The 56,179-nt window shown below is 61.9% G+C and carries 54 protein-coding genes and 1 tRNA gene (2 of these 55 only partly in view); 30 read left to right on the top strand and 25 right to left on the bottom strand.

The genetic code is table 11. From position 1 onward, the window contains the following. The 3 genes from A6V37_RS01585 to A6V37_RS01575 form a co-directional block, all read right to left on the bottom strand. Positions 1-269, bottom strand: the 5' end (the start) of a protein-coding gene (locus tag A6V37_RS01585) for a TetR/AcrR family transcriptional regulator (RefSeq protein ID WP_064268803.1). 358 nt of this gene lie to the left of the window's left edge; only the first 269 of its 627 coding nucleotides appear in the window; it begins with the start codon at positions 267-269; its stop codon lies beyond the left edge, outside the window. Positions 270-474: 205 nt separating this feature from the next. Beyond that, positions 475-672 (bottom strand): hypothetical protein, encoded by a 198-nt coding sequence (locus A6V37_RS01580; RefSeq protein ID WP_064268802.1) that lies wholly within the window; start codon positions 670-672, stop codon positions 475-477. Positions 673-979: 307 nt separating this feature from the next. Then, positions 980-1,759: a DeoR/GlpR family DNA-binding transcription regulator gene (locus A6V37_RS01575; protein WP_064268801.1), complete on the bottom strand. Its 780-nt coding sequence runs from the start codon at positions 1,757-1,759 to the stop codon at positions 980-982. Between the two features lie 360 nt (positions 1,760-2,119). Here A6V37_RS01575 and ggt point away from each other — a divergent pair, with 360 nt between their 5' ends. The 4 genes from ggt (at position 2,120) to A6V37_RS01555 (ending at position 7,023) form a co-directional block, all read left to right on the top strand. Beyond that, entirely contained in the window at positions 2,120-3,757 is a 1,638-nt protein-coding gene (gene ggt / locus A6V37_RS01570; protein WP_064268800.1) for a gamma-glutamyltransferase, read from the top strand. A gap of 83 nt (positions 3,758-3,840) precedes the next feature. Beyond that, positions 3,841-5,214 (top strand): MFS transporter, encoded by a 1,374-nt coding sequence (locus A6V37_RS01565; RefSeq protein WP_064268799.1) that lies wholly within the window; start codon positions 3,841-3,843, stop codon positions 5,212-5,214. Positions 5,215-5,562: 348 nt separating this feature from the next. After that, positions 5,563-6,390 carry a ferritin-like domain-containing protein gene (locus tag A6V37_RS01560; protein WP_064268927.1) on the top strand — a complete coding sequence of 276 codons (828 nt, stop codon included), beginning with the start codon at positions 5,563-5,565 and terminating at the stop codon, positions 6,388-6,390. A gap of 108 nt (positions 6,391-6,498) precedes the next feature. Next, complete coding sequence (locus A6V37_RS01555) at positions 6,499-7,023, top strand: pyridoxamine 5'-phosphate oxidase family protein (RefSeq protein WP_064268926.1); 525 nt, start codon at positions 6,499-6,501, stop codon at positions 7,021-7,023. A gap of 61 nt (positions 7,024-7,084) precedes the next feature. Here the strand turns inward: A6V37_RS01555 and A6V37_RS01550 are convergent, their stop codons facing one another. From A6V37_RS01550 to A6V37_RS01535, 4 genes are all read right to left on the bottom strand, one after another. Continuing rightward, positions 7,085-8,635 (bottom strand): DEAD/DEAH box helicase, encoded by a 1,551-nt coding sequence (locus A6V37_RS01550; protein WP_064268798.1) that lies wholly within the window; start codon positions 8,633-8,635, stop codon positions 7,085-7,087. 201 nt (positions 8,636-8,836) lie between these two features. Beyond that, positions 8,837-9,457: a PAQR family membrane homeostasis protein TrhA gene (trhA, locus tag A6V37_RS01545; RefSeq protein ID WP_064268797.1), complete on the bottom strand. Its 621-nt coding sequence runs from the start codon at positions 9,455-9,457 to the stop codon at positions 8,837-8,839. A 119-nt stretch (positions 9,458-9,576) separates the two neighbouring features. Further along, complete coding sequence (locus A6V37_RS01540; RefSeq protein ID WP_064268796.1) at positions 9,577-10,875, bottom strand: c-type cytochrome; 1,299 nt, start codon at positions 10,873-10,875, stop codon at positions 9,577-9,579. Positions 10,876-10,896: 21 nt separating this feature from the next. Then, positions 10,897-11,628, bottom strand: a complete 732-nt coding sequence (locus tag A6V37_RS01535; protein ID WP_064268795.1) for a c-type cytochrome — start codon at positions 11,626-11,628, stop codon at positions 10,897-10,899. A 478-nt stretch (positions 11,629-12,106) separates the two neighbouring features. Between A6V37_RS01535 and A6V37_RS01530 the strand changes: the two genes are divergently transcribed. Continuing rightward, positions 12,107-13,039 carry a CopD family protein gene (locus A6V37_RS01530; RefSeq protein ID WP_064268794.1) on the top strand — a complete coding sequence of 311 codons (933 nt, stop codon included), beginning with the start codon at positions 12,107-12,109 and terminating at the stop codon, positions 13,037-13,039. A gap of 120 nt (positions 13,040-13,159) precedes the next feature. Here the strand turns inward: A6V37_RS01530 and A6V37_RS01525 are convergent, their stop codons facing one another. From A6V37_RS01525 to dgoD, 3 genes are all read right to left on the bottom strand, one after another. Continuing rightward, on the bottom strand, positions 13,160-13,390 hold the full coding sequence (locus A6V37_RS01525; protein ID WP_064268793.1) for a YodC family protein: 231 nt from the start codon (positions 13,388-13,390) through the stop codon (positions 13,160-13,162). A 13-nt stretch (positions 13,391-13,403) separates the two neighbouring features. Further along, positions 13,404-13,706 (bottom strand): hypothetical protein, encoded by a 303-nt coding sequence (locus tag A6V37_RS01520; protein WP_064268792.1) that lies wholly within the window; start codon positions 13,704-13,706, stop codon positions 13,404-13,406. A gap of 301 nt (positions 13,707-14,007) precedes the next feature. Then, on the bottom strand, positions 14,008-15,156 hold the full coding sequence (gene dgoD / locus A6V37_RS01515; RefSeq protein WP_064268791.1) for a galactonate dehydratase: 1,149 nt from the start codon (positions 15,154-15,156) through the stop codon (positions 14,008-14,010). Between the two features lie 205 nt (positions 15,157-15,361). Here dgoD and A6V37_RS01510 point away from each other — a divergent pair, with 205 nt between their 5' ends. Beyond that, positions 15,362-16,069 carry a FadR/GntR family transcriptional regulator gene (locus A6V37_RS01510; protein WP_064285706.1) on the top strand — a complete coding sequence of 236 codons (708 nt, stop codon included), beginning with the start codon at positions 15,362-15,364 and terminating at the stop codon, positions 16,067-16,069. On the opposite strand, the gene A6V37_RS01505 is transcribed toward A6V37_RS01510, so the two are convergent. Continuing rightward, positions 16,070-17,608 carry a DHA2 family efflux MFS transporter permease subunit gene (locus A6V37_RS01505; RefSeq protein WP_064268789.1) on the bottom strand — a complete coding sequence of 513 codons (1,539 nt, stop codon included), beginning with the start codon at positions 17,606-17,608 and terminating at the stop codon, positions 16,070-16,072. A gap of 136 nt (positions 17,609-17,744) precedes the next feature. Between A6V37_RS01505 and A6V37_RS01500 the strand changes: the two genes are divergently transcribed. After that, positions 17,745-18,188 (top strand): MarR family winged helix-turn-helix transcriptional regulator, encoded by a 444-nt coding sequence (locus A6V37_RS01500; protein WP_064268788.1) that lies wholly within the window; start codon positions 17,745-17,747, stop codon positions 18,186-18,188. 111 nt (positions 18,189-18,299) lie between these two features. Here A6V37_RS01500 and A6V37_RS01495 read toward each other — a convergent pair whose 3' ends face one another. After that, positions 18,300-18,638, bottom strand: a complete 339-nt coding sequence (locus A6V37_RS01495; protein ID WP_064285704.1) for a hypothetical protein — start codon at positions 18,636-18,638, stop codon at positions 18,300-18,302. A gap of 269 nt (positions 18,639-18,907) precedes the next feature. On the opposite strand from A6V37_RS01495, the gene A6V37_RS40385 reads away from it, so the two are divergent. From A6V37_RS40385 to A6V37_RS01480, 4 genes are all read left to right on the top strand, one after another. Beyond that, a complete protein-coding gene (locus A6V37_RS40385) occupies positions 18,908-19,315 on the top strand; it encodes a hypothetical protein (protein WP_131799889.1) in 408 nt (135 codons plus the stop codon). A 577-nt stretch (positions 19,316-19,892) separates the two neighbouring features. Next, a complete protein-coding gene (locus A6V37_RS01485; protein ID WP_064268785.1) occupies positions 19,893-21,029 on the top strand; it encodes a GmrSD restriction endonuclease domain-containing protein in 1,137 nt (378 codons plus the stop codon). Next, entirely contained in the window at positions 21,026-21,832 is an 807-nt protein-coding gene (locus A6V37_RS40380; protein ID WP_131799888.1) for a HEPN domain-containing protein, read from the top strand. Before A6V37_RS01485 ends, A6V37_RS40380 begins: the two co-directional genes overlap by 4 nt. Positions 21,833-21,962: 130 nt before the next feature. Further along, on the top strand, positions 21,963-22,697 hold the full coding sequence (locus A6V37_RS01480) for a hypothetical protein (protein ID WP_064268784.1): 735 nt from the start codon (positions 21,963-21,965) through the stop codon (positions 22,695-22,697). Positions 22,698-22,973: 276 nt separating this feature from the next. Here the strand turns inward: A6V37_RS01480 and A6V37_RS01475 are convergent, their stop codons facing one another. Next, positions 22,974-24,092, bottom strand: a complete 1,119-nt coding sequence (locus A6V37_RS01475) for a hypothetical protein (RefSeq protein WP_064268783.1) — start codon at positions 24,090-24,092, stop codon at positions 22,974-22,976. 481 nt (positions 24,093-24,573) lie between these two features. Further along, positions 24,574-25,044, bottom strand: coding sequence for an NMCC_0638 family (lipo)protein (locus tag A6V37_RS40375; protein ID WP_131799887.1), 471 nt, complete (start codon positions 25,042-25,044; stop codon positions 24,574-24,576). A 504-nt stretch (positions 25,045-25,548) separates the two neighbouring features. Here A6V37_RS40375 and A6V37_RS01465 point away from each other — a divergent pair. Continuing rightward, the gene (locus A6V37_RS01465) at positions 25,549-25,977 is read left to right on the top strand and encodes a YciI family protein (RefSeq protein ID WP_064268781.1); all 429 of its coding nucleotides are present in this window, start codon (positions 25,549-25,551) and stop codon (positions 25,975-25,977) included. A gap of 128 nt (positions 25,978-26,105) precedes the next feature. Here the strand turns inward: A6V37_RS01465 and A6V37_RS01460 are convergent. The 4 genes from A6V37_RS01460 to A6V37_RS01445 all read right to left on the bottom strand — a co-directional run bounded on the left by A6V37_RS01460 (position 26,106) and on the right by A6V37_RS01445 (position 30,481). Further along, positions 26,106-26,182, bottom strand: a tRNA-Met gene (locus A6V37_RS01460). An 86-nt stretch (positions 26,183-26,268) separates the two neighbouring features. After that, positions 26,269-27,927, bottom strand: a complete 1,659-nt coding sequence (locus A6V37_RS01455; RefSeq protein WP_064268780.1) for an MFS transporter — start codon at positions 27,925-27,927, stop codon at positions 26,269-26,271. A gap of 227 nt (positions 27,928-28,154) precedes the next feature. Next, entirely contained in the window at positions 28,155-29,693 is a 1,539-nt protein-coding gene (locus A6V37_RS01450; protein ID WP_064268779.1) for a sensor histidine kinase, read from the bottom strand. An 8-nt stretch (positions 29,694-29,701) separates the two neighbouring features. Continuing rightward, positions 29,702-30,481 carry a response regulator transcription factor gene (locus tag A6V37_RS01445; protein ID WP_064285702.1) on the bottom strand — a complete coding sequence of 260 codons (780 nt, stop codon included), beginning with the start codon at positions 30,479-30,481 and terminating at the stop codon, positions 29,702-29,704. Between the two features lie 234 nt (positions 30,482-30,715). On the opposite strand from A6V37_RS01445, the gene recA reads away from it, so the two are divergent. From recA to A6V37_RS01405, 8 genes are all read left to right on the top strand, one after another. Continuing rightward, positions 30,716-31,792 (top strand): recombinase RecA, encoded by a 1,077-nt coding sequence (gene recA, locus A6V37_RS01440; protein WP_064268777.1) that lies wholly within the window; start codon positions 30,716-30,718, stop codon positions 31,790-31,792. 7 nt (positions 31,793-31,799) lie between these two features. Further along, positions 31,800-32,507 (top strand): recombination regulator RecX, encoded by a 708-nt coding sequence (recX, locus tag A6V37_RS01435; protein WP_064268776.1) that lies wholly within the window; start codon positions 31,800-31,802, stop codon positions 32,505-32,507. 268 nt (positions 32,508-32,775) lie between these two features. Continuing rightward, the gene (locus A6V37_RS01430) at positions 32,776-33,516 is read left to right on the top strand and encodes a DUF2889 domain-containing protein (protein ID WP_064268775.1); all 741 of its coding nucleotides are present in this window, start codon (positions 32,776-32,778) and stop codon (positions 33,514-33,516) included. Further along, the gene (gene sucC, locus A6V37_RS01425; protein ID WP_064268774.1) at positions 33,513-34,682 is read left to right on the top strand and encodes an ADP-forming succinate--CoA ligase subunit beta; all 1,170 of its coding nucleotides are present in this window, start codon (positions 33,513-33,515) and stop codon (positions 34,680-34,682) included. Before A6V37_RS01430 ends, sucC begins: the two co-directional genes overlap by 4 nt. A 116-nt stretch (positions 34,683-34,798) precedes the next feature. After that, complete coding sequence (gene sucD / locus A6V37_RS01420) at positions 34,799-35,680, top strand: succinate--CoA ligase subunit alpha (protein WP_064268773.1); 882 nt, start codon at positions 34,799-34,801, stop codon at positions 35,678-35,680. Positions 35,681-35,827: 147 nt separating this feature from the next. Beyond that, a complete protein-coding gene (locus A6V37_RS01415) occupies positions 35,828-36,532 on the top strand; it encodes a TerC family protein (protein ID WP_064268772.1) in 705 nt (234 codons plus the stop codon). A gap of 179 nt (positions 36,533-36,711) precedes the next feature. Further along, the gene (locus A6V37_RS01410; RefSeq protein ID WP_064268771.1) at positions 36,712-37,335 is read left to right on the top strand and encodes a pilin; all 624 of its coding nucleotides are present in this window, start codon (positions 36,712-36,714) and stop codon (positions 37,333-37,335) included. Positions 37,336-37,491: 156 nt separating this feature from the next. Then, positions 37,492-39,276, top strand: a complete 1,785-nt coding sequence (locus A6V37_RS01405; RefSeq protein ID WP_064268925.1) for a PglL family O-oligosaccharyltransferase — start codon at positions 37,492-37,494, stop codon at positions 39,274-39,276. A gap of 59 nt (positions 39,277-39,335) precedes the next feature. Here the strand turns inward: A6V37_RS01405 and moaC are convergent, their stop codons facing one another. Beyond that, on the bottom strand, positions 39,336-39,812 hold the full coding sequence (moaC, locus tag A6V37_RS01400; protein ID WP_064268770.1) for a cyclic pyranopterin monophosphate synthase MoaC: 477 nt from the start codon (positions 39,810-39,812) through the stop codon (positions 39,336-39,338). A 108-nt stretch (positions 39,813-39,920) separates the two neighbouring features. On the opposite strand from moaC, the gene A6V37_RS01395 reads away from it, so the two are divergent. Further along, entirely contained in the window at positions 39,921-41,630 is a 1,710-nt protein-coding gene (locus A6V37_RS01395; RefSeq protein ID WP_064268769.1) for a M48 family metalloprotease, read from the top strand. A 69-nt stretch (positions 41,631-41,699) separates the two neighbouring features. Here the strand turns inward: A6V37_RS01395 and A6V37_RS01390 are convergent, their stop codons facing one another. The 6 genes from A6V37_RS01390 to A6V37_RS01365 form a co-directional block, all read right to left on the bottom strand. Continuing rightward, on the bottom strand, positions 41,700-42,275 hold the full coding sequence (locus tag A6V37_RS01390) for a DUF2946 family protein (protein WP_064268768.1): 576 nt from the start codon (positions 42,273-42,275) through the stop codon (positions 41,700-41,702). Beyond that, on the bottom strand, positions 42,268-43,422 hold the full coding sequence (locus tag A6V37_RS01385; RefSeq protein WP_242665821.1) for a YheT family hydrolase: 1,155 nt from the start codon (positions 43,420-43,422) through the stop codon (positions 42,268-42,270). Before A6V37_RS01385 ends, A6V37_RS01390 begins: the two co-directional genes overlap by 8 nt. A gap of 51 nt (positions 43,423-43,473) precedes the next feature. After that, on the bottom strand, positions 43,474-43,920 hold the full coding sequence (locus tag A6V37_RS01380) for a nuclear transport factor 2 family protein (RefSeq protein ID WP_064268767.1): 447 nt from the start codon (positions 43,918-43,920) through the stop codon (positions 43,474-43,476). Between the two features lie 165 nt (positions 43,921-44,085). Then, the gene (gene waaF, locus A6V37_RS01375) at positions 44,086-45,111 is read right to left on the bottom strand and encodes a lipopolysaccharide heptosyltransferase II (RefSeq protein WP_064285700.1); all 1,026 of its coding nucleotides are present in this window, start codon (positions 45,109-45,111) and stop codon (positions 44,086-44,088) included. A gap of 176 nt (positions 45,112-45,287) precedes the next feature. Then, on the bottom strand, positions 45,288-45,482 hold the full coding sequence (locus A6V37_RS01370; protein ID WP_064268765.1) for a zinc-finger domain-containing protein: 195 nt from the start codon (positions 45,480-45,482) through the stop codon (positions 45,288-45,290). Between the two features lie 66 nt (positions 45,483-45,548). Beyond that, positions 45,549-46,472 (bottom strand): branched-chain amino acid transaminase, encoded by a 924-nt coding sequence (locus tag A6V37_RS01365; RefSeq protein ID WP_064268764.1) that lies wholly within the window; start codon positions 46,470-46,472, stop codon positions 45,549-45,551. A gap of 293 nt (positions 46,473-46,765) precedes the next feature. Between A6V37_RS01365 and A6V37_RS01360 the strand changes: the two genes are divergently transcribed. The 9 genes from A6V37_RS01360 to A6V37_RS01320 all read left to right on the top strand — a co-directional run. Then, positions 46,766-47,512 (top strand): AzlC family ABC transporter permease, encoded by a 747-nt coding sequence (locus A6V37_RS01360; RefSeq protein WP_064268923.1) that lies wholly within the window; start codon positions 46,766-46,768, stop codon positions 47,510-47,512. Next, positions 47,509-47,832: an AzlD domain-containing protein gene (locus A6V37_RS01355; RefSeq protein ID WP_064268763.1), complete on the top strand. Its 324-nt coding sequence runs from the start codon at positions 47,509-47,511 to the stop codon at positions 47,830-47,832. Before A6V37_RS01360 ends, A6V37_RS01355 begins: the two co-directional genes overlap by 4 nt. A gap of 278 nt (positions 47,833-48,110) precedes the next feature. Further along, positions 48,111-49,304 (top strand): phosphoglycerate kinase, encoded by a 1,194-nt coding sequence (locus A6V37_RS01350; RefSeq protein WP_064268762.1) that lies wholly within the window; start codon positions 48,111-48,113, stop codon positions 49,302-49,304. Between the two features lie 439 nt (positions 49,305-49,743). Further along, positions 49,744-51,180 carry a pyruvate kinase gene (gene pyk / locus A6V37_RS01345; RefSeq protein ID WP_064268922.1) on the top strand — a complete coding sequence of 479 codons (1,437 nt, stop codon included), beginning with the start codon at positions 49,744-49,746 and terminating at the stop codon, positions 51,178-51,180. A 380-nt stretch (positions 51,181-51,560) separates the two neighbouring features. Next, on the top strand, positions 51,561-52,625 hold the full coding sequence (gene fba / locus A6V37_RS01340) for a class II fructose-bisphosphate aldolase (RefSeq protein ID WP_064268761.1): 1,065 nt from the start codon (positions 51,561-51,563) through the stop codon (positions 52,623-52,625). Positions 52,626-52,769: 144 nt separating this feature from the next. Then, positions 52,770-53,660 carry a phosphoribosylaminoimidazolesuccinocarboxamide synthase gene (locus A6V37_RS01335; RefSeq protein ID WP_064268760.1) on the top strand — a complete coding sequence of 297 codons (891 nt, stop codon included), beginning with the start codon at positions 52,770-52,772 and terminating at the stop codon, positions 53,658-53,660. A 51-nt stretch (positions 53,661-53,711) separates the two neighbouring features. Then, a complete protein-coding gene (purE, locus tag A6V37_RS01330) occupies positions 53,712-54,230 on the top strand; it encodes a 5-(carboxyamino)imidazole ribonucleotide mutase (RefSeq protein ID WP_064268759.1) in 519 nt (172 codons plus the stop codon). A 99-nt stretch (positions 54,231-54,329) separates the two neighbouring features. Beyond that, positions 54,330-55,526, top strand: coding sequence for a 5-(carboxyamino)imidazole ribonucleotide synthase (locus A6V37_RS01325; RefSeq protein ID WP_064268758.1), 1,197 nt, complete (start codon positions 54,330-54,332; stop codon positions 55,524-55,526). A gap of 10 nt (positions 55,527-55,536) precedes the next feature. Beyond that, positions 55,537-56,179 carry the 5' portion of an L-threonylcarbamoyladenylate synthase gene (locus A6V37_RS01320; RefSeq protein WP_064268757.1) on the top strand. It continues 407 nt past the right edge of the window, so 643 of the gene's 1,050 nt are visible here — the first part of the coding sequence; its start codon is at positions 55,537-55,539; its stop codon lies off the right edge, out of view.

Raw genomic sequence — 56,179 nt, 5'->3', positions numbered from 1 at the left:
ACCGCTGAATGATCCGTTTCGGGCGCCTGCCTGGCGGCGGCCTCGAGGCGCGTCGCGAAACGGTTGAACGCCGCCGCGCGGACCATCGCGAGGATGTCGTCCTTGTCGCGGAAGTAGCGGTAGGGCGTCATCGCGCTGCAGCCCAGCTCTTTCGCCAGTTCGCGCATGGTCACGCCCTGCTCGCCGCGCGTGGCGAACGCGTGCTCGGCCACGCGCCGCATGGTTTCACGGAACTGAAGGATGTCGTCGGGGGAAAGCGTTTTGGGCATGCGCGATGGAGGAGAGTCCGTCGCGTCAATTTACTGTGTAAATGATTTGGGCGCAATCAAACAGGACGCGAGGCGGCGTCCTGATGATCATGTGTAGAAAACGTGCTGGTGCGCGGCGGCGACGGCGCAACACCAAAGCGCCGCCAGCTTCGCCATCACAGCGCCGGATGTTTGCTAGCTCGTCCGGCGGCTCGCGAAAAAGAGATCAGGAAAAACGTTTGATGGCCCGCAATGCGTTGTCGCCGGTTTCCGTTACGCGCCATTGATCATTGCCCGACGCAAGTCGTTCGAGCTGCACCAGCTGGCGTTCCAGCAGAGCGTCGAGCTCTTCTCGTTCCATGTCGACTTGATTGGGGGCGTCCTTGACGAGTAGCAAAGTGGCGAATTCATGCGGACTCAGCATCGTTCTCTCCATGTCAAGCAGATGCGGACGGCCTTGTGGGCAACTGGCCCAAGGCCAGAGAAGTCCGCAGAGGATCAGGCGGGAGGTACGGCTCACACGACAGGTTCACGCAACCAGCGGTACGCGGATTGCGGAACGCACGCCGGGGAACTGGAGTGTAGTCAACCGCACGTTAAACACCAAATCGTCCCCAGTAAATTCTTCGTTTGACAATTAGGCGCTTCAGCGGCGGTTTGGACCTGCGGTCAAATCCTTGATTTCACTCGAAGTTTTGCGTGCACTGCAGCATGGCGGAGAATGCCTGGAATCACTCGGCGACATACACCTGGCAGTTGGCGGCCGTGAGCGTCTCGGTCATCTCCGGGGGCGGCGGAGCGTCGGTGAAGAGTGCGTCGATCTGATCCAGATGGCCTTGGCGAACTAGCGCCGGACGGCCAAATTTGGAGTTGTCGGCGGCAAGGAAAACGGTGCGCGCGTGCTGGATGATGGCTTCGGCCACGCGCACTTCGCGGGTGTCGAAATCGCGCAGCGTGCCGTCCGTCTCGATGCTCGACGTGCCGATGATCGCGAAATCCACCTTGAATTGCCGGATGAAATCGATCGCCAGTTCGCCGACGATCCCCTTGTCCCACGGCCGCACGATGCCGCCCGTCACCAGCACCTCGCAATCCGGATAGCCGCTCATCATGCTGGCGACGTTCAGATTGTTGGTGATCACGCGCAGGCCGCGATGGCGATTGAGCGCGCGCGCCACTTCTTCGGTGGTCGTGCCGAGGTTGATGAAGAGCGACGCCTGATCGGGAATGTGAGTGGCCACTAGCGCCGCAATGCGCCGCTTCTCCTCGTGGAACATGCGCTGGCGCGCCGTGTACGAGACGTTCTCAGAACTGGTCGGCAGACTGGCGCCACCGTGATAGCGGCGCAGCAGGTTCATGTCGGCGAGCCAGTTGACGTCGCGGCGGATCGTCTGCGGCGTCACGTCGAAGTGGGCCGCGAGATCGTCCACGGTCACGAAGCCGTCGCGTTGCACCCACTCCAGCAGTTCCTGTTGCCGGGCGTTGAGAGTCAGGCGGGGGTCTCGGGTCATGTGTCTCGGGTCGTGGGTTTTTTATCGGCGCTGCCGCGACCGGCGCGCGAGGGCGAACCGGCAAACGGGTGATACCTGAAAGAGGTGAGCGTATTGTAAGACCATCGCGCGTCTTGTCTGCCAACTCATGCCACCTGCCTGGGATGCAAGACACCGGGTGTCGTCCATTCAGCCTAATTACGCATTTATTTAGTTGATAAATGAATTTGTTTTTTGGGCCGGGTCGCGCTGCAATCTTGGGTTTCACGTCGCGTGCGCGCTGCATGTGCGACTGATCGCGCGAGTTATCCGCGTTCGCCCCGTTTTCCCATGGTGTCCGGCGTTTCCACGAGCCGGGCCGCGCTTTCGAGAGTGTCCGACATGACTGGCTTCAACTGGCAAAACCCTTATCCGACGCCGCGTCTGCCTGTATTCGCGCGCAACATCGTTTCGACCTCGCATCCGCTTGCCGCGCAAGCCGGGCTGCGCATGCTGTGGAAAGGCGGCAACGCCGTCGATGCGGCGATCGCCGCCGCCGCCGCCATCACGGTGGTCGAGCCGGTCTCGTGCGGCCTTGGCGGCGACGCCTTCGCACTGGTGTGGGACGGCGGCAAGCTGCATGGCCTGAATGCCTCGGGCGTGTCGCCGGCGGCGTGGAACGTCGACTACTTCAAGCGCAAGTACGGCGAGGAAAACGGTCTGGCGAAGCAGCCCAAGCGCGGCTGGGACGCGGTGACTGTGCCCGGCGTGATCGCCGGGTGGGAGGCGTTGCATCAGAAATTCGGCTCGCTGCCCTTTGCCGATCTGATGGAGCCGGCCATCGAGATCGCCGAGCGCGGTCACGCGGTGGCGAGCATCGTCGCGTACAAGTGGGCGGCGGCGGTGCCGGAGTTGAAGGATCTGCCGGGTTTCGCGCAAACCTTCATGCCGCGCGGCCGCGCGCCGGAAGTGAGCGAACTGGTGCGCTTTCCTGGCCATGCAAAGACGCTGCGCCAGCTTGCCGAGCAAGGTCCGCGGGCGTACTACGAAGGTGAGATCGCCGAGCGCATCGCCGCGTTTGCGCGTGAAGGCGGCGGCGCGCTGACCATCGACGACCTGCGCAACTACCGCGCGGATTGGGTCGAACCGATCGGCAAGGACTATCGCGGCTACACGGTGCATGAGATTCCGCCGAACGGGCAGGGCATTGCGGCGCTGATCGCGCTGGGCATCCTCGAAAAATTCGATGTGAAGTCGCTGGCGGTGGACAGCGTCGAGTCGCAGCACCTGCAGATCGAAGCGATGAAGCTGGCGTTCGCCGACGTCTATCGCTACGTCGCCGATCCGCGTTCCATGGAGGTCACGCCCGAGCAGATGCTCGACGACGCCTACCTGAGCTCGCGCGCGAAGCTGATCGATCCCAAGCGCGCCACGCAGTTCGACTTCGGCATGCCGAAGGCCGGCGGCACCATCTACATGTCGGTGGCGGACGAGCGCGGCATGATGGTCAGCTTCATCCAGTCGAACTATATGGGCTTCGGCTCGGGCATCGTGGTGCCGGACAGCGGCATCGCTATGCAGAACCGCGGCTGCGGCTTCTCGATGGACCCGAAATCGCCGAACGTGGTGGAGGGCGGCAAGCGGCCGTTCCACACGATCATCCCGTCGTTCCTCACGCGCCAGGTCAACGGCCGGCAGGAAGCGGTGATGAGTTTCGGCGTGATGGGCGGCGACATGCAGCCGCAAGGCCATCTGCAATCCATCGTGCGGATGCTCGACTACGGTCAGCAGCCGCAGGCCGCGTGCGACGCGCCGCGCTGGAAGGTCAATCGCGACTTCACGATCGACATCGAAGCCACGCTCGATGCGAACACCGCCGAAGCGCTGCAGAAGCGCGGCCACACGATCAAGTCGGTCGACGATCCCTATATGGACTTCGGCTCCGGCCAGTACATCTGGAAGCTCGACGGCGACGATCCGGAGCGCGGCTACGTTGCCGCCAGTGACAGCCGCCGCGACGGCCTCGCCGCCGGGTTCTAGGAACTGCCCGCGGGCGTCGCGCGGCGTCACTACGCTGCGCGACGCGGCAAAACAAGCAAAACACAGACAAGGCAGGAGACATCATGCAGACCCCCGAGTCGCCGTCGGCGACAGCTTTTCCTCATGCGAGCACCGCACCACTTTCCAAAGCGATGGTGCGGCGGATCGTATTTTCGTCGTCGGTCGGCAACGCGCTCGAGTGGTTCGACTTTCTGGTCTACGGCTACTTCGCGACGATCATCGCAAAACAGTTTTTCCCGATGCACGATGAGTGGCTCTCCACGCTGCTTGCGATCGCCACGTTCGGCATCTCCTTCTTGATGCGGCCATTGGGTGCGATTGTGCTGGGCATCTACGGCGACCGCCAGGGACGCAAGGCGGCGCTCACGCTCGCCATTGTGCTGATGATGGTCGGCACCCTCACGATGGCGGTGATGCCGCCGTATGCGTCGATCGGCATTGCAGCGCCGGTGTTGATCCTGCTTGCGCGGCTCGTGCAAGGCTTTGCGGTGGGCGGGGAATTCGGCAGCGCGACGGCGTTCATGGTCGAACACAGCGCGTCGCGCCGCGGTTATTACGCCAGTTGGCAGTTCGCGAGCCAGGGGCTCGCCGCGATTACCGCGGCCGCTTTCGGCTCGCTGCTGACCGCGTGGATGCCGCCCGAGCAATTGAATAGCTGGGGTTGGCGTATTCCGTTCGTGTTCGGCTTGCTGGTTGGCCCGGTGGGCTACTACATCCGTTCGCATCTCGATGAGACACCGGAGTTCCTCGCGATGCGCGCGGCTCGCGAGACGCGTCAGGCGGCCGGCACGCGCGCGGCCGCAGGTGCAGAGCAGGACGCGTCGTTCGCGAGCCAGTGGGTCAATCTGCTGCTCGCTATCGGCATCGTTGCGCAATCCACGGTCGGCGTGTACGTACTGCAGCTTTACATGCCGATGTACGCGGTCAAGCAACTGCACATGCCCGCCGCGGCATCGTTCGGCGTGGTGGTGCTCAACGGTGGCCTGCAGTTTCTGCTCTCGCCGGTGATGGGTGCGTTGTCCGATCGCATTGGCCGGATCCGCATCATGTTGACCACGTCACTCCTGATGGGCGTGCTGATCTATCCGATGTTCGCAGTGCTGCAGTCTCATCCGACCATCGGCTGGCTGCTTCTGCTGCAAGGCACCGCGGGCATTTTCAAGGCAGCGTATTCCGGTCCGATGCCCGCCTTGATGTCGGAGATCTTCCCGACGCAGGTGCGCTCGACGGGTCTTTCGATTGGTTACAGCATCGGCGTGACGATTTTCGGCGGTTTTGCGCCGACGATTGTGGAGACTTTCATTCACTTGACCGGCGACAAACTTGCGCCAAGTTACTACGTGCTTATCGCCGCGGTGCTGTCGGGCCTGTCGCTTGTCGTGGTGGCCTGGCGCATGCGCCGCGTGCGTCTGACTCGCGGCGTGCAGCCCGCTTAATTGCGAGGCTGGCGGCGTTGAGCCTGAAACGCCGCCAGCCTTGCCGAGCCGCACCTGCCGGGCGTCCGCGCAGCCTTAAGCCAGCCTTCGAGCTGGCTTTTTTGTGCGCTGCGCACCGTGCTTTATTGTCCGATCGAATGTTTCGCCTATCCCGGAATTGGAACTGCGGCGGTCCGGCATGGTCTCTGCTGGGTTATCTGCAGAGTTGTGAAACACCGGCTAAGATGCATGATACAAGGGGTTAACTCTAATCAAGGCTCTGTATCTGACACGACGAACCGCGCGAGGTGAGGGTGTGCGGTTTCGAGCATGCGTCACGAGTCGATACAGCTTTCGGAGCAAGACACGATGCACATTGAGCTGAACCATGTCATGCCCTGGCGGATCGAGGATATCGACCTCACCCGCATTGATCGGCAGAAGGCAGCAGCGAACGAAGATCTGCTGCTGCTGTTGTGCGCCTCTTCGTTTATTGAAAGCGGCACCGATCTTTACACCAGTAATCTGAGTACGTTTTTCCACGGCGATCCCGAAGTCTCGGCCTGGCTCAACCAGGAGTGGGAGCCGGAAGAAATGCAACACGGCCGCGCGCTCAAGACATATATCGCCTACGTGTGGCCCGAGTTCGATTGGGACACGGCGTTTCGTAATTTTATGGAAGAGTATTCGCTGACGTGCTCCGTCGAAGATTTCGAAAAGACCCGCGCGCTCGAAATGGTCGCGCGTTGCGTGGTCGAGACCGGAACCGCAACGTTGTATCGCGCGATCGGCGAATGTTCGGATGAGCCAGTGCTCAAGGAAATTACCGACAACATCCGCACTGACGAAGTCCGTCACTACAAGCACTTTTTCAAGTATTTCAAGAAGTACAACCGGATCGAAGGCAATGGCCGGCTGGCCGTGCTCGGCGCGTTGATGCGCCGCGTGCTGGAGATCAAGAACGAAGATTCGGAAATTGCCTTGCGCCATGTCTTTGCGATCCGTTATCCGGAACGTGTGCGCGATTCGGCCTATAACCGCGAGCGCGCGGCGCGGATCAATGCGCTGGTGCGGCGCAATCTGTCGGCCGACATGTGTGTGAAGATGCTGCTCAAGCCGCTCGATCTGCCCGCCCGAATTCAACCGAGCGTGCATTACCCGCTCGCGAAGATCACGCAGCACGTGTTCTTCCGCTGATCGTCCGCGCGCAGGCCCGGCGATAAATGGCCCGCATTGGCGGGCCATTTGTTTTTCGGTGCATGATGCAAGCTAGTTGCCCGGCTCAAACCTGATCGGATGGATATCATGAGCGATTCCCCCGCACCCGAACGTCCACTCGAGCAGGACGTATTCGATGAATGGCCCGATGCCGTGCGCGCGTTGTTCGACGGCTTGTCGCTGGCGAGCAAGACGGGATTCACCGCGTCGCTGCTCACAGTCGATGCGAACGGCCATGTGCGCACCTCGCTGCTGAGTGCCGGGGAGTTGTATGCGCCCGACTCGCGCACGCTGTGCATCGCGTTGTGGCCGCAGGCGAGGGCGGCGCGCGTTGTCGCGCAGAACGGACGAGCGGCGCTCAGCTTCGTCTATGGCGAAGCGTTCTATCAGGTGCAGTTGCAGATGACGCCGCTAGCGAGTGTTGCTGGCGATGACAGTGGGCTCGTCTATCTGGTCGGTTCGATCGACACGGCCGAGGCGCAAAGCGTGCGTTATGCGCGTCTGACGAGCGGCATTACGTTCGAGCTACAAGGGGAGGGGAAGGCGGTGCTCGACCGGTGGGAACGGCAGATCGAGCATCTGAAGCAAGCGGCCGTTGCCGCCGGCCGGTAGTTTCTCAGTCAATGAGCAACCAGGGAGAGCGGCCGGCGAGCCGGCCGCTAACTCTCGGGGCTTAACGGCCGCGCTGGCCGCTACGCGTGGGTTGGCCACCGCGTGGCGCGTCGTTGCGCGGCTTCGCGCTGCCGCTCAGCAAAGCGCCCGGATTGCCGCCTTGCGGCTTGCGCGGCGCATGCTGCGCGGCGCTGCCTTCATGCGCGGCGGCGCGTGGCCGGTCGTCGTGACGCTGGCCGTCACGACGCGGCTGGCCGCCGTTTCCGCCCGTGCCATTGCCACCTGACCTTGCGCCCTGTGGCTTCGGCTGCTGCTGACCGTTCGCCGGGCGTTGACCCGTGCGTTGTGCCGGCTTCGCAGAACCCGCGCCGTCACGCTTCGGCGCGCCTTGACCCTGACGCGGCGAACGTCCGCCGCCGCCACCGCCGCCCTGGCCGCGGCGCAGGATCGGCTCCGGCTTCGCGGTCGGGTCCGGCTCGAAACCGGCGATCACTTCCTGCGGCACCGGGCGCTTGATCAGCTTCTCGATGTCCTTCAGCAACTGCAGTTCGTCGACGCACACCAGCGAAACCGCTTCGCCCGTCGCGCCAGCACGGCCCGTACGGCCGATGCGGTGCACGTAGTCTTCCGGCACATTCGGCAGATCGTAGTTGACCACGTGCGGCAATTGATCGATGTCGATGCCGCGCGCGGCGATGTCCGTCGCGACCAGCACCTGCAGCGTGCTGTCCTTGAACTCGGCGAGCGCGCGCGTACGTGCCGACTGGCTCTTGTTGCCGTGAATGGCGAGCGCGCTGATGCCATCTTTGGTCAACTGCTCGGCGAGGCGGTTCGCGCCGTGCTTGGTGCGCGTGAACACCAGCACCTGGAACCAGTTGTGCTGCTTGATCAGATGCGTAAGCAGTTCGCGCTTCTTGTCGCGATCCACCGGGTGAATCTTTTGCGCGACCGTCTCTGCCGTCGTATTGCGGCGCGCGACTTCGATCAGCGCCGGCGAGTCGAGCAGATTGTCGGCGAGGGTCTTGATCTCGTCGGAGAACGTGGCCGAGAACAGCAGGTTCTGCCGCTTCGGCGGCAGCTTGGCGAGTACGCGCTTGATGTCGTGGATGAAGCCCATGTCGAGCATGCGGTCCGCTTCGTCGAGCACGAGAATCTCGAGATGCGAGAGGTCGATGGTCTTCTGCTGCATGTGGTCGAGCAAGCGGCCCGGCGTCGCAACGACGATGTCCACGCCACTCTTGAGCGCGGCAATCTGCGGATTGATGCCGACGCCGCCGAACATCACCGTCGATTTCAGCTTCAGATATTTGCCGTACGCGCGCACGCTTTCTTCAACCTGTGCGGCCAACTCACGCGTGGGCGTGAGGATCAGCGCGCGCACGGCGCGCTTACCCGCGCCCGTCGCAACGGCAGGCATGGCGTGCAGACGCTGCAGGATCGGCAGCGTGAAGCCGGCGGTCTTGCCGGTGCCGGTTTGCGCGCCGGCCAGCAGGTCGCCGCCGTTGAGCACGGCGGGAATCGCCTGGGTCTGGATCGGAGTCGGGGTGGTGTAGCCGAGTTCGTTGACAGCGCGGACCAGCGGTTCGGACAAGCCGAGGGAATCAAAAGACATAAATGCTCTTTGCAATGCAGTTTCGCGAACGGCTCACACGGACATAAACGCGGCACGACCACGCCCGTTCTGGCGTGGTCGAGGCCGAAGCCCGGTTCCGTTCGCTGAGAAATCGGCGGCACGCTCAGAGGCATGCCGAATGCTTCAACGCGCTACAGACACGTTGACTGGCCTTAAGTTGCATTTCGCCGCCGTGGAATGTCACGCGACGTAGCGCGCGACACTGACGAATTGACACAGACTGCCCGCCAGTACGAACAGGTGCCAGATACCATGTCCGTGCCGGATGCGCTCGTCGTTGATGAAGAAGTAGATGCCGACGCTGTAGATGACGCCACCGGCCACGAGCCAGGCGGTACCCGCTGCCGGTAAGGCTTCAACCAGCGGGCGGACGGCAACGAGCGCGAGCCATCCCATCAGGACATACAGCACCATCGAAACGCTGCGGGTGCGTCGCCCGAGCGTCAGTTCCTGCACGATGCCAAGAGCGGCAAGCCCCCAGCTTACGCCAAACAGCGACCAGCCCCACGGTCCGCGCAACGTGACAAGCGTGAACGGAGTATAGCTGCCGGCGATCAGCAGGTAGATCGCCGAATGGTCGCATTTTTGTAAAACCACTTTCACGCGCGGATTGCGCACGCTGTGGTAAAGCGTCGAGATAGCATACAGCACGATCAGCATCGCACCGTACACGCTGAAGCTGACCACCTTATACGCGTCGCGTTCTATCGCGCCCATCGTCACGAGCGTCGCAAGACCCGCCACCGACAGCACGGCGCCGACGAGGTGGGTAATGCTGTTGAAACGCTCCCCGACTTGCACGACTTTTTCCTCCTGCGCGGCAACATGTAAACAAATAGCCTCACATGATACCGGTCCTGCAAAAACGAAGGGCGCGGCCGCGATGTCGCAGGCCGCGCCCCAGGTCCAACGAACGCTGCTTAGTCGAGCGGCGCCGAACGCAGATCGGACACTTGCTGCGGCGACACAGCCGTGCCGTGGTTGCCCCACGACATACGGATGTACGTCACAACGGCCGCCACTTCCGTGTTCGACAGTGCTTGCGCGAACGGCGGCATGCCGTACGGATGCGGGTTGGCATCCGTGCTCGGCGGGTAACCGCCGTTCAACACCATACGGATCGGATTGACCGCCGACGGCATCTGGATCGACTGGTTATTCGCGAGCGGCGGGAACGACGGCGGCATGCCGAGACCATTTTCCGCGTGGCACTTCGCGCAGTTGTCAGCGTAGATCTTCTGACCTTGCTTCAACAGTTCGCCACCGAACTTTTCCGACGTTTCGAGCTGCAGCTGCTCAGGCGCCTCGCTCTTTTGCGGAATCGTCTTCAGGTACGTGGCCATGGCGTTGATGTCCGCGTCCGACATGTACTGCAGGCTGTTGTGCACCACTTCAGCCATCGGACCGAACACGGCGCCGCGGTTCGACACGCCGGTTTTCAGCAGATCGGCGATGTCTTTGGTTTCCCAGTCGCCGAGGCCGGCTTCCTTGTTCGACGTCAGCGACGGCGCATACCAGTTCTGCAGCGGGATCAGGCCGCCGGCGAAGGCCGCCGAGTTGACCGGGCCGCCCATGGCATTGATCGACGTGTGGCACATGCCGCAGTGGCCGAGGCCTTCGATCAGGTAAGCACCGCGGTTCCATTCGACCGACTTGGTCGGATCCGGCTTGTACTCGCCTTCACGGAAGAACAGCGTACGCCAGCCGATCAGCATGTTGCGCTGGTTGAACGGGAATTTCAGTTCGTGCGGACGGCTCGGCACGTTGACCGGCGCGACCGAGCGCAGGTACGCGTAGATCGCGTCCGAGTCGGCGCGCGTGACCTTCGTGTAGCTGGTGAACGGGAAGCCAGGGTACAGCAGGCTGCCGTCTTTCGAACGGCCGGTGTGCATGGCGCGATAGAAGTCGTCCTGCGTCCACTTGCCGATGCCGTATTGGTCGTCAGGCGTGATGTTCGGCGTGAACATCGTGCCGAACGGCGTGAGCATGGGCAGGCCGCCGGCGAATTGCTTGCCGCCGCGCACCGTGTGGCAGGCGATACAGTCGCCGGCGCGGGCGAGGTACTCGCCCTTCTTGATCAGCTCGGCCTGGTCGGCGGGCGTGGCCGCCATGGCCGTGCCGTTATGCAGGTTGTCGCCGCCCGACCACAGGACGGGAACGAGGGCAGCGGCCGCAACGACGACGACTGCCGAGAGGGCGAACAAAGACTTGCGTTTCATTTGAGTGTCTCTCCCGGTGCCTTATTGCGGTTCGCTGCCGCAGGCAAGCGGAGTCTTCAACGAGCGGGCCGGAGCCGGCACGGGGTTTTGTGGAGCCTGTCGCGTGGAAAGCCATGCGGCAACGGCGTTCACGTCTTCGTCGGTCAGGCGCGTGGCGATGGTGTGCATGCAATCTGGCGCGATCGCATGACGCGAACCCGAGCGCCATGCGCCGAGCTGCGCGCTGATGTAGTCGGCGTGCAGACCGACCAGGCCCGGGATAGCGGGTTGCATACCGGTCAGCGCCTTGCCGTGGCAAGCCGCGCAAGCCGGGATCTGCTTCGAGGCGTCGCCGTTCAGCACGATCTGCTCGCCGCGCGAGAGCGTGGCGGCCGACACCGTGGCCTTGGCCGGCGTCGGATACGGCGGACGCTGCTGCGAGAAGTACGTCGCGATCTGATGAAGGTAGTCGTCCGAGAGGTACGTGACGAGGTAGTTCATCGGCGGGTACTTGCGGCGCCCTTCTCGGAAATTCTGCAGCTGGTTGTACAGGTAGTCGGCCGGCTTGCCCGCGAGACGGGGGAAGTAGTCGTTGTCAGTACCCTGACCATGAGTGCCGTGGCAGGCCGTGCAGCCCTGCACGCGCGCTTCCATCGTGTCGGGGGCCTTCGGTTGAGTCTGCGCTTTCGCAGCGCTATAGACACCCGCGGAGCCGATCAGCAGAAGGGCAAGCAACGGGCGGAAAATGCGTCTTGAAGACACGCGTAACTCCATCAATATCGGGGACCTGACCGAACTTCGAGCGGCTCGGTGTGAAGGGTAGCCGGCGCTGCGGCGACGCAGCATTCTATCATCGAAGGGTAATGGTGACTATTTGGCACATTAGAGAAGGTTCCGGCTGTGCCTACTATGCGACACTTTGCCGCGTTCTGCAGTTTCGGTGCCTTTTTCGCCACCCCGGATTCGTCTGCGCAATCAAGGCCGTGCGCCACGAGTGCGGGTAGCCAAAGATAAAGCCGGTTGAACCCACGCCCGCGTGAACCATCGAAGCGTACACTTCCGGGCGCGCCGGCTTCTGCCCGGCATGGACCTGCCCAGGTCCGGCGTTCACCGTTTCCCTGATCATCCGCTATCGGCCTTACATGAAGCTATTCAAATTCCCCCGTCCGGTCTTGCGCGCGCTGGCTGTGGCGTCAACCGCGCTAGCCGCGGACCGCCACCGTACCCAAGGCAACTTCTCGATGATTGTCAAATGAGCGTCGACGGACTCTGGATCGGGCAGGTCGCTATGGCTGCGCTCATGAACGTCGCGTTTGCGTTTGCCGTTGGTTCGGCGTTGCTCGGCGCGTGGCTCGCGAAAGACGCGCAGACGAAAATCTCGCCCGCGCGCCCCGCGTGGTTGCGCGCGCAACGGTTGATGCTGACGGCCACCGTCGTGCTTGTGCTCGCGGATCTCGGCTGGCTGCTGTATCAGGCGGCGTCGATGAGCGGCGTCACGCTGCCGGCCGCGATCGGCGTCGTGCCGACCGTGCTGACGCAGACGCATGTCGGTTATGGCTGGAGCCTCGCATTTGCCGGCGCGCTGGTGCTGCTCGGCACGGCCATGTCCAGCAGCCATACCGGCATGTTGCGCAATGCGCTGCTGTGGCTCGCCGTCGTCGCGGTCGCCGCGGGCAAGGCATCGCTCGGGCACGCCGCCGACGCCGGTCCCGCCTCGGCCGCGATCGCCATGCAAACGCTGCATGTGCTCGTGACCAGCGTGTGGGGCGGCCTGGCGTTGGCGGCGGGGCTCACGGTCCTGCCCGCGCTCAGCACCTCGACCGCGCGCGGCATGCTGATTCGCACAGCGATCCAGGTGTCGAATGTGTCGATTGTCGCGGTCGCACTGGTGTTGGTGTCCGGCATTTTCAATGGCGTGCGGGGTTCCGGCGGCTCCTTCGCAGCGATCGAGCTGAGCACGTGGGGACACGTGCTGACGCTCAAACTCGCGCTGGTCGGGCTGGCGCTCGTGCTGGGCGGCCTCAACCGTTTCTCGGCACTGCCGCGCCTGCGCCGTACCGCTTCGACAATGGATGCCCACACGTTCGTCAACGTGCTGTATCTGGAAGCGCTGGCGATGCTCGGCGTGTTCGTCGCGGCAGCCGTGCTGTCGCATAGCGTGCCGGGGTTCGCCGCGCTCGGTTGAGGCGGCGGGGCTTCAGGCTTCAGGCCCGCGCCGCATAAAAAAGCGCCGCACGGCATGCATGTGCGTGCGGCGCAATACACACGGTCGCCTGGCCGCGGCCAGCAAGCCGGTTACTGCTCCTTATGCGGCGAGCGTGCGGCTCGCCCGTTCCAGTGTCTCCTCCGGAAACATCTCCTGCTGCAGCTCGCCCGCGTCGCTGAACCACTGGCAGATCATCCAGTTGCCTGGCGCGAACAGCACCGGGCCGGCCCAGGTTGCGGTCATCGTGCGTCCGCCGGACTTGAGTTTGAGGACTTCGCCCGTGCGAAACATCGGTGTCGCTTGACCGGTGAGCCGCTTGATCAGCTGCATGATGGATCTCCGCTTACTCGAGGCCGAGCCGGTGTCCGAGGATCGGCGCGCAGAAGAGCGCGATGGCGCATCCCGCGGCTTTGCCTTCGAGTTCCGCGCCCGCGACACGCGATCCGTAAAAAGTGGTCAACAGGTCGAAGAGTTGCGGCAGGCAATACACGACCGCGGCACCGATGAAACACTTCTCGACGACCGAAATGCGCCAGCCGCGCTCGAAGGCGAGCATCGCGCCGATGATGCGCAGCACGCCGAACAACACCAGTGCGCCGACGGCGGCCTGTTCGCGCAGCAGATAGTCTGGAAGGAATTCGCCCATGATGTGCCCCGTTGCATGTGTTGTTTTGCATGCATTCGAGCAAGGAGCGGGCCAACTGTCTGTCCGATACCGAGCGAACTGCTTGGAAGCCAGTCTGGATAAGGCTTTGCGGGGAGTGATGCGGGGCCGGAAAGGGGCTGGAAAACGCCTGTTCGAGCCGATTCGGTCCGGAGTGTTACGTTACTGCGACGGCCCGTGCGTGACGTCACCGTAACGGCGGGCCGGATGTGGCGGGCGTGTCGGCGCCGCCAATGGAAACGCCGCCCTCGGGCGGCGTTTCATTCCGGGGATTAGCCCTTCATCACCATTCGGCGACGCTGCCGTCCTCATGGCGCCACACCGGATTGCGCCAGCGATGACCGACCTTCGCCATCTCGCGCACCTTCTCCTCGTTGACCTCGATGCCGAGACCCGGACCTTGCGGAATCGACACGAAACCGTCTTCGTATTTGAAGACTTCCGGGTTCTTGATGTAATCGAGCAGGTCGTTGCCCTGGTTGTAGTGGATCCCGAGGCTCTGTTCCTGAATGAACGCGTTGTAGCTCACCGCGTCGATCTGCAGGCAGGTGGCGAGTGCGATCGGGCCGAGCGGGCAATGCAGCGCGAGCGCGACGTCGTACGCTTCGGCCATCGACGCGATCTTGCGGCACTCGGTAATGCCGCCCGCGTGCGACGCGTCCGGCTGAATGATGTCGACGTAACCGCCCGACAGGATGTGCTTGAAGTCCCAGCGCGAATACAGACGCTCGCCCAAGGCGATCGGCGTGTTGGTCTGGTTGACGATGTCGCGCAGCGCCTCGGCGTTTTCCGACAGCACGGGCTCTTCGATAAAGAGCAGCTTGTACGGATCGAGCTCTTTCGCCAGCACCTTGGCCATCGGCTTGTGCACGCGGCCGTGGAAATCCACGCCAATGCCGATATTCGGCCCGACCGCCTCGCGCACCGCCGCGACATTGTTGATCACGCCTTGCACCTTGTCGAAGGTGTCGATGATCTGCAACTCTTCCGAGCCGTTCATTTTCACGGCCTTGAAACCGCGCTCCACCACCGCGCGCGCGTTGTTGGCGACGTCGCTCGGGCGGTCGCCGCCGATCCACGAATACACCTTGATCTTGTCGCGCACCTGCCCGCCGAGCAGTGCATGCACCGGCACGCCGTGATGCTTGCCCTTGATGTCCCACAATGCCTGGTCGACGCCGGCGATCGCGCTCATCGTAATCGGGCCGCCGCGGTAGAAGCCCGCGCGGTACATGACCTGCCAGTGGTCTTCGATCAGGAGCGGGTCTTTGCCGATCAGATAGTCCGACAGTTCTTCCACCGCGGCTGCGACCGTGTGCGCGCGGCCTTCGACGACCGGCTCGCCCCAGCCGACGATGCCTTCGTCGGTTTCGATTTTCAGGAAGCACCAGCGCGGCGGAACGATGAAAGTTTCGAGCTTGGTGATTTTCATGGTGTGCGTCTCCTAACGGCGTGCGCGCCTGCGGAATATTTCGAGGATTCCCATGCTACAACAAAAGCGCGTTTAAGTACTATTAATAGTATTATTTGCCACATAGTGGCGAGACGCCGAGCGGCGCGAGGAGGGTTCGGAGCAGTGGGTATCAAGGTCGGGATGCCGGATAATCGCGCTCGTTCCGGCTTAGGTTCCGATAACAATGACGCCGCAAGGCCGCTGGGAGAAAGCTATTCAGCACGATCTGCATGGGCGCGTCGCCCATTTGCTGGCGACCGCGATACTGCGCGGCGACTACGCGCCCGATTCGATCTTGCCGCGTGAAGCGGAGTTGATGGAGGCGTTTGGCGTAAGCCGCGCGGTGTTGCGCGAGGCGCTGCGCACGCTGACTTCAAAAGGGCTGATCGAATCGCGGCCGCGCGTAGGCACGCGCGTGCGGCCGAAAAACGCGTGGAATCTGCTCGATGCCGATGTGCTCGACTGGTACTCGCGCGTCGCCGAGCCGATGGCGTTCGCGCTCAAGCTGCAGGAAATGCGCGAGATGATCGAGCCGTATGCCGCCGGTCTGGCAGCGGCCTCGCATACGGACGATACCTTCGCCGTGCTCGCGGAGTCTCATGCGGCAATGGTGGCGGCGCGTAATGTCGACGAATGGGTGCGCGCCGATCTGCTGTTTCATCTGAGCGTGCTGGCCGCGTGCAGCAACGAATTGCTGGTGCCGCTCGGCTCATTGATCGAGCGCACGCTCGAAGGTCAATTGCGGCTGAATGCGAAGCGCGCGGACGTGTTCAATGCGTCGCTGGCCGAACATACGGCGGTGTTCGAGGCCATTCGCGAGCGCGATGCCGCCACGGCGCGCGCGGCGATGGCAGGGCTGTTGGGGGTGACGCGAAAGCGCATCGAGGGCTGATCAATCCATCGCCGCATGGGCCGCCGATGCATCCGGCGCGTGGCGTGGAGGGCGGATCAGCACCAGCAGCGGAATGACCAGCAGCGTCGCCACGAACATCAGCTTGAAGTCGTTCAGATAGGCGATCATCGAAGCTTGCTGCGTGATCGACGCGTTCAGCGCCGCCATGTCGTAGTTCGAGCCGCTGTTCAACATTGGCTGGATGGCGGGATTGAAGCGCGTGATATTCGCCGCGAGGTCCGCATGCGAGACCTGGGTGTTGCGGGTCATCAGCGTTTGCACGATCGAAATGCCGATACTGCTGCCTATATTGCGCATCAGGCTGTAGGTCGCGGTGCCGTCCGCGCGCAGTTCGGGTGTGAGCGTCGAGAAGGTCAGCGCGCTCAGCGGCACGAACACGAGACCGAGTCCGAAGCCCTGAATCACGCCGGGCCAGACGATATCCGACGCTGATAGCACGATGGTGTATTGCATCATCTGCCATAGCGCGAACGCCGAGATCAGAAAGCCGGTGAGCAGCAGAAGCCGCGCGTCGAACCGCTTGAGCAGGCGCCCGGCGAACAGCATGGCGAGCATCGTGCCGGCGCCGCTCGGCGCGGTGACGAGGCCGGTGGTCGCGACCGGATAGTTCATCAGGTTCTGCAGCATGGGCGGCAGCAACGCGCGTGTCGCGTACATCACGGCGCCGATCACGAAAATGAAGAAGGTGCCTGTGGCGAAGTTCGGATCCTTCAGCAACTCGTACTTGAAGAACGATTTCTTGCCGACCGTTGCCGTGTGCACGATGAAGAACGCGAAACTGATTGCCGCAATCAGTGCCTCGATGACGATCTCGTTCGAACCGAACCAGTCGAGTTGCTCGCCGCGATCGAGCATGGCCTGAAATGCGCCGATGGCGAGCCCTAGCGTGGCGAAGCCGAAGGCGTCGAACGTCACGTCGTGTTTGGGCTCGCGTGAAGGCAGGAAGGTTGCCACGCCGAAGAGGGCGAACGCTCCGATCGGCACGTTGATGAAGAACACCCAGCGCCAGTTGTAGCTGTCGGTGAGCCAGCCGCCGAGCGTCGGCCCGAGAATTGGCCCGACCATCACCCCCATGCCCCACACGGCCATTGCCTGCCCCTGCTTCTCGCGCGGGTTGATGTCGAGCAGGATGGACTGCGACAGCGGCACCAGCGACGCGCCGAAAATCCCCTGCAACAAACGCGACGCGATGATCTGCGTGAGCGTCTCCGACAGTCCGCACAGCGCCGACGACACCGTAAAGCCGCCGATCGCGACGATCAGCAGCCGCTTGATGCTCAGGCGATCGGACAGCCAGCCGGTGAGCGGCGTGGCGATCGCGGCGGCCACGATGTACGAGGTCAGCACCCACGTGATTTCATCCTGCGACGCGGACAGCGTGCCCTGCATGTGCGGCAGCGCCACGTTCGCGATCGTGCTGTCGAGCGTCTGGATCAACGTGGCCAGCATGATCGAGATGGTGATCATCGGCCGGTTGAGCGGCGCGGCGGCTGTGGCTGCCGGGGTGTCGGAGGACATGGATGAACGGGGGCGTTGAAATAGTAAGCATGCTTAGTATATAGGTTGTGTGCATGCCGGCTACCAGGAATTGTGCGGAGCCTGAATTGCGTCCGTTTCGACGTTGCGATACGAGAGGTTTTCGTATAATCCGCGCATGAAAACCCAACTCGATGAGCGCTTCGGCTTTCTGATTTCCGACGTCGGCCGTCTGACGGGCAAGCGGTATGACGACCTCGCGAAGTCTTCAGTCGATCTGACGCGCGCGCAGTGCCGTGTGCTGGCTTACCTTTCGCATTACGGCGATATCAATCAGGCGCGGCTCGCGGATTTGCTCGAGGTCGCGCCGATTTCGGCGGGGAGGTTGCTGGATCGGATGGAGGAGGGTGGGTGGATTGAGCGGACTGCTAATCCGGAGGACCGTCGCGAGCGCCAGGTGCGGATGACGGAGAAGGCGGAGCGGACGCTGGGCAAGGCGCGGAAGGTTGGGGATGAGGTGGCGCGTGAGGCGCTGAGCGGATTTACCGACGAGGAAGCGAAGCAGTTGATCGCGCTGTTGCAGCGGGTGCGCGGGAATTTGAGTCGGTTGGTGGATCGGTGAGTTGGTGGTGCCGCGGCGAGTGGGTAGCGGAGGTGGTGGTTGTGGGTGTTCGCCTTTCCTGGCCGGTTGGGGCTCTGGTTTTGATCGCCGCGGATTTTGATGCGCGTTTGGCTACTTCGCGTCAGATGCCGGTGCTGGGCCTGATGATGGCGCTAATTCGAAGCAGGCGGGCGCTTTCGGTTTTGCGTCCGATTGTTGCGGGTCGATGCACTTGAAGGCGCTTTGATCGCGTTGGACGAAAATTGTGTCGGTCGGGCCGCCAGTGCCGTGGGCGCTGTTCACGACGGCGACGATTTTGTAGCCGTCCTGCAGGAGCGTGGAGAGTGTGGTCGCGCTTGCGCGCCATTGGCTGTCGGGTGAGGTCTGGGCCTGAGCGGTTGGCGCGGATGCGGCGCCAAGAAGGGCGAAGGAAGTAGCGGCCGCGGCAAGCGCGGTGGTGCGGAACGTCATCAAGAAACCTCCTTGAAATTGCGGTGTTGCGATTTGGAAAACCGACAAGGAAATGTGGGTTTTCAGGTGTGACTTTAGCAGGGTGGGGTTGGTGCCCTTCGGGGGAGACGTTTAAGCGGCTGTCTCCGGGAAGCAAGGTGCGTGGTGATGACGACGCATCAGCCGGCGGTTGGCCGTGCGGTACACTTCAAGCACTGCGGAGACACCGTGGTCTCGGATTGGCGTCTGAGAACGATACAGGGCTTGCTAACCCTATCCGGAGGTGCATCATGCGCCAGACTCTCGTTCGCCCTGAGCAAAATTTATCCCTTTCCCGTAACTCCACTCCCGAGCCTGCTCGGCCTGCGGCAGTGGCCGAGTCCTACGCTCTGCAACGCACTGAACTACTTTGCGCGCTGGTTGCGGCGGAAAGGTCCGCTCTGGCCTTTACTGCTGGCACCCCCGGACATATCAAAGCGAAAGCAAGGGTGACCCGTTTGCAGAACAATCTGCGCTTGCTCAATCATCAGGCTGGTGGAACTAGAAAGCGCCAGAATCTGGTGGAATTCCTTGTTGAGATATTCCGAGAACGGGTGCGGCCGAACGAATGGGCGGCTATCGTTGCCGAGGCTCGGCGGCGTCATGATGCGCAATTGGGCGGTGCTGCGCCGGACGGGGAGCCGTTAGCTCGCGGCTAACTGGTTTGAATTGGCGGTCCGTGCTCATTGCGGGCCGCTGCACCGAACATAGAGGCAACGAAGCGTGCAAGGCTCCCCTGGCTTGTCTCAGGGGGCGCGCGTCGACCCACAAGAGACATCCCGCTTTCTCAGAAACGGATCTTTATCGGTCCGTCAGACAACTGGTAAATCGCCGAAAAATTAGAGCCATCGCCAACAATTACCACTTCATGAAACTTTCTGGGAGCGATGACAGCTCGAAAACCCAAGCAAGTTTTTTTCCCAGCGTCATCAGAATCGACCTCGTAGACTGGACGCCCTTTGATCCGGCACAGTCCGGCGCTAACGAAATCTTCACCTACACCGCAGACACGTGAACATCGGCCGGGTTTGCAATCTCAATGACGCGTGAACTTCAAGCCGCGGTGCGAATGTCAAGTTGACGTGGGCGGTGCCGCGAGCCCTCTTATCTTTGGGTGCACTGTCACTGTATATTCCACTACCGCGGTTGACATACGATAAACTCATTGGATTCGTGAGTCGCTCTTTGGAGCGTCAAGTATCCAGAGCACGCCCGATCAGGCAACAGGAAATCGACATGTCAACTCCATCCTTTGGCACACTTAAATACAGCTTGGATTCACTTCAGCAGAAGGCGCGCGAACGGACCGTTAAAACTCAAAACGTTGAATATGACCTAGAGACGTTGATCAAGCGAATTGGTAACAAAACTATTAAACTCGATCCGGATTACCAGAGAAGGCATCGCTGGTCGCCGGAAACTTCGTCTCGATTGATTGAAAGTGTCATACTTAACATCCCGATTCCAGTCATATTCATCTCGCAAGATGTGGACGTTGATGAAGAAGCGGCTGGCAACCCACGTTATACCGTGATTGACGGGCAACAACGTTTGACGGCGATCTTCGACTTCATGAAAAACGAATTGCCGCTATCCGAGCTTGAGACGCTTTCGGAGTTGAACGGTGCATATTACAAGGACCTTCCGCCTTTCCTCATTAGGCGGCTAGAGGAGCGAACGATTAAATGCCTACGGATCGACTCCACCGTCGATCCTCAGGTCAAGTTTGATATTTTTGAGCGCCTTAATACAGGCTCTATTAAACTTGAATCGCAAGAGCTTAGAAATGTTACGGCCCGAGGACCATTCAATGACGCTTTAAAAATGATGGCAAAGGGGGAAAATTTCAGGAAACTTATTCAAGTCACTGAAAAATACCCTGAGGACAATACTAAAGTGAAAAAAATGGAGGATGTCGAATTAGCACTTCGATTTTTTGCACTGAAGATCGAAGGCCACGATAAAATAAAAAAAGGATTTAAGGAATTCTTAACGGCAAGTTTGAACGAATTCAACAAGTTTAGCGATTCTGAGATTATGTCGCTAACGGAGCAATTCGAGGGTTACATGAACTTTTTGCTTGAAGCATTGGGACCACAAGCCTTTTCTAAATGGCGAGTAGAATCAAGCAGCCTCAAGAAAATGTCAAATTTCAATGCCGCAGTATACGATGCAATCGCGGTTGGCCTGGCATCGACTGTATCGATTGATGAACTTGCGAAGAACCGAGACTCCTTGACCAAATCACTGAAGGCTGCGCGCGAAGAGCTATTTCGAGACGCGAAATTTTTTGAAGCAGTTTCTGGAAGTGTTAATGATGCTGCCAAAGTAGCGACTCGCATTAAGATGTTTGCGGAACGACTTGCCTCATGAGTACGGCTGCATTCGACGTCGCCTGTTCGATTCCAATACGGATTCAAGAACTTGATCGCCTGACAAAGCTGGCGAGCGAACATGAATCCAGCAACGAGCAAACGTACAACACCTTATGCCGGGCATGCTGTGTATTGATGGCATCACATTTAGATGGGTTTTTGAAAGATCTCGGAAAAAGCCTTGCTACCGATTTAAATTTTTACCTCAAGTCATTTGGCAGCATGCCTGAAGCAATGAAGAGGTCGTTTTGCGAAAAAATCGCCTTCTACGAGGGCGTTCCCGCTGATGAAATAAATCATCGCGTAGCACAATTGCATTCTTTTTTCTCAACGAATTCTGTCGCGATTGATTTGAACGCTTTCAGCTACAAGGAAAACAAAAATAGAAATTCCGGCCCAGACGTTATCGAGGCCACACTGTCCAAAATGGGAGTGCCCGCGGTCCTGCGGTCAATGACAAATGTAAAGATTGAAGACATTTTTAAAGACGACACAGCCCAGGCATATGCAATTCGACGCGATATGCGAAGATATCGGTCATTTTTATATAGCTTTCCATATCGTCGATTACCGGCGCGGTATGCATTTAATTATGCCGCCGCAAAAGCCGCAAAAGGAAAATCGGGAAGTTCGCTCTGGCACGATTTTATCGAAGAAGTTATGCGACGGCGCCACAGCATCGCTCATGGTGACACGATGACAAATGACACAAATGTCAAGCAATTGAACCAAGATATAGAGAAAGTGGATGTCCTGATGCATGGAGTTTTATACTCTGCAACCACTTATCTCACAAAATGAGTAACTCAAAAAATAGAGCCAAATTTTTCAATTGTTCGTGATTCGCTCCAAAGGATTTATAAATAATTCAAGCCAGCCGCAAGCCTCACGCATTCCGGACCGACACACCCCCAACACCTAGCGAAGACTGATGCTTCAACGTCCAAAGCCGATCTCCGACCTGTTTGCGTTCTTGAGCCAACATCACAACATCAATATCGAAGTACAGCACGGCTTCATCACAGAGTCGCTGTCCCCCTCTCGGCTCGAGGATCGCGCGATCTTGTTGATGCAAAAGGTATTGCAGACTCAGTCACAACCAAAGCTCGACCCAATCTGCAACTTTCTAAAGGAGGTAACCGCGGCCGGCGCACACCGCAGCTTCAAGGCCTTTCGCGACTTTGCCACGGAGAGCGGCAAGTATGAGCTGATCGATGGTCTTCGCCGACAGGACGGGTGGGGGCCCAAGACTGCCGCCCTGTTCGTCAGGAATTTGGGATACATCGAGCTCGAGCCGACCCTGAAAAACAAATTCTGGCCGGACACGAGCGTTCTCGCCGGGGACAACCTGCGTCTTCCGGTGGACAGAGTGATTACCGCCGTGTTCGAGGCGCTCGCGCCTCGCCTTCCGGAAGGGCCTTCAGCCACTATCGCCGGGATCAATGAATATCTGCACGACCGGCTTTGCTACCGCGATCAAGAGCTACTGATATGGGACGACCTCTGGTTCTGGGGCTTTATCACGCAAAAAAACGCTAAGGGCGGCCCGCGCGAGCACGGATGGAACGAAGCCAAATATTGGGCGGTGCCTCACGCACCCAAGGACGCACTCTCGATCGGTAGGATCAAGGCAACGAGCGACAAGTTTTTGGAGTTGGTCTCTTAAAACCGCGTGATCGCGCGCGCCATACGGAACGCAACGCCGATCGATGGCGAGATTCGAACCGCCTTCAGGGCCAACTGCCGCCGCCCGACGGCCTCCCCTGAATGCGGGTGTGCCACTAGCCTAGCGCCGAGCCGGCGAGCTACGCACCAACGCCGTACAATCCGCGGGGATCGCAAAGTTTATACATGAGATAGCCCTGTACCATAAAGAAAGGATTGCGGTCAGTTTTCGCGACCGTGCAACGTTATTGAAACGAGGGTCTTCGCAATCATGCCTTTATTCGTACGCCACCGTTCCGTTAAACTCGCTGGCAGCCGTAGACATTATAAGTTGACGATAGATTCCTCCCAGCGGAGAGCAATACCTTGCAACAATCGGTCGCCTTGCGTTACTCATTAAAATATCACCGCCAAGTAAAGATATTTCTAGTACATAATTATCTGTGAACTCATGGCAGTCAAATTTTACTTTTGCATTCGGATTGTGAAACACATACAAGCCGTCAAGCAGATGCTCTGGCTGGTCCTCGCTAACCTCATGAATTTTGTAGTGAGGAAAATTGAAATCAAATCGAACATTAATTACGTGAGCTGGATCAATCTGAATTGACTTGCTCAGAGATGACAACTTTCCTAATGTGATGGTATTGGAAAAAATAATCGCAGAAACATCTCTCATTCGCTCATTGAAAAATATACCCAAATCAATCTGCGCACTTCCCCCGGGCTTGGTTACGGATTTCTTTTGCTCGAATCTCTTGTTTTCCGGAGAATAGTACTGGCCGTACAGCAGCGCTAGCATTGAGTATATGTACTCTTTTCCATAATTAATCTGATCGTAAGATGCCAAGGCCACGACGAATGGCTTATCAACACTTACCCACGCGCACTCCTTGTAGCCCGGAATCCATTTTCCTTTCTTGTTGAAGTATCCAGTGTATTTGTTTAGTTTTTCGCCGATTGAATTGGAGTGCCTAACAATTGCCTCATCAATGAGATCCGAGAATTCAGCATCCGTTTTGATGGGCAGCAACATGTTGAAGTGATCGTCAAAGGTCCTTTCGGATTCTGATATCCCTCCTTTTTTGATTTCTGAGACTACTGCTTCCACATAAAATCCAGCGCTACCTTCAACGACAAAATCAGGTCGATTGTATTTGTGAGTCAGTGTCACCCCAACCTCTTTAAACACCGCATGAAGATAAAATTCCCAGAATGCAGAATGAAAATTCTCCTGAAATTCTCTTGCTATCTTGTTATCTCTATCGTGAAAATCGTTCACCCAACCTTCAATGATTAATTTGGCACCTCTATAATAAGGTTCGTCACGAAGAAGTTTAAATTTTGGATGCAAATTTTCATCCAAAACTCCGTCAACTCGCGTAAAGACGTCCATTCGTCAAACTCCTTTCGATATACACAATCATTCTAACTAGCTGTGCGTTCTTGTAAAGTGGCTTTATTTGTGACAGATATCAATCAGTCACATGCAGCGTGCTGACTACCTATGATGAAAGAAGCGACGCAGGCGCTTTGAGAGCAGGCGACATCATCTATTCAAAGGTAGCTCCGGCAGCAAACAAGGAACGTCATACTAGGTCGAGGTGATCTCACCGTCATCCACAACCAGCCTTAAAAGCGATTCTCTAAGTCGCGCCCAGCGGCCCCGCACGTGCGGCAAAGGCGGGCTCACAAAGCCTCTTTCGGTTCTCTTATACGTTTCGTCCACGAATCTCAAGAATGGATTGTCGACAATGTCGAAGGACGGTTCATGGCCGAACTCGGTCCGATTATGATCGACTCAACTCGCCGTATGTCAGCACGCTCCGGAACAGGCACGAGCCTGCGGCCATTCAATTCTCAGTCAGGTAAAGACGTTAGTTTGTAGGCGACGGCATTCGCGCTGCAGCGACTTGCAACGAAGCTTGGAACGCGCCTCCTGGGTTCTCGGCTGTGAGCAGCGTAAATAGAAATTCCGTTGTCGCATCGGTTGCTGACATTTGATATACGAGTTCATGAAGCTGTCCCGCTGGGCTGGGCAAAATCTTATCTTCGACGACCGTGAGATTCAGTCCGGGACGTTTGCTTCCATCGATCAGTTTATGAAAATCAGCTTCGACCTCTCCCGGATCAGCTGCTCTTGCCCAAACAGCACATGCGCGGGTCGTCCCTCTGATCGAGAGTGCAAAACTCCCATATTTCGCAGGTACAGCCCACGCTTTTCCATTTTCTCCGTCTCCAACGAAGACCTGTAAAGGAATTGCGTCGGTAATTTCGTGTAGATGCCATTCATTCGCCCAAGCTTCGACCCCAGTCGGTCGTCCCATGTTGGGCACGCAAGCCTTCATGAAGAGTCCAACCGGCGGCAGGATCTGCGGCCAATGCAAGATGGGATGCGAGTGCTGAAGTAATACCCAGAACCAAGACAAGCTTGCGGATTTGATTTCTTATGGTTTTCCTTTTGCCACGCTGAATTGGTGCTGACTTCTGCCGCTCGCTGATTGTCGGCGATGTACGGGAGCTAGTCGAGTGACCGAAAGCTGGCCGCATCCGGAAGTTCGGCAGCCGACAAAGTTGTGCCTGCCATCGCTTCAAACCGGATGCGTGAACTGCGCGCCTCGGCGACGGCAGGCTTTAGACGGCCCACAGCCGTTCGAATGCGCAGTGCCTTCTGAGCCGAATGCTCTAAGTTGATCCACCCAGAGCCCAATGCCGATCAGTTCGGCAGAAAGCCACGCACACCTGACGCCTTGCCCGTGTCGATTTCCCCCACCATCATTCGTCGTAGTGGTGAAGGCGGCAATTACCGCCCGACACAACGTAATCCCGATAGCTTTCCCAGGAGAAACACAATGCGCGTAATGGTCATGGTCAAAGCGACCCCCGAATCCGAAGCCGGGCAAATGCCCAGCATGGAGCTCATCGCGGCGATGGGCAAATATAACGAGGAATTGGTCAAGGCCGGCATCATGCAGGGCGGTGATGGACTGAAGCCGAGTTCCAAGGGTGTGCGCGTGAAGTTTTCAGGCAAAGATCGAACTGTCTATGACGGCCCGTTCGCCGAAACCAAGGAACTGATCGCCGGGTACTGGATCTGGCAGGTCCAATCGATGGACGAAGCGATCGATTGGGTACGCCGCTGCCCGAATCCGATGGTCAGTGACTCGGAGATCGAAATTCGTCCTTTCTTCGAGCCTGCGGATTTCGGCGAAGCTTTTACGCCGGAGCTTCAGGAGCACGAGAAGCAACTGCGGCAACAAATTGACGCGCAAACCCGCTGATACGGTTACGTGACGCAGAGATTTCTGCGTCACAGCCTGTCGCCCGTGCTCGCAACTCCACACCGCACAACCCACCGGAAAACAAAAAAGCCGCTGCTTCTATCGAAGCAGCGGCTTTTTCTTGCAACTGGTGGCGAATCAGGGACTCGAACCCCGGACCTGCGGATTATGATTCCGTCGCTCTAACCAACTGAGCTAATTCGCCGAAAGAAGCGAGATTATGCGGACGGCGCCGGAGGCTGTCAACCCCCGGCGCGCAACTTTTTCAAGATTCCGGGGCAATCACGCGTTTCAGTCCCTCGCGTAGATGTCCGAGTCCTTGGTTTCCTTCACGAACAGCATGCCGATCACGAACGTGATGAGCGCGATCACAATCGGATACCACAGCCCCGAATAAATATTCCCTTTCGCCGCCACAATCGCGAAGGCGGTCGCCGGCAGGAAGCCGCCGAACCAGCCATTGCCGATGTGATACGGCAGCGACATCGAGGTGTAGCGGATCCGCGTCGGGAACATTTCCACCAGCATCGCCGCGACCGGCCCGTAGACCATCGTCACGTAGATCACGAGGATCGTCAGGATCGCAATGCTCATCGGCCAGTTGATCTGCGACGGATCAGCCTTCGGCGGGTAGCCGGCGGTCTTCAGCGTCGTCGAGAGCGACTTGTCGAATGCCTTGCCCTGATCCTTGGCGTCGGCGGCCTTGCCGTCATACGTGTTGATCACCGTATCGCCAACCTTGATCTGCGCCTGCGTGCCCGCCGGTGCGGCGACGTTCTCGTAGTTCAAGCCAGCCTTCGACAGCGCGCTCTTGGCGATGTCGCAGGAACTCGTGAACTTCGCGGTGCCGACCGGGTTGAACTGGAACGAGCACTCATCCGGATTCGCGATCACGACGATCGGCGCCTTCTGGGTAGCGGCTTCCAGCGCCGGGTTGGTGTAGTGCGTGAGCGCCTTGAACAGCGGGAAGTAGGTGCACGCGGCGATCAGCAAGCCGGCCATGATGATCGGCTTGCGGCCGATGCGGTCCGACAGCGAGCCGAAGAACAGGAAGAACGGCGTGCCGATCAGGAGCGACAGCGCGATCATGATGTTGGACGTGGCGCCGTCCACCTTCAGCGTCTGGGTCAGGAAGAACAGCGTGTAGAACTGACCCGTGTACCACACCACGGCCTGGCCGGCGGTCACGCCGATCAGCGCGAGAATCACGACCTTCAGGTTTTTCCACTGGCCGAACGCTTCGGAGAGCGGCGCCTTGGAGGTTTTGCCTTCGGCCTTGATGCGTTCGAACACCGGCGACTCATGCAGTTGCAACCGGATCCACACCGACACGCCCAGCAGGATAATCGACGCGATAAACGGAATGCGCCAGCCCCACGCGCCGAACGCGTCTTCGCCCATTGCCGTGCGCACGCCGAGAATCACCAGCAGCGACAGGAACAGGCCGAGCGTGGCGGTCGTCTGGATCCACGCGGTGTAGAAGCCGCGGCGTCCCGTCGGCGCGTGTTCGGCCACATAAGTAGCGGCGCCGCCGTATTCGCCGCCAAGCGCGAGACCCTGCAGCATGCGCATCGCGATGAAGATCACCGGCGAAGCAATGCCGATCGCCGCATACCCCGGCAGGAAGCCGACGAGGAACGTCGACAGACCCATGATCACGATCGTGATCAGGAAGGTGTACTTGCGCCCGACCATGTCGCCGAGTCGCCCGAACACGATCGCGCCGAACGGCCGCACCGCGAAACCGGCAGCGAAGCTGAGCAGCGTGAAGATGAAGCCGGCGGTCGGATTGACGCCCGAGAAAAAGCTCTTGCTGATGAAGGCCGCGAGTGAACCGGCCAGATAGAAGTCATACCACTCGAAAACCGTACCCAGCGACGATGCGAAGATCACCCGCTTCTCATCGCGCGTCATCGGCACGTGCGAGATTTGCCCGCCTACGCTAGCCATATGTCGTCTCCAATATTGATATGCACGCGGTCCGCCGGTAAAGGCGTTCCCGTGAAACCGATTATTGGAGTGGAAACTTACGGCCTACTGACGTGGCGAGGCGAAATAGTCGCACAACGCGAATTGAGGGTTTTTATCTAACGTCGGTCAAATTGCTATAAAACCGGTTCAACGTGGTAGCAAGTAATCTCAATATCGCGTTGGATCGTTTTTACGCCCAGGCGGCGTTAGGGTAAATCCCGCCCCCTTTCAAGCACATGTAAGCTGACACGCACGAGCGTTCCCGCAAGCCGCGGCGAGGTTTGATAGACGTTGTCGTCGATACTCAGCTCGCCGCCGTGCATGGTCGCGATCTCGCGGACAATCGCAAGGCCAAGGCCGCTGCCGTCGCCCTCGCGCCCGAGTATCCGGTAGAAGCGCTCGACCACCCGCGAACGCTCCGCCAGCGGAATGCCGAGACCCGTGTCCTCGACTTCCAGATGCACGAGCCGCGCCGGCGCGTCATGCCTGACTCTGACGGTGATCCGCCCGCCTTGCGGCGTGTAGCGGATGGCGTTGTCGATCAGGTTCGACAGCATTTCGCGCAGCATGACCGGATTGCCGTCCACTTCGACAGGTTCTTCCGGTCCTTCGTAGCCCAGGTCCATCTGCTTGGCGAGCGCGGCTTGCACCCAGTCGCGCACCGCGTTGCGCGCCACTTCGGTCACTTCGACCGGCGTGAAAATCTGCCCCGACATGCGGTTCTCCGCGCGCGCGAGCGCCAGCAGCTGCGTGACGAGTCGCGCGGCGTGCTCCGAACTGGTGGCGATCTGTTCGAGCGAGCGGTGGACTTCCGCGGAGACGTCCTGGCGCAGCGCCAGTTCGGCCTGGGTGCGCAGGCCGGCAAGCGGCGTTTTCATCTGATGCGCGGCGTCGGCGATAAAGCGCTTTTGCAGCTCCATGTTCTGTTCGAGGCGCGTCAGCAGATCGTTGAACGAGGTGACGAGCGGCTCGATTTCGGGCGGCGCGCGGCGTGCCTCGAGCGGCGACAGGTCGTCCGGACGGCGCGCGCGGATATGCGCCTGCAGCGCGTGCAGGGGCGCGAGGCCCCGCGACAGGCCGAACCACACCAGCAGGATCGCGAGCGGCAGGATCACGAACTGCGGCAGGATCACGCCTTTGATGATGTCGTTGGCGAGCTGGCTGCGTTTGTCGAGCGTTTCGGCGACCTGCACCAGCACGGCTTGCGCGCCGGGCGTCTGCGGAAACTCGACGGTCGTGTAGGCGACGCGGATATCGTTGCCGCGCAGCACGTCGTCGCGGAATTCAACCAGACCGGGCTGCGGCCGGTCTTCCTCGTGCGGCAGCGGCATGTCGCGCTCGCCGCCCACCAGTTCGCCGCGCGTGCCGAGCACCTGATAGAACACGCTGTCCACATTGTCGGTACGCAGAAAATCACGGGTGGAGTCGGGCAGCGACAGTTCCGCCACGCCGTTGACCGGGTGGATCTGACGGGCGAGCACGTAAGCGTCGGTTTCGAGCGCGCGGTCGAACGGGCCGTTCGCGATCGACTTGGCGACCAGATAGGTCACGGCAAGGCTCATCGGCCAGAGCAGCAGCAGCGGCGCCAGCATCCAGTCGAGAATCTCGCCGAACAGCGACCGTGGGCGCGCCTCGGCGGCGGCTTCGGATTCGTCGGGCGGGGCGAACGGATTGGCGTAGCGCTCGTCGCGTGCCTCGTCGAGGTCCGCCGCGTGCGCTGTGGCGCGGTCTGCGCGGGCGGACATGGCGGCCTCTACTTATAGTGATGGCTCGCCGGCATCGCGCCGGAGGGCGATGACGTCGACGACGGTGGCGGCTCGGGCTCGGCGGGCGCCTGCGCGGCAATGGCATTCGCGTTCACGGGCGATGCCGCTTTCTCGAGGCAGTAGCCGAGACCCCGCACGGTGATGATGCGCACGCCGCTCGGCTCGATCTTCTTGCGCAGGCGGTGCACGTAGACCTCGATTGCGTTGTTGCTGACTTCCTCGCCCCATTCGCACAAATGGTCGACCAGCTGCTCTTTCGAAACCAGCCGGCCAATCCGCTGCAGCAGCACTTCCAGCAAACCCAGTTCGCGCGCCGACAGGTCGATCACCTGCTCGTTGACATAGGCTATCCGGCCGACCTGGTCGAACGACAGCGAGCCGTGCCGCACGACCGTCGGGCCGCCGCCCGCGCCGCGCCGGGTCAGCGCGCGCACGCGCGCTTCGAGTTCGTTCAGCGCGAAGGGCTTGGCCATGTAATCGTCCGCGCCCAGGTCGAGACCTTTGACGCGTTCATCGACGCTGTCCGCGGCGGTCAGGATCAGCACCGGAAGGTTGGAATTGCGGGCGCGCAGGCGGCGCAGCACCTCGAGGCCGGACATGCGCGGCAGGCCCAGATCGAGGATCAGCAGGTCGAAAGTCTGCATCGACAGGGCGGTGTCCGCCTCGACGCCTGACTTCACGTGATCGACGGCATAGGCCGATTGGCGGAGTGATCGAACCAGACCGTCCGCGAGTATGCTGTCGTCTTCGGCAATCAGAATTCGCATGGTGCGCAACTCAGGCCATGCCGGCTCCGTGGGGTGTCCCCCAGGCGCACAGCGGTCTCCGAAAATTTTTGTGGGTGGTTTTGGCAACGCGACAGTAAAAATGCGCGTTCGCATAAGAATCGCGCTTGCCAAAACTACTGTTTTTTTATACAGTGTCTGCGTTTAGTGTGCTGTCCTGCAAAAGTGGGACGAACATCTGCCTCAGACGCCGTTCATCATAGCAAAGGACGATTCATGGAAGAAAGCAAGAAAGGCTCGGCTGGACTGACTGCTGAAAAGAGCAAGGCACTCGCTGCCGCACTCGCGCAGATCGAAAAGCAGTTCGGCAAAGGGTCGGTCATGCGACTCGGCGCAGGTGAGGCAGTCGAAGACATCCAGGTGGTTTCAACCGGATCGCTCGGTCTGGACATCGCGCTCGGCGTGGGTGGTTTGCCGCGCGGTCGTGTGGTCGAAATCTACGGCCCGGAATCGTCGGGTAAAACCACGCTCACGCTGCAAGTGGTCGCAGAAATGCAGAAGCTCGGCGGCACGGCGGCGTTTATCGACGCGGAACACGCGCTGGACATCCAGTACGCGGGCAAGCTCGGTGTGAACGTTAACGAGCTGCTGGTTTCGCAGCCGGACACCGGCGAACAGGCGCTCGAAATCGCCGACGCGCTGGTGCGCTCGGGTTCGATCGACATGATCGTGATCGACTCGGTCGCGGCACTCGTGCCGAAGGCTGAAATCGAAGGCGAAATGGGCGACTCGCTGCCGGGTCTGCAAGCGCGTCTCATGTCGCAAGCGCTGCGCAAACTCACGGGTACGATCAAGCGCACCAACTGCCTCGTGATCTTCATCAACCAGATCCGTATGAAGATCGGCGTGATGTTCGGCAATCCGGAAACCACCACCGGCGGTAACGCGCTGAAGTTCTACGCATCGGTGCGTCTGGACATTCGCCGTATCGGTTCGATCAAGAAGAACGACGAAGTGATCGGCAACGAAACGCGTGTGAAGGTCGTCAAGAACAAGGTGGCGCCACCGTTCCGGGAAGCGATTTTCGACATCCTGTACGGCGAAGGCATTTCGCGTCAGGGCGAAGTCATCGACCTGGGCGTGTCGGCCAAGATCGTCGACAAGGCCGGCGCCTGGTATAGCTATAACGGTGAGCGGATTGGTCAGGGCAAGGACAACGCGCGTGAATTCCTGCGCGAAAATCCGGACATCGCCCGTGAGATCGAAAACCGCATCCGCGAATCGCTGGGCGTGAACGCCATGGCCGAAGCTGTGGCCGGTGCAGGCGCCGAAGTCGCGGACGAAGAAGAGTAACCGTCACGTGATACGCAAGGGCCGGCCGTTGTCCGATGGCGGACACCACGCGGGCGGCCCGCGTGATGAAGACGACGATTCGTTCGATCCATTCGAATCATTCGACGCACACGATCGCGCTGCGGGCCGGGGCCCGCAGCGCGCACAGTTTGAATCTTCCCCGCCCGCCAATCCGGATTCATCCGAAACCACCTACACCCGCTCGCGCCGCACACCCGGTGAAGCGAAGCCGGGGCAAGACGACACCAAACAATCCCAGCGTCCGGCACGGTCGCTAAAAGGGCGTGCGCTCGGCTATCTATCCCGCCGCGAATATAGCCGCGCCGAACTCGCGCGCAAGCTAAAGCCGTTCGTCGAAGAAACAGACTCGCTCGACACCTTGCTCGATTCGCTTGAAGCCGAAAACTGGCTATCCGATTCGCGTTTCGCGGAGAGTCTGATCCATCGGCGCTCGTCGCGGCTCGGTGTGAGCCGGATTGTCGGCGAGTTGAAGCAGCATGCGGTCGATCAGGCGCTCGTCGAAGAGGCCAGCGCGCAATTGCGCGAAACCGAACTCGCGCGTGCGCAAGCCATCTGGCGCAAGAAATTCGGCCAGCTTCCGGAAACGCCCGCCGAGCGGGCAAAGCAGGCGCGCTTTCTGGCCTCGCGCGGTTTCTCGGGTGCGACGATCGGCAAAATCCTGAAGGGCCTCGATGAGGATTGGGCCGGCGAGTAAGTGGCCCGAGGAGTAAGCAGGCAGGCTAGTAAGCGGATCGACAATTAAGAGGCCCGGCAAACAACCGCGCTGACAAACAAGCGGCCCGGCAAGCAAGCAAACCTGCAAGCCGGCAAAAAAGCACCTCATCCCAGTTCGCGCACCACCCCTCCGAGATAGCCTCCGCCGCGCTCAGCCGCCTGCGGCGTGCCTGTGCGTGTTCCGACCTGTCTCAAATACCCAGTATGCTAAAATTCGTGGGTTTTCCAATCCGGCCTTTCCTTTCCGCATGCCGCTCTCCCCGCCAGTGTCCCGTCAGTTGCGCCACCGTCGCGCAATCAGAGCGGAAGCCTATGAGAGAGCAGATGGCCTGTGGGATGTGGAAGCGTGCTTGACCGACGAAAAACCGCGCGATGTGGTACTTGCGTCGGGCGTCCGGTCCAATGGTCAGCCGATCCATGAACTCTGGCTTCGCATCACCATCGATCGCAAGCTCAATGTCGTCGACGCCGAAGCGTCGTCCGACTGGGTGCCCTATCCTGGTTTGTGCCAAGTCAGCAATCCCGCCTACCGTGCCCTCATCGGGCTCAATCTGCGCCAAAACTTCCGTCGTGAAGCTGCCCGTTTGCTCGGCGGCACGGCTGGTTGCACGCATCTCACCGAGCTGTGCGCCATCCTGCCAACCGCCGCGATTCAGGCCTTCGCCGGCGACGTGTGGAATACAGGCGACAGTGCGCCGGGCGGGAACGCGGGTTCAGGAGACGAATCGTCTGACAGCACGGGCGAGCATTCCAACGACAAACCGCCATTCCAGCTGGGACGCTGCCACGCGCTGCGTTTCGACGGCGAGGCGGTGCAACAGTTTTATCCGCGCTGGTATGGCCGCGCCCCGCATCTAGCGGATCGTGCGGCAGCGTCAGACGACGGGGCGGTTCGCCAGACAGGCAAGGGCGGCCACGCGTCCGGCATGAGCGCCGGCAGCGGAAACGAAGTTCAATCCAACTCTCAGACTGAAGGGAATCACGCATGAAGATTCACGAGTACCAGGGTAAGGAAATCCTGCGGAAATTCGGCGTCGCGGTACCGCGCGGCAAGCCGGTCTTCTCGGTGGATGATGCGGTCAAGGCCGCGGAAGAGCTCGGCGGCCCGGTATGGGTCGTGAAGGCTCAGATCCACGCAGGTGGCCGTGGCAAGGGCGGCGGCGTGAAGGTCGCCAAGTCGCTGGAACAGGTTCGTGAATACTCGAACCAGATCCTCGGCATGCAGCTCGTCACGCACCAGACCGGTCCGGAAGGCCAGAAGGTGAATCGTCTGCTGATCGAAGAAGGCGCTGACATCAAGAAGGAACTGTATGTCGGCCTCGTGATCGATCGCGTTTCGCAGAAGATCGTCGTGATGGCATCGAGCGAAGGCGGCATGGACGTCGAAGAAGTCGCGGAAAAGACGCCTGAGCTGATCCACAAGATCGCGGTCGACCCGGCAACCGGTCTGAAAGATGCGGAAGCCGACGAACTGGCCACGAAGATCGGCGTGCCCGCCGCTTCGCTGCCGCAAGCACGCGCGATCCTGCAAGGCCTGTACAAGGCATTCTGGGAAACCGACGCATCGCTGGCTGAAATCAACCCGCTGATCCTGACCGGCGACGGCAAGGTCATCGCTCTGGACGCGAAGTTCAACTTCGATTCGAACGCACTGTTCCGTCACCCGGAAATCGTCGCGTACCGCGATCTGGACGAAGAAGATCCGGCTGAAGTTGAAGCCTCGAAGTTCGACCTCGCGTACATCTCGCTCGACGGCAACATCGGCTGCCTCGTGAACGGCGCGGGCCTCGCCATGGCAACGATGGACACCATCAAGCTGTTCGGCGGCGAACCGGCGAACTTCCTGGACGTGGGCGGTGGCGCCACGACCGAGAAGGTCACGGAAGCGTTCAAGATCATGCTGAAGAACCCGAACCTGACCGCGATTCTGGTCAACATCTTCGGCGGCATCATGCGCTGCGACGTGATCGCGGAAGGTGTGATCGCTGCGTCGAAGGCCGTCTCGCTGAAGGTGCCGCTCGTGGTCCGCATGAAGGGCACGAACGAAGACCTGGGCAAGAAGATGCTCGCTGAATCCGGCCTGCCGATCATTGCGGCAGACAGCATGGAAGAAGCGGCTCAGAAGGTCGTCGCGGCTGCTGCGGGCAAGGCGTAAGCCAAACCCAGAGCGCGTTCACCAGGATTACGAATGGCGGCGCGTGAGCGACGCGGGCGGAGAACATCCAGCCTCGCGGCGTCACCGCGCGACGCCAAACGAACAGAGGTCAATACATGTCGATTCTGATTAACAAAGACACCAAGGTCATCACGCAGGGCATCACCGGCAAGACCGGTCAGTTCCACACGCGTGCTTGCCGTGAATATGCGAACGGCCGCGAAGCGTACGTTGCGGGCGTGAACCCGAAGCGTGCCGGCGAAGACTTCGAAGGCATTCCTATCTACGCTAGCGTCGCTGAAGCCAAGGCTGAAACGGGCGCGACCGTGTCGGTGATTTACGTTCCGCCGGCAGGCGCTGCTGCTGCGATCTGGGAAGCGGTCGAAGCCGACCTGGATCTGGCGATCTGTATCACGGAAGGCATCCCCGTCCGTGACATGATCGAGCTCAAGGCACGCATGCGCGCTGAAAACCGCAAGACGCTGCTGCTCGGACCGAACTGCCCGGGCACGATCACGCCGGACGAACTGAAGATCGGCATCATGCCGGGTCACATCCACCGCAAGGGCCGCATCGGCGTCGTGTCGCGTTCGGGCACGCTGACGTATGAAGCAGTCGGCCAGTTGACGGCGATCGGTCTCGGTCAGTCGTCGGCAGTCGGTATCGGCGGCGACCCGATCAACGGTCTGAAGCACATCGACGTGATGAAGATGTTCAACGACGATCCGGATACGGACGCCGTCATCATGATCGGCGAGATCGGCGGTCCGGACGAAGCAAACGCTGCTGAGTGGATCAAGGGCAACATGAAGAAGCCGGTGGTTGGCTTTATCGCCGGTGTCACGGCGCCTCCAGGCAAGCGCATGGGCCACGCCGGCGCGCTGATCTCGGGCGGTGCGGACACGGCTGAAGCCAAGCTGGAAATCATGGACGCCTGCGGCATCAAGGTCACGAAGAACCCGTCGGAAATGGCGCGTCTTCTGAAGGCGATGCTGTAAATCGAAAATCGCGCGCAGTTAGGGCGCGTTTTTTGATACGCTTACGAGATCCTTTCGTAAGCGTGCGGTTCTAAAAAAGCGGAGGAGTGTAAGCTCTTCCGCTTTTTTTATTGGCCGCGTGCCGCATCTCTTCCTGTTGGTTCGATCATGCTTGAGTTCTTTGCCACGCTCCATTGGGGCGCCGTCCTGCAGATCATCGTCATCGACATTCTGCTGGGTGGCGATAACGCGGTGGTGATCGCGCTGGCGTGCCGTAACTTGCCGGCGTCCCAACGGACCAAAGGCATCTTGTGGGGCACCGCGGGCGCTATCGTGCTGCGCGTGGCGCTGATCGCGTTCGCGGTCGTGCTGCTCGACGTGCCGTTGCTCAAGTTCACCGGCGGTCTGCTGCTGCTGTGGATCGGCGTGCGTCTGCTCGCGCCGGCGCACGACGTGCATGAGAACATCAAGCCGGCCGACAAGCTGGTGTCCGCGATCAAGACCATCATCGTCGCGGACGCCGTGATGAGCCTCGACAATGTGATTGCGATTGCCGGTGCCGCCGAGGCCGCCGATCCGGCACACCGCATCGCGTTGGTGATTTTCGGCTTGGTTGTGAGTATTCCGTTGATCGTGTGGGGCAGCCAGCTGGTGCTCAAGCTGCTCGACCGCTTCCCGATCGTCATCACGCTTGGCGCGGCGTTGCTGGGCTGGATCGCGGGCGGCCTCATCATCAACGATCCGGCGGGCGACCGCTGGCCGATCCTCGACACGCCGGTGGCCGAATACGGCATGAGCATCGCAGGTGCGTTGTTCGTCGTGATCGTCGGTTATTTGCTCAAGCGCCGCAACGCGCATCGCGCGGCGGTTTGACGACGGACCTGGACCTCGCGCCGGCATGACCGTCTGTCGATCATCGCTGTGAGCGTGAGCCGGACGACACCGCAGCGTTAGCCGTTCGGCTGACTGTGTGACGCGAGCGCCGCTGGCTACGATTGAAACGCCTGTCTCCGATCCGTGGGGCAGGCGTTTTTCGTTTCAGGAGCCTGCCGATGATCGTTACTTTGCCGTATTCCCCTTACTCCCAATCCTCGCTGTGCACGCGCACCGGCTTTGGCCGGCAGGGCTGGTCCGCCCGGCTCGCGCGGGCCTGCCGCCGCCTCGGCTGCGGCTTCACGCTGATCGAACTGATGATCGTGCTGGCGATTGTCGGTGTGATCGCCGCCTATGCGATTCCCGCGTATCAGGACTATCTGGCTCGCAGCCGCGTCGGCGAAGGACTGTCGCTGGCTGCCTCCGCGCGCCTCGCGGTGTCGGAAAACGCCGCGAGCGGGAACGCCTTTAGCGGCGGCTACGCTTCGCCACCGGCCACGCGCAACGTCGAGTCCATTCGCGTCGACGACGACACCGGCCAGATCACCGTCGCCTTCACGGCACGCGTCGCGCCCGTGGGTTCGAACACGCTGACGCTCGTGCCGTCGGTGCCCGACAACGTCGATGCACCGACCGCGCGCATCGCGTTGAGCAAGAGCGCGGTGCAGGCGGGCGCGCTGACCTGGGAATGTTTCGCGGGCGGCAAGAACGCGTCCTCGCTGCCGGCGCCGGGCGCAGGTCCGTCGCCCGCCGAAGCGCCCACCTTGCCGTCGAATCTCGCCCCGCCGGAGTGCCGTTCGTGAGCAATTGGGTGATAAGCGCGATGACCGCGAAAGCGGCCGGTGCGGTAGTCGGCTGCACGTAAAACGCTGATTTTCGGGATATTTCAGCCCGGCCGGCGCACAGCAGGAGAATTTTTTTGTATAGTGCGCCGGTTGCTGACGCCCACCGGTTACTCGATGCCCACCCCTTTCGCGCGCTATCTGTCTTTCATTCTGCTGGCTCTCGCGTTGATCCTGCCGTATGCAGTGGTCAACCATACCTATCCAATTCCGACCTTTTACGCAGAATTTACCGCGCTCGCGCTGTATCTGCTGACCGGCGCAGGCGTCGTGCTGCTGGTGGCGAGCGCCAAGCCGCGCATTGCGTTCGCATCGCCGACGGTCGCGCTGGTGCCGTTGCTGTTCGGGCTGTTGCTGGTGGCGCAAGCGGTGTTGCTGCCGGTCTCGCAGCCGTCGATGAACTGGCTCGGAGGCGGCTACCTGCTGGCGGCGTTCATGGCGGTGCATGCCGGCTACGGTTTCACGCGCGCGAAGCTCAACGAGACCGCGCTGCGCTGGGCGGCAGGGGCGTTGATTGTCGGCGGCCTGTTCGCGGTGTTCACCCAGGTGATCCAGTTGTTTCACCTCGAGACGCGCGTCACGCCGCTCGTGGTCGCCTATAACGTGCTCATTGAACGCCGGCCGTTCGGCAATATGGCGCAGGCCAACCACCTCGCCACCTACATTGCATTCGCCATGGCGGGCGCGCTGTACCTCGTGCAAACGCGGCGGATTGCCGTCAGCATCTGGCTGCTTGTGTCGACGATTTTTGCCGCGGGTCTCGCGGTGACCGTGTCGCGGGGTCCGTGGCTGCAGATGGGCGTGATCGTGGTGGCGGGTTTCTGGATGGCGTTCGCGCAAACGCGCAATCAGCTGCAACCGCGCCGCGGCAACCGCGATTGGATCATTCCGATTGTGCTGGCCGTGCTGTTCTTCGTGGTCAACGCGTTGGTCCGCTGGGCCAACGTGCACTACCACCTGGACCTCGCACAGTCCGCGGCGGAACGCTTCCAGGATGCCGGCCAGATCGCGCCGCGTCTCGCGCTGTGGAAGTACGGCTGGACGATGTTCAAGACGCATCCGCTGATGGGTGTCGGCTGGGGCGAGTTTCCGAGCTATCAGTATGAATTTGTGAAGTCGCTCGGCGCTGTCGAGATCGCCAACAATTCGCACGATATCTTTATCGACTTGCTGGCGAAGACCGGTTTGATCGGTCTCGCGATCGTACTGCTCGGCCTGCTGAGCTGGCTCGTGCGCGTGGTGCGCGCACCGCAAAGCGCGGCGCGCGTGTTCGGCATCGCGTTGATTGGCGTGCTGGTCATGCACGCGCTGGTCGAATATCCGCAGCAGTACATGTTTTTCCTGTTGCCGGCGATGTTCGTGTTCGGCTTGCTGGAAACGCGGCCGCTGCGGCTCGTGCCCGCGCGGCTTTCGTTTGGCGCGTTCGTGGTGGTGGTGTTCGGCGGGCTGGCGGCGCTGTATCCGGTCTATCGCGACTACGCGCGTGACGAGGTGCTGTACTACGGCTCGCGTCCGGCTGAGCAGTATGCTGCGGACCCTTCGTTCCTGTTTGGGGCGTGGGGCGAGTATGGGATGGCGACACTTCTGCCGATGAATTCGATGGACCTGCCGCACAAGCTCGCCATGCATAGGCAGGCGATTGCGCTGCTGCCGGGTGAAACCGTGCTGCGCCGCTATGCGGTGCTGCAGGCGTTGAACGGCGACACGTCGGCGGCATTCGACACCGTCGAGCGCCTGAAAATTTTCGCCGAAGAGCTACATGACTGGCCCTCTCAGCTCAGCGCGCTGTACGAACTGTGCGACGAGCAGAAGACCCTGACCGGGTTCAAGGCCGAACTGGTCAAGCGTTACGGCATGCCGCCGGGCGGCGCCAATCAGGACGACGACAGCGACGACGAGTGACGCCGCTGCGCGTGTTTCAGGGCGCTATAGGCGCAGCGGGGCGATGACGCGGGCCGTCATCAACCCGCCACCCAATCCCCCGACTTCCCGCCGTGCTTTTCGAGCACCTTCACATCGGTGATCGTCATCCCCCGATCCACCGCCTTGCACATGTCGTACACCGTCAGCAGACCCACCTGCACGGCGGTGAGCGCTTCCATCTCCACCCCGGTTCGTCCAAGCGTTTCCACCTGAACCGTGCAATGCACGCCAGGCATCGTTTCATCGAGTTCGAAGTCCACCTTGACCCGCGTGAGCGCGAGCGGATGGCATAGCGGAATCAGATCGGCGGTGCGCTTCGAACCTTGAATCGCGGCAATGCGCGCGATGCCGATCACGTCGCCCTTTTTGGCGTTGCCGTCGCGGATCAACGCGAATGTCTCCGGCAGCATGCGAATCGAGCCGCGCGCAATAGCAATGCGCTTGGTCTCCTGCTTGCCGCCGACATCCACCATATGCGCCTGGCCGGCGGCGTCGAAATGTGTGAGTTCGGGCATGTTGGGCTCCTTCAGAGGGCGCCTATCATAGCAGTGGCTACAATTGCCCTATGCCCGTTATCTTAGTCGAGCGGCGGCCGCCGCTCTCCGACTCCGACCGGCCTCGCGATGCGTCTGAAACGGATTCTTGCTGCGTTGTTGTCTGTCGCGCTGGCGGCGCCGCCAGGCGCGTTCGCGCAAACGCATGCGGCGCCGGGTGTGGCGCTCAACCCGTCACCGGCTGAGCCGCCGCTGGTCAGCGGCTCGTCTGACGCCTATGCCGACCCGTTCGTACCACCTGACATCGCGCAAGGTGTGTTCGGCGTGTACGGCGGAGCGGAAAACCGCTTCTCTGGCCATACGGGCGCAAACACCGGCTGGCGCGCGCCGATCCTCACGCAGCAGTTGCCCGATCTGGGCAACGGCGGCTCCGCCTCGCTGACGCCGCAGGCCGAGCGCAAGCTCGGCGAGCGGGTGATGCGCGAGGTGCGGCGCGATCCCGATTATCTCGACGACTGGCTGGTGCGCGATTATCTGAACTCGGTCGCGGCGAAACTTGCCGCAGCGGCGAATGCGCTCTATATCGGCGGCTATCGTCCGGATTTCGACCTGTTTGCGGTGCGCGACTCGCAGATCAACGCCTTCTCGCTGCCGGGCGGCTTTATCGGCGTCAATACTGGCCTGATCGTGACGACCCAGACCGAATCCGAACTGGCGTCGGTGCTCGGTCACGAAATGGGACATGTCCTGCAACGGCACATCTCGCGCATGATTACGATGGGCGAGCACAGCACGTATGCGGCACTCGCCGGGATGCTGCTCGGCGTGCTGGCGGGCGTGCTCGCGCATAGCGGCGACCTGGGTAGCGCGATTGCGATCGGCGGTCAGGCGTATGCGGTCGACAACCAGTTGCGTTTCTCACGTTCCGCCGAGCACGAAGCGGACCGCGTCGGTTTTCTGCTGCTGGCCGGCGCCGGCTACGATCCGTACGCGATGCCGGCGTTCTTCGGCCGCCTCGATCGCGCGGCGATGAACGACACCGGCATCCCGGCCTACGCGCGAACACACCCGCTGACCGGCGAACGGATTGCCGACATGCAGGACCGCGCGCGCCGCGCGCCTTACCGGCAACCGCATCAGTCGTCCGAATATGGTTTTGCGCGGGCGCGGGCGCGTCTGCTGCAGGACCACTCCCTCAGCGAGTATGGGGAGGAGGTTTCGCGTCTGCGTTCCGAGATCGAGGACAGGACCGCGCTCAACGTCGCGGCGAACTGGTACGGCATCGCGTACGGGCAGATGCTGCTCGAACGTTACGACGATGCCGCGGCGTCGCTGGCGTTATCACGCGCGGCATTCGCGTCGGCCGAGAGAGCCGAAGGCGAGCCCGGGCGCAACTCGCCGAGCCTCGACGTACTGGCGGCCGACATCGCGCGGCGCGCCGGCCGCGACGACGAAGCCGCTCGCCTCGCCGCGCTTGCACAGGCGAACTGGCCGCAATCGAATGCCGCGATCGACATGCATATCCGCACCTTGCTGACTTTGCGGCGCTTTACCGAGGCCCAGGCGCTGGCGCTCAAAGAGACCCGCGCCCAGCCTGATCAGCCGGCCTGGTGGTTGTATCTCGCGCAGGCCAGCGCTGGCAGCGGCGATGCGCTGACGCAGCATCGGGCAATGGCGGAGAAGTTTGCGTTAGAAGGGGCGTGGCCTTCGGCGATCCGGCAATTGAAGGACGCCCGCGATATGAAGACGATCGGCTATTACGACCTCGCTACGGTCGACGCGAGGTTGCATGAGATGGAGAACCGCTACAAGGAGGAGCGGCTCGACGAGAAGAGCTAGGCGCCGGGCCTACTGTCTCGTCGCGAGCCCGATCCGGGCCCAGTGAAAGCGCGCTGCGCGGGCAGGAACTCAGGCGAGCGCCGCCGCTGGACTTGCCACAAACCCAAACCGTGCCGGCACGTCGCCTCGCCGCACCGCCTGCAGCGGCAACACGGTCTGAGCGTTCCAGCGAAACTCGCCGCTCATCGAATCGTCCGCCAGCGTGGCGTGGTCGGAGAACACTTCCAGATCGTGATCGTGCAGCACCGCGACGCGGGGCGGCGTCGAGCCATCGGCGAACAGAATCCCGCCTTCTTCGTCGACCAGCACGGCCGCCGGCTCGAAAGCGACGCCGCCCTGATCCAGCAAGGTGAGGGCGCCGGCGGCATCCGTCGACAAACGCACGACCCACGGCGTATAGCCCAGTTCGACATACACGCGCTGCGGGCCGTTCTGGAAAAACCACTGGCCACGTTCGTCCGCGCCGTAGTTCCGGTTGATGAACCCCAGCAGGGCTTCATGCCGGATCGGCGTGCCCGGCAAGCCGCTTGCCTGCGCGGCTTCATCCCGCATGCGCCAGTTGCCGCGGCGGTCCAGCATCAGCCATCCGGTGCAGCTCGGTACGTTCGGCCACTTGGCGAGAGCCTGCTTGACGATGTCATCCATGATCGAGGTGCCGCTCCAGATAGCCGAACACGCGCTGCGACAACCAGTCGATGCGCCCCGGAAATGGTCCGGTCATAAAACCGGCATGGCCGCCGTGTTCGGGTTGGTCGAGTTCCACCGCCGCCGAAACATCATGCCGCGACGGCAACGCCTCGGCCGGCAGGAACGGATCGTTGCGCGCGTTCAGCACCAGCGTCGGCACCTGAATGTGCGGCAGAAGCGGGCGCGTGGTCGCGCTGCTCCAGTAGTCGTTGGTGTCGCGAAAGCCGTGCAGCGGCGCCGTCACCACGTTGTCGAACTGGCCCATGGTTCGAGTTGCCAGCATCGCGTCGCGGTCGAACAAGCCAGGAAACTGGATGAGCTTCTGTTCGGCCTTCTGCTTGAGCGTCTTCAGGAAGCTGCGCGTGTAGACGAGGCCAAATCCTTGCGCCAACGCGCGGCCGCCTGCGTGCACGTCGATAGGTGTGGAAATCGCCGCGGCCGCCGACACGACCGAGGTGGCATCCTCGCGCCGCTCGCCCAGCCAGCGCAGCAGCACATTGCCGCCGAGCGACACGCCGGCCGCGACGATGGGCCCGCGATGCGCGGCGCGCAAGCGGCGCAGGATCCAGTCGACTTCGTTGCTGTCGGCGAGGTGATAAAAGCGCGGCAGCCGGTTCAACGGTCCGCTGCAGCTGCGAAAGTGCGGCACCACGCCGTGCCAGCCGCACTCGCGCGCGGCCGCCATCAACGACATGGCATAGTGCGACGCCGAGCTGCCTTCGAGACCGTGAAACAGCACGAAAAGCGGGGCATTGTCGGCGGGAGCGCCAGACGGGGCGCCAGGTGCGGACGCGGAGGCGGCGTGGCCGTCGTGCTGCACCCAGTCGAGGTCGATGAAGTCGCCGTCCGGCGTGTCCCAGCGCTCACGGCGAAACGACACCGCCGGTCGGCGCGCGAACAATGCCGGGACGATGGTCTGGACGTGCCGGTTCGGCAGCCAGAAAGGCGCGCGGTACAGCAGTTCGATGGTGGCCGCGGTGCGTGGCGTGCCGCCGGCAGCGGAAAGATCGCGCGTCGTCCCATGCTCTCCCAGTCCCCCGAGCGGGCTTCTTTCAGGGCGAGGCACTTCATTTGGGACGGGAGAACTGCTGCGGGGCGTACTCATGCGCGAATCAAAGCAAAAAAGTAGAACGCGTGGTGCCAGGCGCACCGCGCGTCAGTGCAGCGACCCCTGGCCATGGCGCATTTTCGTGGCGAACTGGCTGGCGGCCTCGTTGGGCATCGGGCTCGCGTGAATATGCGCGATGCGCCATTCGCCGCGCTCGTGAACCATCACGTAAGTGGTGAACACCATGGTGGGCGTGGCTTTCGGATCGGCCGGACGATGCGCTTCGGCAATCGCGTAGACGACCGTGCCGAGGCTGTCGTAGACGCGGATATCGAGCGGCTCGATCGACACGCGCGCGGTTTCGAGCTGGATCTGCAGGCCGGCGCGAATGCTGTCGAGGCCGTGCAGGTGCGAGCCGTCGGCGCAGATGCAACTCACGAACTCCTCATCGATCCACAGGCCCATCAAACTGTCGATATTGACCTCGGCGACGGCCTGGTAATAGGCGTTCAGGGTATCGGCGGCGGCTTCGAAGATATGGGCAAAACGTGGCATGGCTCGTCAGTCTCTAGTGCGCGGCGCGCGGTTGCGGGACAGCGGTCAGCGGGACGGCCCGGAACGGGACCGTGCACCCGAGCGCCAGAATGCCCGCGCCGCAAGGCGCGAACATGACGCGACGCGCTCAGGGGCGTGCGGTGTTGCGTGCAAGTGTCAATCGGTTCAGCGTTGCGCGAGCAACATGCCGCGCAAATCGCCGAAGACCTGCTCGGCGCTCAGCTGTTTCAGGCAGTTCAGATGACCGAGCGGACACTCGCGCTCAAAACAGGGGCTGCATTCGAGATGGAGCCATTGTACCTTCGCAAGCTCGGACAAGGGCGGCGTGTGGCGTGGATCGGTCGAACCGTACACCGCCACCAGCGGACGGCGCAGCGCGGCGGCCACGTGCATTAGCCCGGAATCGTTGGTGACGACCACGTTGGCGCGCGAGATCAGCGCGCAAGCCTCGCCCAGCGCGGTTTGGCCGCACAGGTTGCGCACGTTCGGCGCTTTCTCGGCAATCGCCTGGGCAAGCGGCGCGTCTTTCGGTGAACCGAGCGCGACGATCTGCGTATACGGAAACGATTGACCGACCATCTGCGCGAGCGACGCGAAGTGCTCGGGCGGCCAGCGCTTGGCGGGGCCGTACTCGGCGCCCGGACAGAACACCAGCAGCGGCACGCGCGTGTCCAGATTGAAACGCGCCGAAACACGCGACGCTTCGTTCAGGTCCGCGTCGAGGCGCGGCATAGGCAGGTCGTCGGGGACTTTGGCGCCGGGCGCGTAGGCGAGGGCGGCGTATTGGCCGACCATGGGCGGCCGCTCGTCCTTGCGCGGATTCGCGTGACGCACGTTCAGCAGACCGTAGCGGCTTTCGCCGGTATAGCCGATGCGCAGCCCGATGCCCGCCATCCACGGAATCAGCGCCGATTTGAGCGAGTTCGGCAGCACGTAAGCCGCGTCGTAGCCGACGTCGCGCAAATCGCTCGCCAGTTGCCAGCGGCGCAGCATTTGCAGCTTGCCGTGTGCAAGGTCGGTGGCGTAGACGTCGCGGATTTCCGGCATGCGTTCGAGCACGGGCGCGACCCACGAGGGCGCGACCGCGTCGATGACGATGCGCGGATGCAATTTCACGAGGCGCGCAAACAGCGGCTGCGCCATCAATGCGTCACCGATCCAGTTCGGTGCGATAACCAACGCGCGACGCATCAGAGTGAGTGTCCGGTGTCGAAACGAAGCGCCGCGCGCGCCATGCGCGTGGCGTTCGGATGATTCAAAAGGGAAAGGCCGCGAGCCGCGTGGCGCGAGTCCGGCATGGCCGGACCCGCCGCGGCAGCGGCCCTGCTATGGCGTGCTTGCGTGGGGGCCAGTGTCCGTGGCCGGGCTCAATGACCTTTGACCACTTCGCCGTCGCGCAGCTTGTAGCGCGTGCTGCAGTAGGGGCAGCGCGCTTCGCCATGCGTGACGTCGATAAAGACGCGCGGATGCGCGCTCCAGCGCGGCATGGCCGGGTTCGGGCAGTACGCCGGCAGGTCTTTGGCCGACAGTTCGACCAGCGGCATTTCCTTGATTTCGCTCATGGGGCTTTCTCGTTGTATGCAGGGTACGGGCGCCGCGCCGGTCAATGCCGGCGCAACGCGCATCAATCAGATTCTGGTCAGCCAGTGCGCGTACTTCTCGCTCTTGCCGTTCACGACGTCGAAGAACGCGGCTTGCAGCTTCTCGGTGATCGGGCCGCGTGCGCCGGAGCCGATCGTGCGGTTGTCGAGTTCGCGGATCGGCGTGACTTCGGCGGCGGTGCCGGTGAAGAACGCTTCGTCGCAGGTATAGACCTCGTCGCGCGTAATGCGCTTTTCGATCACCTGGATGCCCGCGTCGCGCGCGAGCGTGATGACCGTGTCGCGCGTGATGCCGTCGAGGCATGACGACAGATCAGGCGTGTACAGCTTGCCGTTGTTCACGAGGAAGAAGTTCTCGCCCGAGCCTTCCGACACGTAGCCGTCAACGTCGAGCAGCAGTGCTTCGTCGTAACCGTCGGCGATGGCTTCCTGGTTGGCGAGGATCGAGTTCACGTACCAGCCCGACGCCTTGGCGCGAACCATCGAGACGTTCACGTGATGGCGCGTGAACGACGAGGTCTTCACACGAATGCCCTTGGCGAGGCCGTCTTCACCCAGGTAGGCGCCCCACGGCCAGGCGGCGATCGCCACGTGGATGGTGTTGCCCTTGGCCGACACACCGAGCTTTTCCGAGCCGACCCAGATGATCGGGCGCAGGTAGCAGGATTCGAGCTTGTTCTGGCGCACCACTTCGCATTGCGCCGCGGCCAGCGTTTCGTGGTCGAACGGCACATTCATCTGGAAGATCTTGGCCGAGTTCAACAGACGCTTGGTGTGTTCCTGCAAGCGGAAAATCGCGGTGCCGCCGTCTGCCGTCTTGTAGGCGCGCACGCCTTCAAATACGCCCATGCCGTAGTGCAGCGTGTGGGTAAGCACGTGGATCTTGGCATCGCGCCACTCGATGAGCTTGCCATCCATCCAGATCTTGCCGTCGCGGTCGGCCATTGACATACGATTCTCCAGCAGGTGCGTTTGTGAATGCCCCCAAACCTGTCGCTTCGCGTCAGGCCCCCGAGGGGACAAGAAAACCTGGAACGGCCCGGTATTTTCTTGCGAGGTGGTGCGAAGGCCGTCATTTTAGCGTCTTTTGCACCTGGAACGGGCGTTTGGCCGTATTCCGGACGCTATAATCCAGCACTCGCATAATTCAAATCCGGATGCGCCAGCGGGTGCTTGACGACCTGGCGCCGACTTCCCATCGTAGCGGCGTCCCTCTTCAGGTGCCGTTCGTCCTGTTCAGCCTCATGCTCGCTCGTCTGTCCGATACCGATCGCCGTGCCTTCCGTGATGGCGCGCGCGACTATTCGCCCACGCTGATGGCGATTTTCTCCTGGGGGCTCGTGACGGGCATTGCCATGAGCAAATCCGTGCTGACGGTGCCGCAGGCGCTTGCCATGTCGCTGCTGTGCTATGCCGGCTCGTCCCAGTTGGCGGTGCTGCCGCTGCTCGCCGCCAAGCTGCCGATCTGGACCGTGCTCCTGACGGCCGCGATGGTCAATACGCGTTTCGTGATCTTCAGCGCCGGCCTCGCGCCGCACTTTTCCTATCTGCCGATGTGGCGGCGCATCGTGCTCGGCTATTTCAATGGCGACGTGATCTATCTGCTGTTCCAGAAGAAGAGCTTCCGCACGGGTTATGTGCCGGGCAAGGAGGCGTACTTCTGGGGCATGGCGGTGTGCAGCTGGCTGTCGTGGCAGGTGTCGTCGATTGCCGGCATTCTGCTGGCGAGCCTGATTCCGGATAACTGGGGCCTCGCGCTGGCGGGCACGCTGGCGCTGCTGCCCATCATGGTATCGGCGATCGCGACGCGGTCCACCCTGGTCGCGTGCAGCATTGCCGGCCTGGTGTCGCTGCTCGCGTTCGACCTGCCCTACCGGCTCGCGTTGCCGCTCGCGGTGATCGCGGCGATCATCGCCGGCAGTGCCGCCGACCTGATGGTCGAGCGCGCCGACTTGCGCCGCATCCGCAACAGCGCCGGAGATTCCCAATGACCGCCACGCAGATCTGGATCGCCATTATCGGTATGACCTTCGTCACCGCCGTGACACGCGCCATGTTTCTAATCGGCGGCGAGCGCACGGTTTTGCCGGAGCGCGTGCAGCGGATGTTGCGCTACGCGCCGGCCGCGGCGCTTGCCGCCGTGGTCCTGCCCGATGTGCTGGCGACGCCGGCCGGTCTCTCGTTCGCGCTGTCGAACCACGAGTTTTACGCATCGCTGTCCGGTCTGGCGTGGTTTTTGTGGCGGCGCACCATGCTGGGTACGATTGTCGTCGGAATGCTCGTGTTCACGCTGTTGCGCCTCTTCATATGAGTGGAAGAGCAAGAATTGTTGCGCTGCGACATGCGCGGCGCATCCTTCAAATACGGGACATTCGCCCGGCCGCGGGTCAGAAGGCAGTGTGGATCAGTTAAAATGGTTGTTTCCGGGATAACCGCGCCGCCGCAAGGCGCGCGAGCCGCGGCCTCGCCGCCGGCGCCCGAGCCCGATTCAGCGGAGCCGTTGCTGTGCCCAGGCGCTGGAGTTCACTGCGCTGAAGGCCGCGTGCGCCGTCCGTCACCGCCTTCTCATCAACTCGCACATACACGCCCATGAACAAGGTATTGCGTCTCTCCGATCTGATCGCCGAAGGCAAGCTATCCGGCAAACGCGTGTTCATCCGCGCCGATCTGAACGTGCCGCAGGACGATCAAGGCAACATCACCGAAGACACCCGTATCCGCGCCTCCGTGCCGGCCGTCAAGGCAGCGCTCGACGCAGGCGCCGCCGTGATGGTCACGTCGCACCTGGGCCGTCCGACCGAAGGCGAGTTCAAGCCGGAAGATTCGCTCGCGCCGGTCGCCAAGCGTCTGGCCGAACTGCTTGGCCGTGACGTGCCGCTGGTGGCGAACTGGGTCGAAAACGGCGTGACGGTTGCGCCGGGGTCGGTTGTGCTGCTGGAAAACTGCCGCGTCAACAAGGGCGAAAAGAAAGATTCCGACGAGCTCGCGCAAAAAATGGCGAAGCTCTGCGACGTCTACGTGAACGACGCATTCGGCACCGCGCACCGCGCCGAAGCCACCACGCACGGCATCGCCAAATACGCTCCCGTCGCGTGCGCCGGCCCGCTGCTGGCCGCTGAGCTCGAAGCGCTCGGCAAGGCACTGGGCGCGCCGAAGCGTCCGCTGGTGGCGATCGTCGCCGGTTCGAAGGTGTCGACCAAGCTGACCATTCTGAAGTCGCTCGCCGACAAGGTCGATCAACTGATCGTGGGCGGCGGCATCGCCAACACGTTCATGCTGGCCGCCGGCCTGAAGATCGGCAAGTCGCTCGCCGAAGCCGATCTGGTGGAAGAGGCCAAAGCCATTATCGAAGCCGCGAAAGCGCGCGGCGCCTCGGTGCCGATCCCGACCGACGTGGTCACCGCCAAAGAGTTTTCACCCACTGCCAAGGCCGAAATCAAGGCCGTCGCCGACGTTCAAGACGACGACATGATCCTCGACATCGGACCGGAAACGGCCCGCGTGCTCGCCGCGCAACTGGAGAAGGCCGGCACGATCGTCTGGAACGGCCCGGTCGGCGTGTTCGAATTCGACCAGTTCGGCAACGGCACGAAGACGCTCGCTGACGCGATCGCCAAGTCGTCGGCGTTCTCGATTGCGGGCGGCGGCGATACGCTCGCGGCCATCGCCAAGTACGGCATCCACGACAAGGTTAGCTACATCTCGACAGGCGGCGGCGCCTTCCTCGAGTTCCTCGAGGGCAAGAAGCTGCCGGCCGTCGAAGTTCTGGAATCGCGGGCTTAACGTGACGGCGCGCTCCCCCATGACAAAGTCTGCAAAAGCGCGCGGTGCCAAGTCGCCGCGTAATACCGAAGCAGCAAAGGCGGGGGAGCGCGCAGCGCGCTCCGCGGCTGCGGCTGACCCGACCGCGGTAAATCAAGCAGAAGCGCCGCAACCTGAAGAATCCGGCTCGCCCCTCGCGCACGCGGAGTTGACCACTGCCGTCGAAGCAGCGGAATTGTCCACCGGACAAGCCGCTCAATCGCAGGCAGAACTCGCGGACGACGAGGTCGCGCTCGCCGAACCGCCGGCACGCCCCGTGCCGGTGTCGAACACCGCCTCACCCCATAAAGCGACGCTGGCCCCAGCCGGCGCGCAGCCCCCGGCAGCATCCCTCGGTGCGCAGCCTCCGCATCCGACTCGCAGCGCTCTTTCCAGCGATCTCACCCAGACGAGGAGACTCATGCATCGCGCCACCAAGATTGTCGCTACTATCGGACCGGCTTCCAGCACGCCGGAGATTCTGCAGCAAATGATTCAGGCAGGAGCCGACGTCGTGCGGCTGAACTTTTCGCACGGCACCGCCGACGACCACCGCCAGCGCGCCGAATTCGTGCGCGAGGCGGCCCGTCATGCCGGCCGCGAAGTCGCCATCATGGCGGACCTGCAAGGCCCGAAGATCCGGGTTGGTAAATTCGAAAACGGCAAGATCATGCTGGTCGCCGGCGAGCCGTTCGTTCTCGACGCCGAATGCGAGCTTGGCAACGAAAGCCGCGCCGGCCTCGACTACAAGGACCTGCCGCGCGATCTGAAGCCGGGCGACGTGCTGCTGCTCAACGACGGCCTGATCGTGCTGGACGTGGCACGCGTGATCGGCAGCGAGATCCACACGATCGTCAAGATCGGCGGCGAGCTGTCGAACAACAAGGGTATCAACCGCCAGGGCGGCGGCCTGTCGGCGCCCGCGCTGACCGCGAAGGACATGGAAGACATCCGCACGGCCATGTCGCTCGGCGTGGATTACGTGGCGGTGTCGTTCCCGAAGAACGCCACTGACATGGAAATGGCGCGCCAGCTGGCGAATATCGCCGGCGCGCCGTACGGCATCAAGCCGAAGATGATCGCAAAGGTCGAGCGCGCGGAAGCGATTCCGGCGCTGCAAGGCATCCTCGACGCCTCGGACGGCATCATGGTCGCGCGTGGCGACCTGGCCGTGGAAGTGGGCAATGCCGCAGTGCCCGCGCTGCAAAAGCGCATGATCCGCATGGCGCGCGAGTCGAACAAGTTCGTGATCACCGCGACCCAGATGATGGAGTCGATGATCCACGCACCGGTGCCGACCCGCGCGGAAGTGTCGGACGTCGCCAACGCCGTGCTCGACGGCACGGACGCGGTGATGCTGTCGGCGGAATCGGCGGCGGGCAAGTACCCGGTGCAGACCATCGAGACGATGGCGGCGATCTGCGTCGAAGCCGAGAAATCGGAGCATTCGGAGCTGGACAAGGATTTCCTCGACCGCACGTTCACGCGCATCGACCAGTCGATCGCCATGGGCGCGCTGTTCACGGCCTACCACCTCGGCGCGAAGGCGATCGTGGCGCTCACCGAATCGGGCTCGACCGCGCTGTGGATGTCGCGTCATTCGACCCACGTGCCGATTTTCGCGCTCACGCCGCGGGTCGGCAGCGAACGGGCCATGGCGCTGTATCGCAACGTGACCTCGCTGCATCTGGACACCAACACCGACCGTGACACCGCGTTGCAACAGGCGTTGGAAACCGTGGTCCGCAAGGGCTATGCATCGCATGGCGACATGGTGGTGCTGACTGTCGGCGAGCCGATGGGCCAGGCCGGCGGTACCAATACGCTGAAGATCGTGCGGGTCGGCGAGCCGTATTGATTCTGCAGCGATCCGCGTGGACCGGAACAAGTGTTGAAGCGCTAATTCCGGTCGACACGGATAGCTCGATCGGTGCGCTCTGCGTGGGGCCAAAGTAAGTGCTTTGCATGGGACCGGAGTAGCGAGCTTTGCATGGGACTGGAGTAACGCGCTAAAGCGCGAACTCCGGTCGACAGCTAAAGCGCTAGCTCTGGCCGACACGTGTTGATTGAACGAAGCAGGTTGTCATGCCCCGCGAGAGGCGGCGCACAGACTCCAATCGCGCATCCGGGGAACATGCGCTTTAGAGACTGGGTGAACGGGTAGGCAGCTTGCTTCGCGTAAAATCGCCCAAAAGATGCCGACGGCACAAGAATTCGTTTCAATCTAAGGAGTTAAGCATGCCTCTCGTATCAATGCGTCAACTGCTGGACCATGCTGCGGAAAACGGCTACGGCCTCCCGGCATTCAACGTGAACAACCTGGAGCAGGTGCAGGCGATCATGGCGGCGGCCGACAAGGTCAACGCACCGGTCATCATGCAGGCATCGGCCGGCGCGCGTAAGTACGCGGGCGAGGCGTTCCTGCGCCACCTGATCGAAGCCGCGATCGAATCGTATCCGCACATCCCGGTCGTGATGCACCAGGATCACGGCCAGTCGCCGGCGGTCTGCATGGCGGCAATCCGCAGCGGCTTCACCAGCGTGATGATGGACGGTTCGCTCGAAGCCGACGGCAAGACGGTCGCTTCGTACGAGTACAACGTCGAAGTGTCGCGCAAGGTCGTGGAAGCCGCGCACTCGATCGGCGTCACGGTGGAAGCGGAACTGGGCGTGCTCGGTTCGCTGGAAACCATGAAGGGCGACAAGGAAGACGGCCACGGCGCGGAAGGCACGATGACCCGCGAGCAACTGCTGACCGATCCGGAGCAGGCCGCCGACTTCGTCAAGCTGACCCAGTGCGACGCACTGGCGATCGCGATCGGCACGTCGCACGGCGCCTACAAGTTCAGCAAGAAGCCCACGGGCGACATTCTGTCGATCCAGCGCATCAAGGAAATCCACCAGCGCATTCCGAACACGCACCTGGTCATGCACGGTTCGTCGTCGGTGCCGCAGGAATTGCTCGCGGAAATCCGCGAATTCGGCGGCGACATGAAGGAAACGTACGGCGTGCCGGTCGAGGAAATCCAGGAAGGCATCAAGCACGGCGTGCGCAAGGTCAACATCGACACCGACCTGCGTCTGGCAATCACCGGCGCGATCCGCCGCTACATGGCGACCAACCCGGGCAAGTTCGATCCGCGCGATTATCTGAAGCCGGCGCGCGAAGCGGCGATGAAAATCTGTATCGAGCGTTACACGCAATTCGGGTGCGAAGGCCAGGCCGGCAAGATCAAGCCGGTTTCGCTTGATAAAATCGCGGAGAAGTACAAAGCAGGCGAGCTCGCACAAGTCGTCCGCTAAGCCGGCGCCCGGGCCGGTGCCACGCCATGCGTGTGGCCATCCGGCCAGGTTGTCGTCAGATCGCCGTTCCCGCATCATCCGGGGAACGGCGTTTCCCTTTTGTTCCGGTCACACTTTTTGCCTCACTTTTAGCGAACCACGACGATGTCTACCCTCTACGAATCCACGCTCCGCTCGCTGCCGCTGCTCGGCCGCGGTAAAGTCCGCGACAACTATGCGGTGGGCAACGACCAGTTGCTGATCGTCACGACCGACCGTCTGTCGGCGTTCGACGTCATCATGGGCGAGCCGATTCCGAATAAGGGCCGCGTGCTCAATGAAATGGCGAACTTCTGGTTTGAGAAGCTGAAGCACGTGGTGCCGAATCACCTCACGGGCGTGGCGCCCGAGTCGGTGGTCGCGGCAGACGAAGTCGAGCAGGTCAAGGGCCGCGCGGTGGTGGTCAAGCGCCTCGAGCCGATCCTCGTCGAGGCGGTGGTGCGCGGCTATCTGGCCGGCAGCGGCTGGAAAGACTACCAGGCAACCGGCTCGGTGTGCGGCGTCGAGTTGCCGCCGGGTCTGCAAAATGCGCAGAAGCTGCCCGAGCCGATCTTTACGCCGGCCGCCAAGGCCGAAATGGGCCACCACGACGAAAACATCACGTACAACGAGATGGAGCGCCGCATCGGCACCGAACTGTCGGCCACGATCCGCGACATCTCGATCCGGCTGTACAAGGAAGCCGCGGACTACGCCGCCACGCGCGGCATCATCATCGCGGACACGAAGTTCGAATTCGGTCTCGACAACCACGGCAAGCTGTACCTGATGGACGAAGCGCTGACCGCGGATTCGTCGCGCTTCTGGCCGGCCGACCAGTATCAGGTCGGCACCAACCCGCCGTCGTTCGACAAGCAGTTCGTGCGCGACTGGCTCGAAACCCAGCCGTGGAAGAAAGAGCCGCCGGCGCCGAAGCTGCCCGACGAAGTCGTCACGAAAACGGGCGAGAAGTATCAGGAAGCGCTCGAGCGCCTGACCGGTCACAAGCTCGCGTGATTGCCAGCGCGTGGCCTTTGCGCCGCGATCGAGACACAAGGAAGCCGTAAGATGAGTGAAGCACAAACCGCCCATACGCATGGCGCGCCGGTCGTCGGCGTGCTGATGGGCTCCAGTTCCGACTGGGAAGTCATGAAAAACGCCGTGGCGATTCTGCAGGAATTCGGCGTGCCGTACGAAGCGAAGGTCGTATCCGCGCACCGCATGCCCGACGAAATGTTCGCCTATGCTGAAAGCGCGCGCGAGCGCGGCATTCGCGCGATCATCGCGGGCGCGGGCGGCGCGGCGCATCTGCCGGGCATGCTGGCCGCCAAGACCACGGTGCCGGTGCTCGGCGTGCCGGTGGCAAGCAAGTATCTGAAGGGCGTCGATTCGCTGCATTCGATCGTGCAGATGCCCAAGGGCGTGCCGGTCGCCACCTTTGCGATCGGCGAAGCGGGCGCGGCGAATGCGGCGCTGTTCGCCGTGTCGCTGCTGAGCGGCACGAGCCCGGAGTATGCGGAAAAACTGGCTGCATTCCGCGTGCGCCAGAACGAAGCGGCGCACGCCATGGTGTTGCCGGCGCTGTAAGCGCGCAGGCTGATTGCTTTAAGACGTCCCCCTGTCCGACCCCCGGCCGGGTGCTTGCTGCGGTAGCGCATGCACACCCGGCCGCGACCGACCACTAAGATGAACCCAGACAACACACCGGTTTCACCGATTCTGCCCGGCGCATGGCTTGGCATGGTCGGTGGCGGCCAGCTCGGCCGTATGTTCTGCTTTGCCGCTCAGGCCATGGGCTATCGCGTCGCCGTGCTCGATCCGGACGAAAACAGTCCGGCCGGCGCCGTGGCTGACCGCCATCTGCGCGCGCCTTACGACGACGAAGCGTCGCTGACCGAACTCGCGCGGCTGTGCGCGGCGGTGTCGACCGAATTCGAGAACGTGCCGGCCGCGAGCCTCGATTTTCTCGCCCGCACCACCTTCGTGAGTCCGGCCGGCCGCTGCGTCGCCGTGGCTCAGGACCGCATTGCCGAGAAGCGCTTCATCGCGTCGTCGGGCGTGACCGTGGCGCCGCACGTGGTGATCGAGTCGTCGGATGCGCTGGCCGCGTTGGAGGACGCCAAGCTCGAAGCCGTGCTGCCCGGCATTCTCAAGACCGCGCGCATGGGCTACGACGGCAAGGGCCAGATTCGCGTGCGCAACGCCGAAGAAGTGCGCGAGGCGCATGCGTCGCTCGGCGGCGTGCCGTGCGTGCTGGAAAAGCGTTTGCCGCTGAAATTTGAAGTGTCGGCGCTGATCGCGCGCTCGGCGAACGGCGCGTCGGTGGTGTATCCGCTCGCGCAGAATACCCATCGCGACGGCGTGCTGTCGCACACCATCGTTCCCGCGCCGGACGCGAGCCCCGCGCTCGTGCAGCAGGCGCAACAGGCCGCCCTGCAAATCGCCGACAAGCTCGGATATGTCGGTGTGCTGTGCGTCGAGTTCTTCATTCTCGAAGACAGCTCGCTGGTGGCCAATGAAATGGCGCCGCGCCCGCACAATTCCGGCCACTACACCGTCGACGCCTGCGCGACCAGCCAGTTCGAGCAGCAGGTGCGCGCCATGACCTGCATGCCGCTGGGCGACACGCGCCAGCATTCGCCGGCAGTGATGCTGAACATTCTCGGCGACGTGTGGTTCCCGGACGGCCCGAAGGGCGCGGCGGTCACGCCGCCGTGGCACGAAGTCGCGGCGATGCCGGCGGCGCGTCTGCATCTGTACGGCAAGGAAGAAGCACGCTGCGGCCGCAAGATGGGCCACGTGAATTTCACGGCGGCGTCGCTCGAAGAAGCCCGCACGGCCGGACGCGATTGCGCGCGGCTGCTGCACATCCTCACGAGCTGACGCGCGCGCCATGCCAGATCGACAGAATCCCGCCGAGGGTGCCGCGAGCGCACTGCCTGTGAGCGCTACGCAGATCGACCATGCGGCGGCGCTGCTCGACGCGGGCGGTCTGGTCGCGTTTCCCACGGAGACGGTGTACGGCCTCGGCGGCGACGCCGAGAATCCCGACGCGGTCGCGCGTATTTACGCGGCGAAGGGCAGGCCGGCGAATCATCCGGTGATCGTGCATCTCGCGCCGCAGGGCGATCCGGGTTACTGGGTCGAGCATTTGCCCGCGGAGGCACAGCGCCTGATCGACGCGTTCTGGCCTGGGCCGCTTACGTTGATCCTGAAGCGCGCCGCGCGCATTCCGGCCGCGGTGAGCGGCGGGCAGGATTCGGTGGGGCTGCGCTGCCCATCGCATCCTGTCGCGCAAGCCTTGCTCGATGCGTTCAGTGCGTTGCGTGGCGGGCACGGCGGGGTGGCGGCGCCATCGGCGAACCGCTTTGGGCATGTCAGCCCGACCACCGCGCAACATGTGCGCGAGGAATTCGGTGACACGATTCACGTGCTGGACGGCGGCGCGTCGGACGTTGGCATCGAGTCGACCATTCTGGATCTGTCGCGCGGCTTTCCGGCGCTGTTGAGACCGGGCCGTGTGACCCCGCAGGATA

The sequence above is a fragment of the Paraburkholderia ginsengiterrae genome, from assembly GCF_001645125.1.
In the GTDB taxonomy this organism is placed as follows: domain Bacteria; phylum Pseudomonadota; class Gammaproteobacteria; order Burkholderiales; family Burkholderiaceae; genus Paraburkholderia; species Paraburkholderia ginsengiterrae.
Note: the sequence above shows the minus strand (reverse complement) of the source record. Positions and strands in the feature narration are given on the sequence as shown.

Coding starts and splice junctions, on each gene's coding strand:
- A6V37_RS01580 (WP_064268802.1), bottom strand. CDS start 672: ATGCTGAGTCCGCATGAATTCGCCACTTTGCTACTCGTCAAGGACGCC.
- A6V37_RS01575 (WP_064268801.1), bottom strand. CDS start 1,759: ATGACCCGAGACCCCCGCCTGACTCTCAACGCCCGGCAACAGGAACTG.
- ggt (WP_064268800.1), top strand. CDS start 2,120: ATGACTGGCTTCAACTGGCAAAACCCTTATCCGACGCCGCGTCTGCCT.
- A6V37_RS01565 (WP_064268799.1), top strand. CDS start 3,841: ATGCAGACCCCCGAGTCGCCGTCGGCGACAGCTTTTCCTCATGCGAGC.
- A6V37_RS01560 (WP_064268927.1), top strand. CDS start 5,563: ATGCACATTGAGCTGAACCATGTCATGCCCTGGCGGATCGAGGATATC.
- A6V37_RS01555 (WP_064268926.1), top strand. CDS start 6,499: ATGAGCGATTCCCCCGCACCCGAACGTCCACTCGAGCAGGACGTATTC.
- A6V37_RS01550 (WP_064268798.1), bottom strand. CDS start 8,635: ATGTCTTTTGATTCCCTCGGCTTGTCCGAACCGCTGGTCCGCGCTGTC.
- A6V37_RS01540 (WP_064268796.1), bottom strand. CDS start 10,875: ATGAAACGCAAGTCTTTGTTCGCCCTCTCGGCAGTCGTCGTCGTTGCG.
- A6V37_RS01535 (WP_064268795.1), bottom strand. CDS start 11,628: ATGGAGTTACGCGTGTCTTCAAGACGCATTTTCCGCCCGTTGCTTGCC.
- A6V37_RS01530 (WP_064268794.1), top strand. CDS start 12,107: ATGAGCGTCGACGGACTCTGGATCGGGCAGGTCGCTATGGCTGCGCTC.
- A6V37_RS01525 (WP_064268793.1), bottom strand. CDS start 13,390: ATGCAGCTGATCAAGCGGCTCACCGGTCAAGCGACACCGATGTTTCGC.
- A6V37_RS01520 (WP_064268792.1), bottom strand. CDS start 13,706: ATGGGCGAATTCCTTCCAGACTATCTGCTGCGCGAACAGGCCGCCGTC.
- dgoD (WP_064268791.1), bottom strand. CDS start 15,156: ATGAAAATCACCAAGCTCGAAACTTTCATCGTTCCGCCGCGCTGGTGC.
- A6V37_RS01510 (WP_064285706.1), top strand. CDS start 15,362: ATGACGCCGCAAGGCCGCTGGGAGAAAGCTATTCAGCACGATCTGCAT.
- A6V37_RS01505 (WP_064268789.1), bottom strand. CDS start 17,608: ATGTCCTCCGACACCCCGGCAGCCACAGCCGCCGCGCCGCTCAACCGG.
- A6V37_RS01500 (WP_064268788.1), top strand. CDS start 17,745: ATGAAAACCCAACTCGATGAGCGCTTCGGCTTTCTGATTTCCGACGTC.
- A6V37_RS01495 (WP_064285704.1), bottom strand. CDS start 18,638: ATGACGTTCCGCACCACCGCGCTTGCCGCGGCCGCTACTTCCTTCGCC.
- A6V37_RS40385 (WP_131799889.1), top strand. CDS start 18,908: ATGCGCCAGACTCTCGTTCGCCCTGAGCAAAATTTATCCCTTTCCCGT.
- A6V37_RS01485 (WP_064268785.1), top strand. CDS start 19,893: ATGTCAACTCCATCCTTTGGCACACTTAAATACAGCTTGGATTCACTT.
- A6V37_RS40380 (WP_131799888.1), top strand. CDS start 21,026: ATGAGTACGGCTGCATTCGACGTCGCCTGTTCGATTCCAATACGGATT.
- A6V37_RS01480 (WP_064268784.1), top strand. CDS start 21,963: ATGCTTCAACGTCCAAAGCCGATCTCCGACCTGTTTGCGTTCTTGAGC.
- A6V37_RS01475 (WP_064268783.1), bottom strand. CDS start 24,092: ATGGACGTCTTTACGCGAGTTGACGGAGTTTTGGATGAAAATTTGCAT.
- A6V37_RS40375 (WP_131799887.1), bottom strand. CDS start 25,044: ATGAAGGCTTGCGTGCCCAACATGGGACGACCGACTGGGGTCGAAGCT.
- A6V37_RS01465 (WP_064268781.1), top strand. CDS start 25,549: ATGCGCGTAATGGTCATGGTCAAAGCGACCCCCGAATCCGAAGCCGGG.
- A6V37_RS01455 (WP_064268780.1), bottom strand. CDS start 27,927: ATGGCTAGCGTAGGCGGGCAAATCTCGCACGTGCCGATGACGCGCGAT.
- A6V37_RS01450 (WP_064268779.1), bottom strand. CDS start 29,693: ATGTCCGCCCGCGCAGACCGCGCCACAGCGCACGCGGCGGACCTCGAC.
- A6V37_RS01445 (WP_064285702.1), bottom strand. CDS start 30,481: ATGCGAATTCTGATTGCCGAAGACGACAGCATACTCGCGGACGGTCTG.
- recA (WP_064268777.1), top strand. CDS start 30,716: ATGGAAGAAAGCAAGAAAGGCTCGGCTGGACTGACTGCTGAAAAGAGC.
- A6V37_RS01430 (WP_064268775.1), top strand. CDS start 32,776: ATGCCGCTCTCCCCGCCAGTGTCCCGTCAGTTGCGCCACCGTCGCGCA.
- sucC (WP_064268774.1), top strand. CDS start 33,513: ATGAAGATTCACGAGTACCAGGGTAAGGAAATCCTGCGGAAATTCGGC.
- sucD (WP_064268773.1), top strand. CDS start 34,799: ATGTCGATTCTGATTAACAAAGACACCAAGGTCATCACGCAGGGCATC.
- A6V37_RS01415 (WP_064268772.1), top strand. CDS start 35,828: ATGCTTGAGTTCTTTGCCACGCTCCATTGGGGCGCCGTCCTGCAGATC.
- A6V37_RS01410 (WP_064268771.1), top strand. CDS start 36,712: ATGATCGTTACTTTGCCGTATTCCCCTTACTCCCAATCCTCGCTGTGC.
- A6V37_RS01405 (WP_064268925.1), top strand. CDS start 37,492: ATGCCCACCCCTTTCGCGCGCTATCTGTCTTTCATTCTGCTGGCTCTC.
- moaC (WP_064268770.1), bottom strand. CDS start 39,812: ATGCCCGAACTCACACATTTCGACGCCGCCGGCCAGGCGCATATGGTG.
- A6V37_RS01395 (WP_064268769.1), top strand. CDS start 39,921: ATGCGTCTGAAACGGATTCTTGCTGCGTTGTTGTCTGTCGCGCTGGCG.
- A6V37_RS01390 (WP_064268768.1), bottom strand. CDS start 42,275: ATGGATGACATCGTCAAGCAGGCTCTCGCCAAGTGGCCGAACGTACCG.
- A6V37_RS01385 (WP_242665821.1), bottom strand. CDS start 43,422: ATGAGTACGCCCCGCAGCAGTTCTCCCGTCCCAAATGAAGTGCCTCGC.
- A6V37_RS01380 (WP_064268767.1), bottom strand. CDS start 43,920: ATGCCACGTTTTGCCCATATCTTCGAAGCCGCCGCCGATACCCTGAAC.
- waaF (WP_064285700.1), bottom strand. CDS start 45,111: ATGCGTCGCGCGTTGGTTATCGCACCGAACTGGATCGGTGACGCATTG.
- A6V37_RS01370 (WP_064268765.1), bottom strand. CDS start 45,482: ATGAGCGAAATCAAGGAAATGCCGCTGGTCGAACTGTCGGCCAAAGAC.
- A6V37_RS01365 (WP_064268764.1), bottom strand. CDS start 46,472: ATGTCAATGGCCGACCGCGACGGCAAGATCTGGATGGATGGCAAGCTC.
- A6V37_RS01360 (WP_064268923.1), top strand. CDS start 46,766: ATGCTCGCTCGTCTGTCCGATACCGATCGCCGTGCCTTCCGTGATGGC.
- A6V37_RS01355 (WP_064268763.1), top strand. CDS start 47,509: ATGACCGCCACGCAGATCTGGATCGCCATTATCGGTATGACCTTCGTC.
- A6V37_RS01350 (WP_064268762.1), top strand. CDS start 48,111: ATGAACAAGGTATTGCGTCTCTCCGATCTGATCGCCGAAGGCAAGCTA.
- pyk (WP_064268922.1), top strand. CDS start 49,744: ATGCATCGCGCCACCAAGATTGTCGCTACTATCGGACCGGCTTCCAGC.
- fba (WP_064268761.1), top strand. CDS start 51,561: ATGCCTCTCGTATCAATGCGTCAACTGCTGGACCATGCTGCGGAAAAC.
- A6V37_RS01335 (WP_064268760.1), top strand. CDS start 52,770: ATGTCTACCCTCTACGAATCCACGCTCCGCTCGCTGCCGCTGCTCGGC.
- purE (WP_064268759.1), top strand. CDS start 53,712: ATGAGTGAAGCACAAACCGCCCATACGCATGGCGCGCCGGTCGTCGGC.
- A6V37_RS01325 (WP_064268758.1), top strand. CDS start 54,330: ATGAACCCAGACAACACACCGGTTTCACCGATTCTGCCCGGCGCATGG.